General features: G+C 59.8%; 42 protein-coding genes and 14 pseudogenes (2 of these 56 running past the window's edge). 23 read left to right on the top strand and 33 right to left on the bottom strand.

Annotation, left to right across the window (positions count from 1 at the left end):
• Both AC0L3L_RS01640 and AC0L3L_RS01635 read right to left on the bottom strand, forming a co-directional pair.
• On the bottom strand, nt 1-169 hold the 5' end (the start) of the coding sequence (locus tag AC0L3L_RS01640; RefSeq protein WP_473488841.1) for an Hsp70 family protein. 344 nt of this gene lie to the left of the window's left edge; 169 of the gene's 513 nt are visible here — the first part of the coding sequence; the start codon lies at nt 167-169; its stop codon lies beyond the left edge, outside the window.
• Nucleotides 170-178: 9 nt separating this feature from the next.
• Complete coding sequence (locus tag AC0L3L_RS01635) at nt 179-307, bottom strand: hypothetical protein (RefSeq protein ID WP_473636332.1); 129 nt, start codon at nt 305-307, stop codon at nt 179-181.
• Here AC0L3L_RS01635 and AC0L3L_RS01630 point away from each other — a divergent pair.
• The 4 genes and pseudogenes from AC0L3L_RS01630 to AC0L3L_RS01615 form a co-directional block, all read left to right on the top strand.
• Nucleotides 273-479: pseudogene (locus AC0L3L_RS01630) on the top strand (hypothetical protein); the annotation flags it as partial. The gene AC0L3L_RS01635 and the pseudogene AC0L3L_RS01630 sit on opposite strands and share 35 nt — an antisense overlap.
• Nucleotides 480-505: 26 nt before the next feature.
• Nucleotides 506-646: a hypothetical protein gene (locus AC0L3L_RS01625; RefSeq protein WP_473482450.1), complete on the top strand. Its 141-nt coding sequence runs from the start codon at nt 506-508 to the stop codon at nt 644-646.
• A pseudogene (locus AC0L3L_RS01620) lies at nt 588-878 on the top strand (ISNCY family transposase); the annotation flags it as partial. The gene AC0L3L_RS01625 and the pseudogene AC0L3L_RS01620, both read left to right, overlap by 59 nt.
• Nucleotides 879-1,329: 451 nt before the next feature.
• Nucleotides 1,330-1,593: pseudogene (locus tag AC0L3L_RS01615) on the top strand (DUF2958 domain-containing protein); the annotation flags it as partial.
• Here AC0L3L_RS01615 and AC0L3L_RS01610 read toward each other — a convergent pair.
• The 3 genes from AC0L3L_RS01610 to AC0L3L_RS01600 form a co-directional block, all read right to left on the bottom strand.
• A complete protein-coding gene (locus tag AC0L3L_RS01610) occupies nt 1,529-1,933 on the bottom strand; it encodes a type II toxin-antitoxin system VapC family toxin (protein ID WP_473636286.1) in 405 nt (134 codons plus the stop codon). The pseudogene AC0L3L_RS01615 and the gene AC0L3L_RS01610 sit on opposite strands and share 65 nt — an antisense overlap.
• A gap of 13 nt (nt 1,934-1,946) precedes the next feature.
• Nucleotides 1,947-2,165 carry a hypothetical protein gene (locus AC0L3L_RS01605; RefSeq protein WP_473636285.1) on the bottom strand — a complete coding sequence of 73 codons (219 nt, stop codon included), beginning with the start codon at nt 2,163-2,165 and terminating at the stop codon, nt 1,947-1,949.
• A gap of 495 nt (nt 2,166-2,660) precedes the next feature.
• A complete protein-coding gene (locus AC0L3L_RS01600; protein ID WP_473482482.1) occupies nt 2,661-2,876 on the bottom strand; it encodes a hypothetical protein in 216 nt (71 codons plus the stop codon).
• Between the two features lie 47 nt (nt 2,877-2,923).
• Between AC0L3L_RS01600 and AC0L3L_RS01595 the strand changes: the two genes are divergently transcribed.
• Together AC0L3L_RS01595 and AC0L3L_RS01590 are read left to right on the top strand one after the other, a co-directional pair.
• Complete coding sequence (locus AC0L3L_RS01595; protein ID WP_473482454.1) at nt 2,924-3,778, top strand: alpha/beta fold hydrolase; 855 nt, start codon at nt 2,924-2,926, stop codon at nt 3,776-3,778.
• Nucleotides 3,779-4,049: 271 nt separating this feature from the next.
• Nucleotides 4,050-4,382, top strand: a complete 333-nt coding sequence (locus tag AC0L3L_RS01590; protein WP_473636284.1) for an XRE family transcriptional regulator — start codon at nt 4,050-4,052, stop codon at nt 4,380-4,382.
• Nucleotides 4,383-4,591: 209 nt separating this feature from the next.
• Here the strand turns inward: AC0L3L_RS01590 and AC0L3L_RS01585 are convergent, their stop codons facing one another.
• The gene (locus AC0L3L_RS01585) at nt 4,592-5,047 is read right to left on the bottom strand and encodes a hypothetical protein (RefSeq protein ID WP_473629609.1); all 456 of its coding nucleotides are present in this window, start codon (nt 5,045-5,047) and stop codon (nt 4,592-4,594) included.
• On the opposite strand from AC0L3L_RS01585, the pseudogene AC0L3L_RS01580 reads away from it, so the two are divergent.
• Nucleotides 5,046-5,129: pseudogene (locus AC0L3L_RS01580) on the top strand (sarcosine oxidase subunit gamma); the annotation flags it as partial. The gene AC0L3L_RS01585 and the pseudogene AC0L3L_RS01580 overlap by 2 nt on opposite strands.
• Before the next feature lie 30 nt (nt 5,130-5,159).
• Here AC0L3L_RS01580 and AC0L3L_RS01575 read toward each other — a convergent pair.
• Together AC0L3L_RS01575 and AC0L3L_RS01570 are read right to left on the bottom strand one after the other, a co-directional pair.
• Nucleotides 5,160-5,864: a nitroreductase gene (locus tag AC0L3L_RS01575; protein WP_473488846.1), complete on the bottom strand. Its 705-nt coding sequence runs from the start codon at nt 5,862-5,864 to the stop codon at nt 5,160-5,162.
• A gap of 73 nt (nt 5,865-5,937) precedes the next feature.
• Nucleotides 5,938-6,555, bottom strand: coding sequence for a Rossmann-fold NAD(P)-binding domain-containing protein (locus AC0L3L_RS01570; protein WP_473636283.1), 618 nt, complete (start codon nt 6,553-6,555; stop codon nt 5,938-5,940).
• Between the two features lie 436 nt (nt 6,556-6,991).
• Between AC0L3L_RS01570 and AC0L3L_RS01565 the strand changes: the two are divergent.
• A pseudogene (locus AC0L3L_RS01565) lies at nt 6,992-7,503 on the top strand (transposase); the annotation flags it as partial.
• Between the two features lie 76 nt (nt 7,504-7,579).
• Here the strand turns inward: AC0L3L_RS01565 and AC0L3L_RS01560 are convergent.
• A pseudogene (locus AC0L3L_RS01560) lies at nt 7,580-8,002 on the bottom strand (IS6 family transposase); the annotation flags it as partial.
• Nucleotides 8,003-8,084: 82 nt separating this feature from the next.
• A pseudogene (locus AC0L3L_RS01555) lies at nt 8,085-8,711 on the bottom strand (IS6 family transposase).
• Between AC0L3L_RS01555 and AC0L3L_RS01550 the strand changes: the two are divergent.
• Entirely contained in the window at nt 8,694-8,969 is a 276-nt protein-coding gene (locus AC0L3L_RS01550) for an endonuclease (protein ID WP_473488848.1), read from the top strand. The pseudogene AC0L3L_RS01555 and the gene AC0L3L_RS01550 overlap by 18 nt on opposite strands.
• 375 nt (nt 8,970-9,344) lie before the next feature.
• On the opposite strand, the gene AC0L3L_RS01545 is transcribed toward AC0L3L_RS01550, so the two are convergent.
• A complete protein-coding gene (locus AC0L3L_RS01545) occupies nt 9,345-10,256 on the bottom strand; it encodes a DMT family transporter (protein WP_473636282.1) in 912 nt (303 codons plus the stop codon).
• A gap of 1,096 nt (nt 10,257-11,352) precedes the next feature.
• Here AC0L3L_RS01545 and AC0L3L_RS01540 point away from each other — a divergent pair.
• Nucleotides 11,353-11,509 (top strand): annotated as a pseudogene (locus tag AC0L3L_RS01540) (MocR-like pyridoxine biosynthesis transcription factor PdxR); the annotation flags it as partial.
• On the opposite strand, the gene AC0L3L_RS01535 reads toward AC0L3L_RS01540, so the two are convergent.
• Both AC0L3L_RS01535 and AC0L3L_RS01530 read right to left on the bottom strand, forming a co-directional pair.
• Entirely contained in the window at nt 11,459-11,698 is a 240-nt protein-coding gene (locus tag AC0L3L_RS01535; protein ID WP_473636281.1) for an aminotransferase class I/II-fold pyridoxal phosphate-dependent enzyme, read from the bottom strand. The pseudogene AC0L3L_RS01540 and the gene AC0L3L_RS01535 overlap by 51 nt on opposite strands.
• Nucleotides 11,699-11,760: 62 nt before the next feature.
• The gene (locus tag AC0L3L_RS01530; protein WP_473636280.1) at nt 11,761-12,096 is read right to left on the bottom strand and encodes a GntR family transcriptional regulator; all 336 of its coding nucleotides are present in this window, start codon (nt 12,094-12,096) and stop codon (nt 11,761-11,763) included.
• A gap of 214 nt (nt 12,097-12,310) precedes the next feature.
• On the opposite strand from AC0L3L_RS01530, the pseudogene AC0L3L_RS01525 reads away from it, so the two are divergent.
• The 3 genes and pseudogenes from AC0L3L_RS01525 to AC0L3L_RS01515 form a co-directional block, all read left to right on the top strand.
• Nucleotides 12,311-12,989, top strand: a pseudogene (locus AC0L3L_RS01525) (B3/B4 domain-containing protein); the annotation flags it as partial.
• 67 nt (nt 12,990-13,056) lie between these two features.
• A complete protein-coding gene (locus AC0L3L_RS01520; protein ID WP_473628049.1) occupies nt 13,057-13,695 on the top strand; it encodes a LysE family translocator in 639 nt (212 codons plus the stop codon).
• A gap of 14 nt (nt 13,696-13,709) precedes the next feature.
• Nucleotides 13,710-14,638: pseudogene (locus AC0L3L_RS01515) on the top strand (dihydrodipicolinate synthase family protein).
• Nucleotides 14,639-14,651: 13 nt separating this feature from the next.
• Here AC0L3L_RS01515 and AC0L3L_RS01510 read toward each other — a convergent pair.
• Nucleotides 14,652-15,782 carry an IS630 family transposase gene (locus tag AC0L3L_RS01510; RefSeq protein ID WP_473636279.1) on the bottom strand — a complete coding sequence of 377 codons (1,131 nt, stop codon included), beginning with the start codon at nt 15,780-15,782 and terminating at the stop codon, nt 14,652-14,654.
• Nucleotides 15,783-15,820: 38 nt separating this feature from the next.
• On the opposite strand from AC0L3L_RS01510, the gene AC0L3L_RS01505 reads away from it, so the two are divergent.
• The gene (locus AC0L3L_RS01505) at nt 15,821-16,123 is read left to right on the top strand and encodes a LexA family protein (RefSeq protein ID WP_473636278.1); all 303 of its coding nucleotides are present in this window, start codon (nt 15,821-15,823) and stop codon (nt 16,121-16,123) included.
• Between the two features lie 283 nt (nt 16,124-16,406).
• On the opposite strand, the gene AC0L3L_RS01500 is transcribed toward AC0L3L_RS01505, so the two are convergent.
• The 3 genes from AC0L3L_RS01500 to AC0L3L_RS01490 all read right to left on the bottom strand — a co-directional run bounded on the left by AC0L3L_RS01500 (nt 16,407) and on the right by AC0L3L_RS01490 (nt 20,496).
• Entirely contained in the window at nt 16,407-19,100 is a 2,694-nt protein-coding gene (locus AC0L3L_RS01500) for a UvrD-helicase domain-containing protein (RefSeq protein ID WP_473636277.1), read from the bottom strand.
• A 513-nt stretch (nt 19,101-19,613) separates the two neighbouring features.
• Nucleotides 19,614-20,084 (bottom strand): hypothetical protein, encoded by a 471-nt coding sequence (locus AC0L3L_RS01495; RefSeq protein ID WP_473636276.1) that lies wholly within the window; start codon nt 20,082-20,084, stop codon nt 19,614-19,616.
• A gap of 10 nt (nt 20,085-20,094) precedes the next feature.
• The gene (locus AC0L3L_RS01490) at nt 20,095-20,496 is read right to left on the bottom strand and encodes a hypothetical protein (RefSeq protein ID WP_473636275.1); all 402 of its coding nucleotides are present in this window, start codon (nt 20,494-20,496) and stop codon (nt 20,095-20,097) included.
• Between the two features lie 755 nt (nt 20,497-21,251).
• On the opposite strand from AC0L3L_RS01490, the gene zorA reads away from it, so the two are divergent.
• The 4 genes from zorA to AC0L3L_RS01470 are packed head-to-tail and all read left to right on the top strand — an operon-like array spanning nt 21,252 to nt 28,612.
• Entirely contained in the window at nt 21,252-23,393 is a 2,142-nt protein-coding gene (zorA, locus tag AC0L3L_RS01485) for an anti-phage ZorAB system protein ZorA (protein WP_473636274.1), read from the top strand.
• Nucleotides 23,394-23,406: 13 nt separating this feature from the next.
• Nucleotides 23,407-24,273 carry an OmpA/MotB family protein gene (locus AC0L3L_RS01480; protein ID WP_473636273.1) on the top strand — a complete coding sequence of 289 codons (867 nt, stop codon included), beginning with the start codon at nt 23,407-23,409 and terminating at the stop codon, nt 24,271-24,273.
• Entirely contained in the window at nt 24,263-25,681 is a 1,419-nt protein-coding gene (locus tag AC0L3L_RS01475; RefSeq protein WP_473636272.1) for an EH signature domain-containing protein, read from the top strand. The genes AC0L3L_RS01480 and AC0L3L_RS01475 overlap by 11 nt, the downstream gene beginning before the upstream one ends.
• The gene (locus AC0L3L_RS01470) at nt 25,682-28,612 is read left to right on the top strand and encodes a DEAD/DEAH box helicase (RefSeq protein ID WP_473636271.1); all 2,931 of its coding nucleotides are present in this window, start codon (nt 25,682-25,684) and stop codon (nt 28,610-28,612) included.
• Here the strand turns inward: AC0L3L_RS01470 and AC0L3L_RS01465 are convergent.
• The 15 genes and pseudogenes from AC0L3L_RS01465 to AC0L3L_RS01395 form a co-directional block, all read right to left on the bottom strand.
• On the bottom strand, nt 28,609-30,705 hold the full coding sequence (locus tag AC0L3L_RS01465) for a 3'-5' exonuclease (protein ID WP_473636270.1): 2,097 nt from the start codon (nt 30,703-30,705) through the stop codon (nt 28,609-28,611). The genes AC0L3L_RS01470 and AC0L3L_RS01465 overlap by 4 nt on opposite strands.
• A gap of 732 nt (nt 30,706-31,437) precedes the next feature.
• Nucleotides 31,438-34,767 (bottom strand): UvrD-helicase domain-containing protein, encoded by a 3,330-nt coding sequence (locus AC0L3L_RS01460; RefSeq protein WP_473636269.1) that lies wholly within the window; start codon nt 34,765-34,767, stop codon nt 31,438-31,440.
• Entirely contained in the window at nt 34,764-37,421 is a 2,658-nt protein-coding gene (locus AC0L3L_RS01455) for a PD-(D/E)XK nuclease family protein (protein WP_473636268.1), read from the bottom strand. The genes AC0L3L_RS01460 and AC0L3L_RS01455 overlap by 4 nt, the downstream gene beginning before the upstream one ends.
• A gap of 289 nt (nt 37,422-37,710) precedes the next feature.
• Nucleotides 37,711-39,810 carry a GmrSD restriction endonuclease domain-containing protein gene (locus tag AC0L3L_RS01450; protein ID WP_473636267.1) on the bottom strand — a complete coding sequence of 700 codons (2,100 nt, stop codon included), beginning with the start codon at nt 39,808-39,810 and terminating at the stop codon, nt 37,711-37,713.
• A 205-nt stretch (nt 39,811-40,015) separates the two neighbouring features.
• Nucleotides 40,016-41,260, bottom strand: a complete 1,245-nt coding sequence (locus AC0L3L_RS01445) for a restriction endonuclease subunit S (protein ID WP_473636266.1) — start codon at nt 41,258-41,260, stop codon at nt 40,016-40,018.
• On the bottom strand, nt 41,260-42,825 hold the full coding sequence (locus tag AC0L3L_RS01440; RefSeq protein ID WP_473636265.1) for a class I SAM-dependent DNA methyltransferase: 1,566 nt from the start codon (nt 42,823-42,825) through the stop codon (nt 41,260-41,262). The genes AC0L3L_RS01445 and AC0L3L_RS01440 overlap by 1 nt, the downstream gene beginning before the upstream one ends.
• A gap of 17 nt (nt 42,826-42,842) precedes the next feature.
• The gene (gene hsdR, locus AC0L3L_RS01435) at nt 42,843-45,218 is read right to left on the bottom strand and encodes an EcoAI/FtnUII family type I restriction enzme subunit R (RefSeq protein ID WP_473636264.1); all 2,376 of its coding nucleotides are present in this window, start codon (nt 45,216-45,218) and stop codon (nt 42,843-42,845) included.
• 267 nt (nt 45,219-45,485) lie between these two features.
• Nucleotides 45,486-46,223: a hypothetical protein gene (locus AC0L3L_RS01430; protein WP_473636263.1), complete on the bottom strand. Its 738-nt coding sequence runs from the start codon at nt 46,221-46,223 to the stop codon at nt 45,486-45,488.
• A 174-nt stretch (nt 46,224-46,397) separates the two neighbouring features.
• Nucleotides 46,398-48,833, bottom strand: coding sequence for a S8 family peptidase (locus AC0L3L_RS01425; RefSeq protein WP_473636262.1), 2,436 nt, complete (start codon nt 48,831-48,833; stop codon nt 46,398-46,400).
• Entirely contained in the window at nt 48,739-49,500 is a 762-nt protein-coding gene (locus AC0L3L_RS01420) for an AAA family ATPase (RefSeq protein ID WP_473636261.1), read from the bottom strand. The genes AC0L3L_RS01425 and AC0L3L_RS01420 overlap by 95 nt, the downstream gene beginning before the upstream one ends.
• Nucleotides 49,501-50,050: 550 nt before the next feature.
• Nucleotides 50,051-51,172, bottom strand: coding sequence for an RHE_PE00001 family protein (locus tag AC0L3L_RS01415; protein WP_473636260.1), 1,122 nt, complete (start codon nt 51,170-51,172; stop codon nt 50,051-50,053).
• Nucleotides 51,173-51,305: 133 nt separating this feature from the next.
• A pseudogene (locus tag AC0L3L_RS01410) lies at nt 51,306-51,602 on the bottom strand (hypothetical protein); the annotation flags it as partial.
• Nucleotides 51,603-52,101: 499 nt separating this feature from the next.
• Nucleotides 52,102-52,260 (bottom strand): annotated as a pseudogene (locus AC0L3L_RS01405) (efflux RND transporter permease subunit); the annotation flags it as partial.
• A 109-nt stretch (nt 52,261-52,369) separates the two neighbouring features.
• Nucleotides 52,370-52,609 (bottom strand): annotated as a pseudogene (locus AC0L3L_RS01400) (efflux RND transporter periplasmic adaptor subunit); the annotation flags it as partial.
• 122 nt (nt 52,610-52,731) lie between these two features.
• The gene (locus AC0L3L_RS01395) at nt 52,732-53,010 is read right to left on the bottom strand and encodes a hypothetical protein (protein WP_473636259.1); all 279 of its coding nucleotides are present in this window, start codon (nt 53,008-53,010) and stop codon (nt 52,732-52,734) included.
• 892 nt (nt 53,011-53,902) lie between these two features.
• Between AC0L3L_RS01395 and AC0L3L_RS01390 the strand changes: the two genes are divergently transcribed.
• Together AC0L3L_RS01390 and AC0L3L_RS01385 are read left to right on the top strand one after the other, a co-directional pair.
• Nucleotides 53,903-54,433: a class I SAM-dependent methyltransferase gene (locus tag AC0L3L_RS01390; protein WP_133254699.1), complete on the top strand. Its 531-nt coding sequence runs from the start codon at nt 53,903-53,905 to the stop codon at nt 54,431-54,433.
• A 452-nt stretch (nt 54,434-54,885) separates the two neighbouring features.
• Complete coding sequence (locus AC0L3L_RS01385; RefSeq protein ID WP_473636258.1) at nt 54,886-55,704, top strand: hypothetical protein; 819 nt, start codon at nt 54,886-54,888, stop codon at nt 55,702-55,704.
• A 153-nt stretch (nt 55,705-55,857) separates the two neighbouring features.
• Here the strand turns inward: AC0L3L_RS01385 and AC0L3L_RS01380 are convergent, their stop codons facing one another.
• On the bottom strand, nt 55,858-56,001 hold the full coding sequence (locus AC0L3L_RS01380) for a hypothetical protein (protein WP_473636331.1): 144 nt from the start codon (nt 55,999-56,001) through the stop codon (nt 55,858-55,860).
• Here AC0L3L_RS01380 and AC0L3L_RS01375 point away from each other — a divergent pair.
• The 3 genes and pseudogenes from AC0L3L_RS01375 to AC0L3L_RS01365 all read left to right on the top strand — a co-directional run.
• Nucleotides 55,936-56,101 (top strand): annotated as a pseudogene (locus AC0L3L_RS01375) (site-specific integrase); the annotation flags it as partial. The gene AC0L3L_RS01380 and the pseudogene AC0L3L_RS01375 sit on opposite strands and share 66 nt — an antisense overlap.
• 304 nt (nt 56,102-56,405) lie before the next feature.
• Entirely contained in the window at nt 56,406-56,846 is a 441-nt protein-coding gene (locus tag AC0L3L_RS01370) for a hypothetical protein (protein WP_258120509.1), read from the top strand.
• Between the two features lie 732 nt (nt 56,847-57,578).
• Nucleotides 57,579-57,671, top strand: the start of a protein-coding gene (locus AC0L3L_RS01365; protein ID WP_036267505.1) for a hypothetical protein. Its footprint extends 252 nt past the window's final position; only the first 93 of its 345 coding nucleotides appear in the window; its start codon is at nt 57,579-57,581; the stop codon falls past the right edge of the window.

The raw sequence follows: 57,671 nt of genomic DNA, 5'->3' as shown, positions 1-57,671 counted from the left end.
CACACTGGTCATAGGCCTTGCGCCCCACAAAGAGGCCACCGCGCCGGTCGATCGTGATAGCGCTTGGCATGACGTCCATGCCTTCTACGGTCTTGAACAACCGCAGGGTTTCGCCATCGGTGCCGACAATTGCGGAGTTGGATGTGCCGAGATCGATGCCAAGATACATGATGTGCTCCTAAACCTTTTCGGCACGTAGAAAGACGCGGCCGGTCTTGACCGCGGTGGTTCCAACGATAATTGCGGGTTCCAACGTCTGTTCGATCACTGCATCAGCGCGCCGCCACGACTCCTTGATCACAGCCATTGCGATGCTCCGAAGGCTTCATTCGGAGGGACGGCGTGCACCGCCCGAGCGTGTTCCGACCACCCATCTCAGTCCAACCGATCGGAAACTGATCTTTGGGCAGCAGAAGCCTGATCGCCGGCTCTATGAGATCGCCACGCTCGCCGCATTGCGCGAGCGCCTTTGCTCGGCGTCTCGGCCAGGCAAGTCCAGCGGCTAATGAAGACGTTTCAATCTGAAGGCGCGCCGGCTCTTCGCCACAAGGCGCGTGGCCGTCCCTCCAAGAACCGCATTCTTGATGGCCCTGTGCCGCAAGGAGGTCCGCACGCTGACGCAGGCTCTGACGCTGCGTTACGATAAGGTGATGTTCATTCTCCACCCGACCGAATTGGCGAAGAAGCTTGCCTGCAAGAAGGTGGTCGTCTGCGACTATGCTGATGGCCGTCTCGAGATCATGCATGAGGGTGTCGCCCTGCCCTACAGAGCCTTCGATGAGCTGCGCTCGGTTCACCGTTCGGCGATCGTCGAGAACAAGCGGCTGGACGCCGCCCTGGAGATGGTTGCCGAGATGCAGGTCGGCCGCGAGTCGCGCGCTCTCGTTGTGGCCGTCCCCACCGCCATGCGACATTCTACTTTGCTGGCGCCGCGACATTCGAACTTTGGTTGCAACATCGCGCACAAAGCATGACATCGCCAGATGCCGGGCCGGTCCGAATTCGTTACGTTGAGGTAAGCACCACGCCGCCAACCGGACGATTGCGAGCGGGCTAGCGATGGAGGCGCGGTGGCCAGCTCTCGATCAGGCTGGTCGCGGCCTTGGTTGCCCATCTCAATGACATCGGATCGTACTTCCCCCTGTCGCGCGCGAAATACGCCCCTCCCGTCATCGAGACGAAACGAGATCCTCTTTCACCTTCCTGCAGAAATGACGCCCGCCTGGAGCGCCATCACCAAGCGAATTGCGTTGCCCGCGAGGTCGAACAGCCCGAGCTTGATCACGAGCTCGTCGTGAAGCTTCTCCTGCCAACCGGCGCGCGACTTGGCTCTTGACCGAGTTCGACCGCGAACCCGGAGTCGCCGTCGGTGTTTGCGACCTTGGCATGGGATGGCCGGAGCTCGGCTATGTAGCCCGGTCGGACCTCGACAGCTTGCCCGGGCCGTTCGGCAGGCCATGTCCTCGCTTACCTGCTCGGCAACGAGCCCCGGTCAATTCCGGCAGTTCAGTCAACTTTTCGACGACGCTCAGTCATCGGATCCTTTCGGCAAGGTTGCCACGTCTGTTCGACCTAAAAGCTGGTGCAGGGTGAGCAGCGGCGAGCGCATCGCCTTGGCATAGGCGTAGTGGAAGCGACCGAAATTGCTGAGGCGCCGCTTTCCTATGCCGTGCTGTTCGGCGACGGCGACCGCGTAGGACAGGACGCGTCGGGGCGAACCGGGCTCGCGGAGCCGAATCTTTCGTGCTTCGAGCCATTCGACGACAACCGCCTCAGCCGCTTTGTAGGCGCAATTCAACTGATCCGGCCGTGAAAGGACGATGATGGCTTCCCAGGGAGCAAGTGTCGATGTGAGCGGCGATGCCGCATCGAGCAGCGCCGCTTCATAGGCGTCGGCCGTGTCCTCCCCGCCATTATCGAGACGATCGCACATGCATCGACGAACATTATTCGTCACCACCTGTGAGGTCATGGTCGAGCTCGTGATAGGCCTGCGGTGGAACCGGCTTTCGACCTGGCTGAAAAGACAGGCCGTGCTTAGCCAGAATCTTTTGCGCTGGCTTGTTCGTGCCGTTAGGTTCGCGGCTACGCAGCGCGGCCACCATGTTGGCGCGATGGACGATACGATCCCGTTCCTGCCGCGCCAGCCCTTCCGCGATCAACATTGGCGGCGAAACCCCTGAGCCACGCGACCCAAGCCCGGTATCGCGCAACGAACGGCTTCGGGAAGACGGGCAGAGGCTGCGTGCCGCACGCGCCCTCATGGTCTTGGCGCTTCGCGACCGCGCGGGCGGGCCACGCTGTTCTGGCGCCGCGAGGCGCGTGATGCGTGTCCACAACCTGACAGCGGCACACAAAATGCCAGGTTCAAAACAAACATTGGCGAAATGTCAGGTTCTTACAACCCGCCATCTGGGCACTGTGGAGGTTTTTCAAAGCATATCCATGCGCTTACTGCGCGCTGAGCGCGCTGGCACGGGCTTTGCACATAGAAGTGCGACACTGAATCAGGGTGACTGCACGCGGACCGGCAAGACGAGCATGATCTCTTCCGTTGAACCCGTGTGCCCGTCTTTGAGAGGACGGACTGAAACAGCACCTTCTAACGGATTTGCTGCAGGCCCTGGCGAGCTACAAGGGGTCCAGCCCAGCCTCGCCCGTCATTCGAAAACACGTGCCCGACCAAGGAGAAGACGGATCGACACCTTCCTGGCGCGGCCGAGCATGTTGATGCCGACATTCTCGAGCTTGATGCCGAGGTCTTGGGAGATCACCTGGCCGCCGGTCACGATGCCGGCGGGCCGACGTGCGTTGTCCCACCGGGTGATGCGGGCAAGGGCGAGACGGAAAAATGGGCTCGACTTCCCGGTTGTCAACCTTTCCTTTTTCCCTCGTTCTCAGAAGTAATCTTGAGGAGTAAACGATGCTCAGTGGAATGGCCGACCGTGGCGACGCTCAGATATATTATGAAGTTCGTGGAAGCGGTCCACATCTTCTGCTGATTTCGGGCGCCGGCGGTGACGCCGGGTATTTCTCAGGTCTGGCTGAGGATCTTGCCAGCGCCTTCACAGTCATAAATTACGACAGGCGGGGCAACTCACGCAGTACGGGCCGCTCTGAGACGCCGATCACGGTCGCGCAGCAGTCGGATGATGCGCGCGCGCTGATCGACCAGCTTGCCGGCGGCAAGGCCCTGGTTTTTGGAAACAGCGCCGGAGCGATCGTCGCGCTTGATATTGCAGCCCGTCACCCCGATGTCCTGCGCGGCGTGATCGCGCATGAGCCGCCCGTCACCGGGATGCTCGCTGACGGGGACCCGTTGCGGGGTTTTTTCGACCGCATCGGCGCGCGCTACCGTGAAGCGGGCGCTCAAGCTACTGTCTTCGAGTTCCTCCAGGCCGTCCGGGGCGAGGGCAGCGAAAGCACATATATCTGGCCGGAAGATCTCCAGGCGAGGTTCCTTGGGAATGCCGACCACCTGTTTGGGAATGAATGGGCGGCTTGGGGACGCTTTGTTCCCGACGAGGCAGCACTGCGCAGCGCCAAATTCCCTATAATTCTCGGCGCGGGTTCAGCTGACCGCGGGCTGTTCTATGCCCGGCCATCCGTCGAAATTGCGCGGCGGATTGGCGTTCCCTGGGTTGAGTTTCCAGGCATCCACCTCGAATTCATGCCTCGTCCCGCTCTTTTTGGCGCGGCAGTCCGTGTGCTGGCATGCCTGATGCACACTGCGGCGGACGCCCTCCCCGAGGCGTGGAATACCGAAGCTGGGGGATGAACGCGCAGCGATCCCCCCACTCGTGATTGACACGATTGTTTCGGGAAGCGATGGGCAGCTTCAAAATGTCCCGTCGACGCGCACCAGAGCTGCCATGCCACTAGGATAAGCATCATGGTTCTATGAGGAACGAAGGGCTGGTTTTCCGCTTTGTCAGCCAAAACCGGACTGACAGCACACGTCCCAAAGACTGCAGATGCGAACATTCTGCTTCTTCGGCTTTTACCGGTTGCATGGAAGGTCGAGCGAGTGCCATTGTACACATCGTATTGTGTGCTATGACACATCAAACAGTGTGCTGAGACGAAGCGGTGCGGTGCCTTACGCTGACTTCCTTGCCGAACTTGAGCGCGCCGGCCTCAGTGTGCGCACCTTTGCCGAGTTGATTGGTATGAACCCCAATTCGATCACGAACTATGCAAAACGGAGAGCCCTGCCGCAGCACATCGCCCTTGTTGCCGTGCTCGTCGCGGAAATGGCCGCTAGCGGGGTCGACTATCGCACCGCGATTGCCAAGGTTGCGCCGACGAAGAAGCCGCGCGGCGCTACTCGTCGCGGCCGTTTCGGCGGCGATCGCCAGGCAAGTCTGGATTTACGTTCGTGAGCGCACCACTGGCAAACGGCCATAACCATGACTGACTGGCTGGCCCGGCTCGAGCCCTTCGGCGCCGACCGCAGGCGCTGCACTCGCTCGATGCCGACGGGCCTGAGCTTCTGCCCTATGCCACGCTGACCAGCGCACGACGTGACAGGAATTCGATCCTGGGTGTCGTCGGCGCCGTCTATGAATGGCAGGATGCACCGCTCGTCTTCCTAGTCGACGCTGATCAGATCGACGGCAACGAAAAAATCCACCAACTGCGACGCTTGCTGGCAATGCGAGGCGACGCGCCATATCTCGGCATCGTCGCTTCCGGTCGGCTCGACGTCTACGCCATCGCGCTCGATCGCAAAACGCCTGCCCAAGCGCGTATCGCTATCGACGAGTCGACCGAAACGGTCAAGGATTTGTTCCCGCATCTGGCCAATCGCCGACCCCGGGCCGCGCGAGTCGATCATGAGCTTTGAGAAGTCTCCGTTTTGCCATCGCCCGCTCCCCATGCCCAATCTGCCGGGAGCGTTGTTGAGTCGGACGGGCGAAGAAACCAAAACTGGTGCCTGACGGTGCCAATCCACAGAGATCGGAGCCCCCGTATCCAAAATCCGATGCAGTTCATGTTCTGTTCGATCTAAGCGTACGATTTCGCACTGCTCTTGTTCTGACCCCATTTATGTGTTCCGCTCGTTTGCGCGGTCGTTCTGGAAGGCGCTCTGTCACGCCAGCGAAGAAGTCGGCTACGAAGTGCAGTAGACCGAGGCGGCCGGTCGTCACCTCACTTCCTCACTTGGCGAATGTCACCCACTCTTCCAGCGGCGCGCGATCGGTGCGGAACTCGTTTTCCGGCTTGGACGTATCCTCGTAACCGAGCGCCATGCCGCAGACGACGATCTCCTCGTCGGGAATGTTGAGCACTGACCTGATTTGCCGGTGATAAGGCGCGAACGCCGCCTGCGGACAGGTGTGCAGGCCCATGCCCCGCGCCGCCACCATGATGTTCTGCAGGAACATGCCGTAGTCGATCCACGAGCCCTTGTTGAGCCGCCGGTCGACGGTGAAAATCATGCCGACCGGAGCGTCGAAGAAGACGAAGTTGCGGTCGTGCTGCGCGCGCATCCTATCCACCTCACGCCGGCCGATGCCGAGCGCACTGTAGAGTCCGAAGCCGTTGGCCCGCCGCCGGCTGAGATACGGTTCGAAGAACTGGTCGGGATAGTAGCGATACTCGTCCCACTCGGCCTTTTCGGCGCGGACGCCGGAGTTGAGGATGGCGTCGGTGATCTGCTGCTTGACCTCGCCCTTGGTGACGTAGACTCGCCAGGGCTGCATGTTGGTGCCCGAAGGTGCACGCGCGGCAACAGAGAGAATGGCGCGGATCGTCTCGTCATCGACCATGTCGGGCAGGAAGGCCCGCACCGAACGGCGCGACGTGATCGCCTCGTCGACGATCGCCGCATCATCTGTAACTGTAGTCCTGTTTTCCAGCATGGGCCGTCCTTAGCGTATGACCCCGGAAACCGGAAATCGGTTTCCGGAAAGCATCATGCGCAGTCTAGAAATGCTAGAGCGTCCTTTGCGCGTCCAATTGGACGCGCGGCGCTCTAGCGTGGGTCTCAACCGGACGCCCCTCAACTCGCCGTTCGTAGCCACGGCCGCGCATAGCGAAGAAATCCCCGAGAATGGTCCAGTCAGGTTCAGGCGCCACCGTGTTCATGCGGACGCCCCGCCGCATGTATAGGTCGAAGCTCGCACTGGCCGACCAAACAATCAGCGCCTGGAAATACTGGTAGCAGGTTTCCTGTGGCACTGGATGGGCGGCGAGCCAAGTGAGTCCATCCGCAAAGCTCTGAGTGTCGGCGAGCTCCTTATGCAGATCAACGCGCTTGGGCCATTCGGTGTCCGAGAGGGAGGCGAAATTCACGATCGAAGCGCCCTTGGACATACGGCAAAGAAGTTCATATGAGAGATGGCGTGTCCCGAGATAATTCACGCGTGCAACAATATCGCGGTCCAGTATGCGGGGGACGCCGGCGGCATTCACAAGACCGTCGATGCGTTCCGGGAATTTGGTAAGCGCTGCATCAATCTCTTCGGGCGCACTCTGGTCGATCTGAATGAAGCCGTCCAGCGTGACAGTGGGATCACCTCGAGCGAGCCGATGACGCGCGCGCCTTCGCACCGGGCAAGACGGGCGACTTCGCTGCCGACTCCGGAGGAGACACCGGTTATGACGATGATTTTACCTGTAAGTTTCAACGGCTTCTCCAATTTAATGGCTGAGGGACGGCACTCTCGTGCAGACGACCTTCCAAACGAGTTGGCCTGATGAGGCGCGCGGCGTCCTTGACCGGAGCCGCCGCCGCTCAATTGAACTTCTCAATGACCGCCAGAGACCGCGCCCGCGCGTGCCGTTGCCCGACTTAAGCGTTGGTCCCACCTCGCGATCGAAAGATCGATGCGCCGTTAGGCGCTGTCCTTATGCAGCATCGGGCAAGATTGATAAAATCGATTGTTTGTATGAATCTTATCGGCGCTGTGGATACAGGACGCCGCTCTGATTTGGTCCTTTGAGGCTGCCGCTGAGCCCTTCGGCGCCGTTGCCGACGTACGGATTTGCCCGCATCGGCTTCTTCAAGCCGGCGCATGTGAAGTGACTTCTGGCGTTTGCCGTTCGCGCGCTGATCATCGCCCGCAAGAAGCTGGTCGGGCAAGGCGTCATGCAAACCAGATCCGCGGTGTTGTCGTGGGTGTTTCAGTCCCGCTTAATCAAACAGGAGCTGCAGGCCGGCGAGGGAATAGCCGGGCTATCCGCCGCCGTGCAGAGCCTCATTGCAGCGCGTGCCGCGATGCACTCGGCCGTCGGCAATCGATGGCAACATCAAGAACGTCGCGAAACGTTCCACGGCATGCCGCCGGCTAATGATAGTCCCAGGCGTCGACAACCTGACCGCGCTCGCGTTCTCCGCGGTGGTGGACGCTTTAGGCGCTCCCGCGATCTGGGCGCCTATCTTGGCCTGGTGCCACGCCGCTTCCAGTCGGGCGAGGTCGACTACATGACAGAATGTCGAAATGCAGCGCCGGCGGGTGCGTAACCCTGCTCTATGCGGCGGGCGATGTCATGCTGACATGCTTATCGAGACGCATTGAAGCGGTGATGTCACGTTGTCTGCATATAAACGCGTTGAGACCTGCGGCCGCTGATGTCAGCTGACCACGGTCACGGCTTTCCATTCCGCCATGGCCTGCAGCCGGTCAACATGTGTGGCGAGAGCGGAGCGTTTTGAGTAGGGCGGGACGAAGAGATTGCGCAGAGCCGAGAAGATCGAAACGAAGCGTTGCAGTGCTCCTGGTGATCGGAAGCCTTGCGTGGTCCGCTCCCGTTTTCGCAGCGGCACATGTGCATTCTCCGCCCGGTTGTTCAATCCCTTGTGCGACCGGTGCTCGACGTGCGGCATCACCTGTCGCCTGGCTGCTCCATAGGAGCGCAGCTTATCGGTGATCATGCGCTTCAGCGCGATGCCTTGCTTCTTCAACAGCCGTGTCAGCAAGCGCTTGGCCGCCTTGGTATTACGGCGGTTCTGGACGATCTCGTCGAGCACATAGCCGTCCTGGTCGATGGCCTGCCACGACCTGTTCATGCCATCGGGTCTATGCGGTTCTGTCGCAAATCGTGCTTTTGGTCACAACGGGACGCTTTCGCGCCGATGATCATGCTGCAAGGATTTCGAACCGCTCGGCGATCGAGGGACGTGGATTATGGCGAACCTCGCCTGCCGTTACGCATCATGTGAACCATCTCGATGCCGGAAAGGACGGCATCGGCACTCGCCATCGACTTGAAGCCGAGCATCGACCGATTGCGGCGCTTGGTGCGCCGATGGTCCTGCTCGATCCGATTGTTGAGGTACTTGCTCTTGCGGATGCGGATCGGCTTCAGCGCTGGTCGCGATCGATTCCGCAGACGGTGTTCGGCGTCGCAGGAAATGATCGCCTCATGATTGGTCGGGCTGCCGTCGATGACGATGCGATCCGGTCTGCCGTGGCGCTCCAGGGCCTTCCGGAAGAAGCGCTTGGCTGCCGGCAGGTCGCGGTGTTCGCTGAAGAAGAACTCGACCGTGTCGCCGACGCCGTCGGTGACGGCGCGCTTGCGCCGTTGAAGCGCTCCAGAAGCTGGGGCGAGAAGTGGACGACCCAGCGGTGCACAATCGAATGGTCGACGTTCAGGCCGCGTTCGGCCATCATCTCCTCCAGATCGCGCAGGCTGAGATTGTAGGCCAGATACCAGCGCACGCACAGCAAGATCACTGATCGGTCGAAATGACGGCCTTTGAACATAGCAAGCGAGCTCCCCGAAAAAGAGAGGCCTTCGTGCCAGATATGGGTTGCCATTCCGTTTGCGACAGAACCATCTGCCGGCTATGCGGCAGGCGCTATGCCGGACAGCGGCTGAAAACGCTTTTGGCCTGGCATGAACAATATGCCCCCGACGAGTGGGAAAAACATCGCAATGCGGCGATCTACGTTCTTCCAGGTAATCGCAATCCCCTGATCGATTTCCCCGAATGGGCCCCGCGCCTGCAGCTTGAAGGCTGACGAGATCGGTCGTGTCGGGAGGCACGCGCCTGGGCAGTGGCTGGGACAAGGCGCCTCGACCTGGCGCGGTTGGCCTCCATCGGCATTACGTTGATCGGGACCGCGATGCTTAAGATATCCAAGTGATCGCTGTTCCGAGTTCGATCGAGCCGGCATGAGGGACGAAAGCTCGCTCTTGACGCCTTGCTGCGTTGCGTTGGTCAGCAGGAGCGGCATGTCCGCTCTCCATCACCCCCCGCGGACATCGCCGAGAGCATACCTAGAGAGAATCAGAGGGCTATGCGGTAGCCCTCTTCCACGATCTCTTCGCCGGCCAGGTGGCGTCGCGCATTTCGCAAGTCGCCTCCGCCGTGCACCAGCAGATCGTCGTCGCCTTTACGGCGTACCATATTTCCTGTTGCAGTTTACAGGTTCGCTCGTCCAGCTTGCCACGCTTTCCTGGCCGCTTGCGCTTCCTGTCCTTGTGTGGATCGCGGCGAACATCGCCATTGCGGTTATGGCGGTTCGAGCCTGGCGCTCCTTAAGGAAGAAGACACCAAACAGCACAGCGAACACCATGCTTGATTCCCGGACTGCGGATACCAAAGCCAAAGGCGCTTGTCTCATTGCCCAAGTGACAATCCAATATGCCAACAGAGAAATCATGCCCCCGAGCACTCCGACCTTCCAGCATTTCTGCAGCGAGACCCTAACCTGCCCCCTTCGCAGATACAATGCCAGCAAGGTTATCGGAATACCGTTGAAGAGGTGAGACCAGAAAGTGTAGCTTTCTGCGCTTTCGGCAACACGGGCGCCTAAACCATCTACGACCGTATATCCGGCGATAAATACGCCCGTGCCCACCGCATACAGCATTGCTTTTGGTTCCCGGAAGCCTCCCGCGCCACGCGTCAGGGTTAGGCTCATGATACCCAGAGCGATAACAACAACCGAAAAGCCAGCCTGCATGGTCAGTGTTTCACCCACGATCGCGACGGAGATGAACGCTACGACCAGCGGTGAGCAACCCCGCGAAATGGGGTAAACGTGGCTCAGATCTCCATAACGATATGCATTGATCAGAAACACGCAGTAGGCAGTATTAAGCACACATGAAGCCCAAATATATGGCCAGCTTTCTGGCGTCGGGAACGCCACAAATGGGACAACCACCATACCGACGGCAACCTGGCTCATCATCATGACTGCTATCATGACGAGCCTGTCGGCATTCACCTTGACCAAGGCGTTCCATGCCGCATGCAAAACAGCCGCGCCAAACACCATCGCAAACACTCCCGTCGTCATATCAAACTCCGTGTTTGGTAGTGTCCACCCTGGTGTCCATCTCGGCTCGTCTCGGTTTTAGCAACTAACTCCTGCGACGTAGCGGGTTGTAGGAGGTTTGCGACAAAGCCTTATTCGACCTGGATTGCCGGCCATGACGACGCGGATCGCCACTGCAACGTCGGCGATCAGGGCGGCAACGCCGGCGGTCTCCGTTTTGGTCGGCCATCGAGCATGGACGACAAGTCCGCCGACGACGCCAAAGGCAGAGGCTTTCGAGCAGATTTCTCGACATGCTGCAAGGACGGCAATGGTCGAACGTTGCCGTTTAGGCCGAGAGGCGGTCGCGCATCGTGGTTGATCCGAAAACCGCTCTACCGGAAAACGTTTTCTCTCCAGGTCACAGAAACAGCGAATGCCTGGGTACCTCTTGCAATGAAAACTATGTGGTGATCGATAACTTCCCGTTGTCGCCCCCGGGCCCGCTTGGGGGGGCCGCTTCGCCGACGAAGCCGAGGTATGCGCGATGTAATTTTTCCACTCCTTTGGCGAGATGATCGACAGACATGGATGCATAGCCAAAGATATATCCGGCTCGTTCATCGGTCGGGGATGAGAACAGGCGTGTGACGGGATAGATTCCGATGTCGTGGTTTCGAGCGGATCTGCGAAACGCGCCTCTTGCCTGGCGCAAATCGTGTTGACCACACGACGACGTCGGAGCAAACATCGTTGCAGTACCCTGTGGCGCTGATGGCATAGACACCACGAAGCTTCCTGAGACTGGCGATATTGCGGTGGCGTACTTGACTCCGAGCCACCAGTTTCCTCTGGGAGGAGTTTTACCTGCTGCGCGTCGCCAAGCCTTGATGGAGTGGTCCGCGTCGGCCATATGCTTATGTCATCGAGGACCTTCATCGACTGCAAGCGGATCGCCGATCGGCACACGTCCACGTTCGAGCAAGAGGCTCTCGCGGCGTGAAGTCCCGCAGTCGTGCCGACGATCTCGATATCGTCCGCAATTGCGCGGATCATTGACGCCAGAAATACGGCGCGTCTTTCTGCGTTAAGTCTCCGCATCCTGCGGACATGCCGCTCGTAAGCACCAGTCTCGATCAGCGATTACGACAGCGAATATCGGTACGACGTTGACCCCATTTCCGCCTCTCTATCTCTCTGGGCAAGGCCGCGTCATCTATGTCGGAACGGTCTCAAAGATCCTGTCACCAACGCTCAGGCTCGGATACATCATACTTCCGCATCCACTTGTCGAGGCCGGCGAGCATGACGTTCTTGGCCATTTCATAGCACGGGTCTTCGACCACGACCCGGTCACCGGGGTTGACAAGGACCCGAGCACAGAGGTCCAGTGCCTGCTGCGATCCGTTCACAACGATGATCTGGCCGAGATCGCAGCTGATGCCCCTTGACCGCCAGACGTAGCCCTGCAATGCCTCCCGCAAGGATCGGCTTCCTGCTGGGTCATCGTATCCCAATCTGTCGCGATGCCTGAGAAAGGCGGTGTTCAGCGCCAGGGGGCCTTTGGAAAGTCTCCTGCTGCAACATCCCCGTAGCGGAAATCGAACTTGAGCGGCGGCCTGCCTGCGGTGCTGTTCGACGGCAGAGTCATCGCACGAGTTGCATAGGCTGAAAGCTGGCGAGCGGGCATCGCCGAACAGTCGGGCGGAGCGACCGGGCTCAGCCGCCCTGCTGAAGCAACCCACGCTTTCCGTCCCTGCTGTACCCGCACATAACCCTCCGAAATGAGTTGGTCGAATGCGGCGGTAACCGTCGTCCTCGAAACACCCAGTTCTTCCGCAAGCGAGCGACTTGAAGGTAGAGCGTCACTGACACCGTACACTCCGGCCTGGATCTGCTTGAGCAGGGATTGATAAATTCGACGCGTCGCTCCTGTCCTGCGAGAACCCTCCTTATACTGGACCAGTGAAAATCTCCAAAAGTGGCAGTTTAATTTGGGCCAGTGAACTGCAATATTGGTCTGCAGTCAAGGACGCGATCGTCACTGGTCGCGCCGCTCATGGATTGCTTGCACTTGAATTGATGGAGTTGCCTGGATGTTTGAGGATCCCATCATCGATGGTCGAATTCAGAATATTGCATCGGGATTTAGAGCCGTGAGCGTCTACGTCGATGCGACTTCAGCTGGAGAAGGACATTTCGATCCTCGATTGCTTGCTGAAGCCTGCGATTGCGTGTTGGCGGGTGGCCCGGCTTGGGCAGAAGCTCATCTGGCGAGTTGGTCCGACGCCTACGTCCTCTTTGGCGCGAAGCCTAGCCGCACGCCGTGCTCAGCCCAGGCCCTCAGAAAGCGGGTTCTGAAAGACGGCACCCTTGCGACGATCAACCCAGTCGTCGATCTCTACAACGCCGTCAGCCTGAAATACGCAATCCCGGTGGGCGGAGAACCACGACGCCTATGTCGGGAGACCCTTCCTGACGATCGCGGACGGGAGTGAGACGTTCGACACTCTGATGAACGGGGAGGCAGTCGACGATCCTCCCCTATTGGGAGAGGTCATCTGGCGCGACGACATTGGCGTCACTTGCAGACGCTGGAACTGGCGACAAGGAACTCGAACCCGCCTTGAGGCCGCAACAGGCCGGATGTGGTTCATATTGGAGGCGTTGGAAACCATGCCCGACAAAGCGCTGGCGGAGGCGACAGATGCCCTAGCCGAAGGGCTGAACGCGTTGATGCCGGGCTGCAGGATCGTCAGCCAAGCTATCGCCATCACCAAATGGCGTTTCCGGTCGAGCGGTCGCATTATTGATTTGAATGAGAATCTCAAGGGCTCAGAGAATGAATGTCGATCTCCATCAGTTGCTCATTGTCTTTGCTGCATATGTCATTGCCGCGGGAAGCCCCGGCCCCAGCAACATGCGCATCATGGGCGTGGCGATGGCTCGCGGCAGAGGTGCTGCGCTCATGCTCGCCTCGGGCGTCGTCAGCGGCTCGATCTTCTGGGGTCTGATGGCCTCGACCGGCATCTCCGCCCTGTTGGCCAGGTACGCACAGGCACTGCTCGTTCTGCAGATTTTCGGGGGCCTCTACCTGCTATTCCTCGCCTTCAGGGCGGGACGGTCGGCGCTTACGTCGAACGAGAAGCTGGCGGCGCGCGCGTCGGCCGACGAAGTCGCTCTTTCACGGGGTGAGCTCTATAGAAGGGGCCTCTTGATGCATTTGACGAACCCAAAATCCGTGCTGGCATGGATCGCGCTCGTCACGCTGGGCATCGGCCCGAATTCGTCGTGGCAGAGGATCGCAGCGATATTGGGTGGCTGTGCCGTCCTAAGTGTCATGATCTTCTGCGGCTACGCCATTGTCTTCTCCACACCGCCGATGGTGGCTCTGTATCGCCGCTGTCGCCGCTGGATCGAAAGTCTGCTGGCGATGTTCTTCGCGTTCGCCGGGCTGCGCATGCTGCTTTCCCGTATGTAGTTTCGAAAGGATAGATGATGACTATGTTTCGTGGCCTGTCGGCGTTCCCCCTCACGCCAACCGATGCGGAAGGGCATGTCGACACCGAGGCACTGGCTCGTTTTCTCGAGCGCATTCACCACGCGGGAGCAGATTCCATCGGGCTGCTCGGAAGCACGGGCGGCTATGCTTACCTCACGAGGGAGCGAAGGAAGCGTGCCGTCCAGGCTGCCGTGGAATGCATCGGCGGCAAAACGCCTCTTGTCGTGGGTGTGGGTGCATTGCGTACCGACGAAGCTCAGGCTCTGGCGCGCGATGCCAATCCGCTGGCGCTGACGGCCTGCTCCTGGCACCGATGTCCTACGTTCCCCTGAACGAGGACGAAGTCTTCCAGCACTTCGTCGCCGTGGCCGAGGCGGGGGAACTGCCTTTGTGCATATACAGCAATCCAAGCGCCACGCGCTTCACATTAAGCGACGCATCGATCGCCCGGCTGTCAGCGGTGTCCAACATCGTCGCCGTGAAAATGCCTCTGGCGGCGAATAACGATTACGCGGGGGAACTGGCACGCTTGCGGCCGATGACGCCTGACACTTTCACAATCGGATACAGCGGCGATTGGGGCGCGGCCGATGCCCTGCTTGCCGGATGTGACACCTGGTACAGCGTTGCGGCAGGTCTGCTGGCGGTTCCGGCGCTTGCGCTGACGCGTGCAGCGCAGTCCGGCGACGCTGTGGAGGTCGCTCGGTTGAACCACGCTTTCGAGCCGCTCTGGACCTTGTTCAAACGCTACGGCAGCTTTCGCGTCATGTTCGTCATCGCCGACCTCCTCGGTCTGGCGCACGTCCAGCCACCGCGCCCTGTTTTGCCGCTGCCGGAGGACGCTGGAGATGAGATTAGGCAGGCATTGGAGAAGCTCGAGGTCGCAGAGCACAGGGCATGCCCAGTGCAACTGCTAGACTAAGACTAGTACCTTTTCACAGTGGTTCTGACTCTTTGACCACTTCCGGATAGGCCCGACCCATTTTGGCTCGGGCCTTGTCGGTTGTGAACATCCAATCGATACGAGCTCCGGCAGCGTTTCGCTGGTGCTCCCATGCGGCGATCTCGCTGGTGAGACGCTCGGCATTGTCGATACGTCGATCCAGGCACTGGCCGTTGAGGACGCCGATCTCGATCTCGACCATGTTGAGCCAACTGGCGTGCTTGGGCGTGTAGTGGAATTCCAGACGGCGCAGGATGCGGCGGGCTTCGGCCGGCGGGAAGGCTTCGTAGAGGGCGCCCGCCGTGTGGGTCGACAAATTGTCCTGCACGACGCGAATGCAGCTTGCCTCGGAATAATGGACATCGACGAGGTCGCGCATGCAGTGGGCATAATCTCGTGCGGTGCGCCGCGCGGTGACCTTGACCCTTCGCCAAGGCCGGTTCACGTCAAGAAAGACGAACAGATTGACGGTGCCGTTGCGGTGGTACTCATAGTCGTAGCGCTCCAACTGGCCGGGCTCGGCGGGGATGGGCTGACGAACCTCGCCGATGAGCTGCACCGGGGTCTCGTCGAAGCAGACTACCGGGCGCTTTGGATCGGGCGCTTCGGCATAGAGATCGAGCACGTCTTCCATGCGTGCCACATACTCGCCGTTGATCTGGGGAATGCACCACATGTCCCTGCGCCACGGCTTGAGGTGGTTCTCGGCCAGCCGGCGGCGCACCGTCTCGTGCGACAGACTATCGTGATCGGTCAGCTTGACCATGGCGTCGGCAAGCAGTTCCAGCGTCCAGCGGCGTCGGCCCGCAGGCGGGTTCGCGCACGCCGTCGCCACCAGCAAGGCTTCCTCCTTGCCGGTCAGCTTGCGCTCGGCCCCCGGACGCGGCAGTTCGCTCATTGCGTATTCCAGATTGCCCTCCACAAAACGGCGCTTGGTGCGATAGACGGTCGAGCCGCCCACCGCCGCCACCCGGGCAATCTCCTCGTCGCTGCTTCCGGCATCCGCGGCAAGCAGGATTTGGGCTCGCTTGAGCTTACGGGCAGCATGCCTGCCTCCCTTCAGCATGGTGTTCAACTCGTCGCGTTCGGCTTGGCTCAGTTCCACTCGATAACGTATGTTCATTGCGGCCTCCTCGTCGGAGGCACCGGACGAATCCAAAGATGAGTCAAAAATCAGACACTGCACAGCGGCCCGCCGACAAGGGCTTCACCGAAAAGCAGGGTCAGTACCTGGCCTTCATCTACACCTATTCGCACATGTTTCGGTGCTCGCCCGCCGAAGCCGACATCCAACGCCATTTCCAGGTCAGTCCGCCGTCGGTCCATCAGATGATCGTCACCCTCGAACGCAACGGCCTCATTCGCCGTCAACCCCGCGTTCCAAGAAGCATCGAGATCCTTGTTCCTCCGCACCGCCTGCCCATTCTCAAATGGCTGGAAATCACCCAGTCAACATCACTGTGAAAAGGTACTAGGCAGCCGGCGCGCGGGCATTCCGCGCGCAGTTCGAGATGGAAGTTTGGGCGGCGCAGAATTGGATCGCTGCTCAACACGGCCTTTTAACGGTTAGGCGATGAACAGGCGCAATCTGGTTCCACACTGCATCTTATGCCATTTTGACCCTTAGGTTGATTGGCGATCCTGCCCCAGGTCCACCCCGGTTCCCGCGCGGCAACGCCCCGAAGCCACAGCTACCGTCGGGGCGGCCGTCTCAACTTCAGGCGCGCCTTCGCAAGCGCGCAGATGGCTACGCCGGACCCCCTTCGCTGTGCTTGCAATCGGGGAACTGATTGCATCCGCAGAACACCGTTCCGTTCCTGTTGCGCTTCTCGACCATCTCGCCCACCAGGCACACAGGGCATTGACGCAAGGCAGCGCCTTCGATCGTCTCGAAGCGCACTTCATCCCCGGCGATCTCGCAAAGTTCCCGGATATAGCGGGATGGCTGACGGCAGTTGGTGAATAGGTACACGCCTCGGCTGGCGCGCGTTAGCGCGACGTAGAACAGGCGTCGTTCTTCAGCATAGGCGAAGGTTTCAGGGCGGGGAATTACCAGGTTGAGCAGCTCGTCGTCCTCGATGCGGCTCGGCACGCCATAATCGCCTTCACTCACATCAAGCAGAACCGTGTAGTCCGCCTCCAGCCCTTTGGCCCGGTGAAAGGATAAACCCGAAACCTCGATATTGGCGAAGGAGGGCGGGATCCCGCCGAACGGGTCCAGCAGATTGTACCGCCATAGAACTAGGACCTTGAGTTTGGCACCCGGTTTGTCGCGCCACTGCGCGGCGATGCCCCCCAGAGCTATGTCGAGCCGTTTGAGCAGACGATGACAAGCCTGGGCGAAGTTGGGCCCGCCGCGCTCGTCATCAATGGGAATAACCCGGATCGACCGCGGAACGGCGGGCCGTGTCGAGCGGACCGATTTCGTGATCTGTTCGGGATTGCGCTGGACAAATATCGCGGCCGTCTCGGCGATGAGCTGATTGCAGCGGTAAGTCTGTTCCAGGCGTCCCTGCCAGCTTACCCCGAAATTGGCCTCGAACTGCGTGAAGATCGTGATGTCCGATCCGGCAAAGCGATAGATCGACTGCCAGTCGTCTCCGACCGCGAACATCTTGCTGAACGCCCTCTGCTGCCCGAGCGCTTTGATGAGATTGGCGCGCGGCTCGGAGATGTCCTGAAACTCGTCGACAAGGATTAGGGAATAGGGACTCTGATACCGACCGGTCTCGACCAGCCGGACCGCGTCGGCAATCATCGAATCGAAGTCGATCTGCCTGGTCTCTTCCAGTCTTTGCGAATAGCCCTGCGTGATCATCCACACGACGCGTGCATAGAGCTTCGCGCGCTCCTTGTCGTGTAGGGTCCCGGCACGCTCGAGCAGCATGTCGAGCGTCAGATCGCTGGCGCGAATATGCTTGATGCAGGTGGATATGAGCTTGTGATAGTGCTTGATCACTACAGGCTCGACCGCCTTCGTGATCTCGGCATAGCTCTTGCGCTGGAAGTGAACCGCGCGCCGCGCCAATTCCGCCTCGAGTGTGCTGAGCAGCGTCTCGCTACTCGCCTGCGCCGAAGTGGTCTCGAAAAAATCGATCTCCTTCCGTCGATAGGCCTGCCGTTTGCTCTCAGCGTGCTGAATATAATCCGCAAAGGGGGAGGTTCCGTCGGCGTTGAGCGCGAAATGCTCATGCACCGTGTCGGTCTGCGGGTAATAAAAATCGGGATGCAGATGGCGGACCGTTCCGTCATCGTCCTCGACCGCGATCTGCCGCTCATATTCGAACTCGACGGAATGCAGCCACAGCCAGTTAACGATCTTCTGCTCCTGCAGGGACTTGACGATGTCGCCGGCAAGAGAACCGATCGAGGCCCCGCCCTTCTTGAGGCGATTCGAGACATAGCGACGGTAGTCAGTATCATTGTCGAAAACCTCGGCCGGGATGTCCGCCTTGGCATGCACCACGAGCAGGTCGCTCCACAATCGAGCGAATTGCGGATCGATCTCTACGAGGCTGCGAATGATTTCTTCGATTACCCTACCTTCACCAGCGGGATGATCAACCCAGTTGGCCAGCTGGGGCGGGCGTCCCTCGACCTCCTCGATGATGCCGCGTCCAAGCGCATGAAACGTCATGACGCGGCATTCCAGCGCGCTTTCCTCGACCTCAAGCTGTCGTGCGATCCTAGTCCTGAGTTCATCCGCCGCACTCTTGTTGAAGGCCACAAGTAGGATCTCGTCGGGCCGGTAGAGCTGCTTTTCCAGGACATAGGCAACCTTGCCGACCATGGTTGCGGATTTGCCGGACCCGGCGGAGGCGACGAGCAGATTGTTGTCCTCCAAGCGGATACAGGCCTCGCGTTGTTGATCGGAAAGCGAGCGCCCGTCGAGATCGTCGAAAAACGGCCGGAATTTGAGCAGCTCCGAGCTGACGAACGCTTCATTGTAGGCGTGGCGAACGCCCGGGTCCGTCAGCATGGCGAATGAAGCAGGGAGGGACGCCTTCAGTCCGGCCGGCATCAACTGTGGATCGAGAAGCGGGTGAGAAAGGGCGGTGGCAGCGCTGCCGGGCACGCTGGCGATCGCCCGGCCGAGATCGGCCTGAGCGAGATATTGTTTATTGCCATCGGTGATCGCCCGAAGCCTGGCGTCGACTTCGAGCAAACGACCCGTCTCGGTACCGATGAGTTCGAAGAGGTAATGATTGATGAATGCACAAAGGTCTGAGGCTAAATTCCCGGCCGATACACCTGTCAGCCCCGCCAAGCTATCCGTTCTGCCGCGTGCGCGGATCTCGACGGTATGCCACAGCAGCGCCTGGCTGGTCGAAATCGACACGATATCGAGGCAGTTGAGCTCGGCATCGCCACCCTGGCTCAGCCGAATGCGACCGGGCAGCCTGGGGTCCAGGGTCAGCTTCCATTTCCCGGAAGGAAACAATCGTGCAAGGAAACTCGGGCTATGTGTACGCGTCCGGCCAGAAAACAATTTGCTCAATGCCACATTCGATATGTCCAGAAAATCAGCGGTCTCAAGGGCGAATTATCATCAATTGATTGAGATGCTCCAAATCCTCGCGGGCAGCCGTAGCGAAACGGACAGGCTGCCGCCGCAGCAGCTTTACTCAGCGTCCGCTATGTGACCGGCAGCGTGTGCTGCAGGGCGGGATGGGCAAATCGGCCCGGCGAATATCTGTACCGCGGCTCCGGGGCCGATACCGGAATGGCAGCTTCGGCACTCGCTTCTTCAATAGCCGACATCAGACTGAGATGCGGAGGCTTCTGGGAGCGCTACTCTTAGAAATCGGGCGTCTCAATCTCACCGAGTCTAGGACCAGCAGGACGACGGAGCCGAGCACGGCCGCTATCAGTGTCGCCTTCTCAGCCGCTCGGCGCCATGTCCTTCACCATCGGCGTGGACCCACCTTAGCCGACGGCGAATGGCTTCGGCCTGTCACCGGGACGCGGCAATACCGACCGAATTCAGACGCCGAGCGGCGGCGTCCAAGACATGCTCTTCGAAACGATCTTGGTGCCTAAGGGCAACGGCTTCGAATGTCAGATGCGACAAATGACGATCGATGAGCATGTGAAAGCCCTCGGATGGCTTGTCGGCCAGGATCAAATCCCGGACGGTTTCCTGCTCACCGACGCGCGCGATCTTCGGTCTCGTTCGCCCAAGGCGCGTGGTCTTTCCGCGCTCCTCCGTTAACGTCCCTTCTAGCGCGTGGATGCTGCGCCAGACATCATGCTCGAACGTCCCGGGTTCTTCGCACGGGAGGATCTCGTAAAGTCGCAGCGTTGCGGCATGAGCGATCTCCCCCTCGCCCTGCTTGCGTGCGTTCCGGATCAGGGTGCGCAGCTTTTCGGGCTCGGTGCAGGTCTCAATCATCTTCAGGGCACGAACTTTAGCGTTCTCGGTCATTGTTCGTTCCTCAACCGACGGGAAGCGACTGAATGAACTTCCCAAGTCGTTCTGCCTCGCGTTCGGTGAGGTCCACCGGGAGGCTAACGACAATCTGTAGGTCAGCCCGGAGATAAAACGGATGATCGAGCATATCGGCCGTGCCGGCCTCCTGGCCGGGGGCCGCCTCATCAGCTTCTCCCTCTTCAAGCCGTGCGATCGCCCTCGCGACACGCTCTACGTGCTGGGTTCCGACGTTCGCATTCTTCAGCATCAGATTATACAGAAACGTTCCGCTGAAGCCGAGTTTAGCTCCTAGAGAAGCGTAGGATATGCCAGTGCGCTCCTTGATATGAACCAACCGCTGCACGGTCTCAGCGGTCAGGGGCCCGTTAGGGCTCTGCTGATACGGGCCGGGATCGAAAACGGTCATCTCACCATCTCCTTCTCAAGTGATGATGAGATAATAGTGCTAGCGCCACATTTGTCAACTATTATAATTTTTGCTTCTTTATCCTACTCTTCGCCTTCACGGTCATGTTGGCTTCCGCCGCCTGGAACGGTGTAGGGTTTCGGACACGGCCGCGTCCCCAAGCGAAGGGGCAGGAGCAGTCCATTGCAGGATCGGGCCCTTCAAGGATCGCTGAGCGCAGTGGCGTTAGTGCGCCGCTTCCGCCAGCTGTCGGCAATACTGTGTGAGCCGACGCGTATCCAAGTTGGTCACGCCGAGCAGAAGCCCCTGCCACGGGGGTGATCGGACGCACCATTGAGAGAGGGGCGACGGAGCCAAGCCGAACGAGCGGGCGCGGCGGGCGATCTCCACGTCCGACAGAGAGGCGGTTATCGAGACAATGACGGCCAACCCAGCAGTGGCTTCGACTTTCAGGGCCCTTCTGTTAGCTCATGCTCGCGGCGAAGTCCTTTTCATTTGCGGCGCAGGGATTTCGAGACCCGTGGGACTTCCTGATTTTTGAACTCGTACTCGACGTATACGCGCGTCTGGACACTGGCGATCATGCCGCCTTGGCCGGTTTGCCCGCTGGCGTGTGTAACGATAGCACCCCTCGGAATCATGTATATGGTCCCACAACCGGCCGCTCCAGGTGTCGACATTAAGTTCGTCCCTGCGATTGCGTTAGACTAATACATCTGTAACTATTGGGCTGCGGCTTGGGGGTGTTGCAGTTCGTGTACAAGATCTTTTGGTCATCTGCGTTTCGCTTCGCAGCCTTCTGGGCTATCGCGATTGGGGTTATCTATGTCGCCTCGTTGTGGCTGCCTTGGTTCGACCTGACACTGATCTCCACAGCATTTGAAGGCATTGCAAAGGGCATCGCGGCCGGCAATGACGAGATGGCTATTGCGACTGCGCGGGATCACGACTTCATCTATTCGCTCGCATTGCTCATTTTCTTTACTGGAGCGGGCCTGCTTGTCGCATTCTTCGTCATGCACACCCTCACGGTCACCGTCTCACTTTTGCGAGTGCGGCGGCTGCTGAGCAGCCGTGACAGCGCCGTTCGTTTTGCGCGTGACTATGAGGTCGAGATTCTACCTCGGTTGCTTCGCCATCGTTTGATCGGCGCCGCGTGGAAGGAGTTCGACGAAACGCTTCTGAAAGGCAAAGTTGAAGCTGGCGGTCCTATTCAAAATACGATCCGGCCACAAAGTTTCATCAACTACGGATTGGTCCGTGAAAAACTGCCCGGCTTGAAAGTGATCGGCAGCGTCTCCGGCTATTTCGTCGGCGTTGGCCTGTTGCTTACATTCATCGGGATCGTGTTGGCCCTCCACGAGGCCGCGAAAGGGGCGAGCAGCAACGATATCAACGTGATGAAGACTGCGATGTTCAATCTTCTGAGCGTTGCCTCATTCAAGTTCGCGACATCGATCGCGGGACTTTTTACGTCGATCGTGTTTGCGCTCGGTTCAAGATTTCTGATCATCGGCATAGAGGGGGCGCTGGCCAAATTCTGCGAGGTCGTCGAGCATCAGCTACAATACACGGCTCCACAGTCGATCACCGCCGAAATGAACGAGGTCGGCAAGGAGCAACGAGATCAGTTGAAGGAGATCAACAGCGACCGCTACTTCAGCAAGCTCGCTGACGCCGTGGGTCCGCTGTTAGAAGACGCGATGTCGCGAGCGATGACGCCGGTGAGCGCCAATATCGCCTCCGCGGTGGAGCAGCTGAAGTCGACCAGCCAAACCGGGCTCGCCGACATGACAAAAGACTTTGCGGCTGCGCTGCACGGCAATGCAGGTGCAGAGATGAAGGGATTGCAGGAGGCGCTTCGCGAAATCCAGGTCTCGCTCGTCGAGACGCACAAGGGGTTGCGGGGCGGCGGCGAGGACTTTTCACGTCGACTTTCGGAGGCAGCCGAGAACCTAAATCGCCTTGTTGGAGAGGCCGGCACCCGATTGGAAGGGAGCGCGGAACAAAGCCGGGCAGGCTTGGCCGATGTGGTCGCTGCATTCAAGCAAACGATGGACGCCGCCAACGCGCGTGTCGAGGTTGAACTCGGCAATGCGGCTGCCGGTGCTTCCGGCAAGGTGGAGGAGGCTATGGGCCGAGTGCTTGAGCGTCTGGAAAGCCAGGTCGGGTCGCTCATGAAGGGGCTGGGTGATTTCCAGGCCAGCACCGCTGACGGGGTCGAGCAAACGCGGGCAAAATTCCGCGAGACCCAGGACGGCATCGTCACTTCGATGGCATCCGCTTCGTCGGAAGCGGCTGAGGCTCTCAAGGCCGGCATCGCTGATGCGTTCGGCCGTATTGCTTCGGAAATCGATCGCTTCCAGGCCGCAATGGGTCGAGGCGAGATTGCGCTGTCCAATCAGGCGAGCGCAATTGGTGATGCGACAAGTCAGACGCGAGCGGTTGCGGATGCGTTTGCCGAAACGGCGCAACAGGTCCGCATAGCGGCGTCACCACTGGTTCAGTCGGCCGACCGCATCGCACAAGCAACGAGCGAGATGAATGCGGCCGTGACGCGCACGGTGTCCAGCATGGAAGCCGCGAATTCAGCGTCCGATGTACTCTCGCGAACGCTCGCCGGCCAGATCGAAGGGTTGACCGCCCTCTGGCAGGGATATCGCGCGCAGTTCGACAAGGTCGACCAGGATCTGGCCAAGGCGATTGCTGCGCTTTCCGACGCCACAACCGCGCAATCAGAGCGGTTAGCAGGGTTTACGCGCGAGACCGACAAAAACCTTGGCGATGCGGTTTCGCGATTGGGGAAATTCGTATCCGACATCAGCGAGAGCACGACCGACCTAAGCGACAGTGTCGAAAAGCTTGTTGCCAATGTACGCCCCATGGCCGCCGAGTGACAGGTGAGCCCCAATGAGTGACTTGAGTTTTCATCAGGCGGAAGTCCACGCCGAAGAGGACGAGAACTATTTCATCTCGATGACCGACATGATGGTTGGCATCCTCTTTATCTTCATAATCCTGCTGATGGTGTTTGCACTCAATTTCAGGCAGCAGACTGAAACATCGGAGGATCATATCAGGAAGTTGGAGGCCGCCGCCGCCGCTGCTGCGTCGGTGACTGCAAAGCTCGAAGAAATCCAGAAGGACGTGCGCTCTGAGATCGATTCGATCAGTGCTGCTGACCGTGTGCGGGCCGCTTTGTTGGAAGAAATTCAGAGTAAGCTGAAGGATCAAGGGCTGATCGTCACCATTGATCCGGTAAGCGGCGTCGTCAGGCTGGGTGATAACGCGATTAACTTTCCGGTCGACAGCGCCGAACTGGATGCCACAGCATCCGCAAAAGTGGCAATCCTAGCGAAGGTCCTTGCCGATGTCCTTCCAAAATATACCAAGACTGGCGCCGGCCTGCCGGCGCATGTGGAAACGGTGTTCGTTGAGGGGCATACCGATCGAACCGGGGTTGACGTGACCAACTGGCAACTGTCGACGGCTAGGGCCGTAAACACGTTTCGAGGAATTACTGATGCTGAGCCAATGCTCAGGACACTATCGAACCTTGCCGGGACCGAAGTGCTGTCGGTGGCCGGCTATTCGTCGACCCGCCCCATCCCTGACGTCAGCGTCGATGATTTCCAAAGGCAGCGCAGAATCGACTTGCGCTTCGTCATGGACGCCAACAATCTTGACCGGCTACGTGACGTGCTTGAACTGACCGACACCATGCAGGACCAGCTTCAGTTCCTGCAAAAGTCCCTGGACGACGTCGGTGTCCACTAACTTTAAGCTCGCATGCCTGGCGGCAGAGGCGGTTGGGAATCTGCCGCTTGCCCGGCTGCCTGAAGTCCCAACGACAGCCAAAGTATTTCAATCGCTCCAGGCATTGCCGGAGACCATACGCACACCAAGCGCCGTTGACCTGAACGTCATGGCGCGAGAAATCGCTGTTCGGCTCGCGTCCGGTGGGCAACTGTCGCGAAAACAGCTGCGAGAGGCGCCTTGGTGCCTGTGGAAAACGCGGCCGGCGCTGGCCGAGGATGCTGGACTTCTGGAGCGGCTGCTTCGCATCATCTCTGATGCCACGAGTGCGCGGCCATTCCGGACATTGGCCACCGCCTTCATGTCCGCCTACGGCGAGCAGCAGGCTGGGCGTGGTGCGGTAGCCGCTGTGCTCTCCAGCCTGGCGCGGAAGTGGAATGGGGTTTGGGGATTTCTCCACAACGCCTATTCCATTTTCGATCTCGCCGATGGCCCACGACGGCTGGCGCTGGAGGTGCATGCCAGCAATCGCTCTCCGGCCGAAATCTTGAGCGACGCTGGCCTTGGCGCAATGAACGCGGAAGGCGATTTCACAAAGGCTGTGGTTAATGCCCTCCTGATCGAGCTGGCCGAAGGCGCCGAACGAAACCACGTGGCCAGGCTCGAGAAAGTCAAGCGATTCGCGCTTAAGGCCGATGGGCTTTCGCTATTCGAGAGTCAGAGATACGAGATCGTCGATGCCCTGCTGCGACCATTCGCGAACCGGTCTCCAGATGAACCGACACAGGACGAATATCTTCGCGTGATCGTAAAGGCCTTCGGTGATCCTCGACTCCGTCAGGGCAACTGGGTCGGACTACCGCATAAGGAAATTGTAACAGGCTGGCTGACCCGGCAGTCGCTGCGGCAATTCTTGGATGTGGTCGATGACACCACAATCGATCGGGATGCCAAGCGAATGTGGAAGTATCGCAGAGCTTTCTGGGAAGGCGTGTACGAATTTTATTGTCGCAACGGGTTCTCAGTTGAGGCTTGGGTGGCATTTGGGCCGAACGGCAAACGAGTGGCACGCAATGCCTTCAAGAATGCAGAGTTCGCTACGCTTCATACGGCTGGAAAGAACGTCCATAGCGATCATGCCGTTCTCCTCTTTCGCGTGGGTGATTGCCTCGTCGCGGACTGGAACCATAACGGCAAATGCCACGTATGGACGTCGGCGGGGCAACGCGGCGCACCTAAGCTTTATGAACGCCAGTACGGTTCAAACGAAGTTCAGATTTTCACCGGTCAGGGCCACCATGAGACTGCGAAGGAACTTAGTTGGGGGCATGGGGGCTCCGAGAACCACTCCTGGCAGCAAAAGATAGCTGGAAGGTTAGGTTCGATCACTGGAATGCGCATTCCCGAATCCGTTTACAGGCTACGATAGATGTCCTTCGCATTCGTTTGCGAGTCCGGCCCTGCTGAAAGCACGATAACGCTCGCAGAGACACGCCTCTTGGGTAAACGACTCGTCCCGCTCGATCATTGGGGCGAAGCACCACAGGAGCTGCAAGCCACGGTCCGGCAACTGACTGCTCTGATCGATACAGAGTTGGCGACGGATGGAATCACCCTAACGATACCCAACGAAGGTTTGCTGGCATTGCCGGGCGCTGTGCTGATGCGCGCGGGACTACCCGAAGTCGCCGGCGTTGTGATCCGCCTCGAATTGTCTGGCAGAGTGGAGTCGCCCGACGGTCATATTAGGATCCTCTGGGAGGATCCTCTATCCCGGCGGCTCAACCCGAGGATTAAGGGCGTTATAATAGAGACTGCCAACGGCCGAGGGCGTCTGACTGGGTCAAGCTATAATCTCCTAAGAGCGGTCGAGGCCTACAACAAGACCAATGGGGAGATCGACCGCATTCCGCATTGGCGCCCCGTGCAGGAACTGCTGGGAAACTTGACAGATGGTAGGGTGCAGTCCGACCGGCTGCTAACGAGCCTGCGCATTCATCAGGCGGGCGCGTTCGGCCTCGATGTACGCGAGGCTGTCGGGGGCCCGACCTTCGACCCAATCCTGATGGGCGTGAGCAAGCGTCGAAGCCTGCTGGACGACACTCCTGAGTCGGAGGAGATTGACGCGGACCTGCGCGATAGTGAGAAAGATGCACTCCTCAAGCAGCAGGACCATCTGGCGTTCGCAAAGGCGTTTCGCGCCGACAACCTGCCGACCAGGCCGGCTTATCCTCTTGGTCGCAACACATATCTCGTCTTGGAGCCAGACCTTCGGGGAGCACTTGACGTCGTTAAACACATGAGGACCGCCCACGAGGCGGAGCGCCGTGATTTTCTGAAGAACCCACGGACCTACCTCTGCAGTGCACTCCAAGAACTTGGGGAGATGGCCGGCACTATTTTTGTCGAAACCCATCAGTATTCGGAGCGGGTCCGAGGCTTGGGGCTGTGGGAGAAGCCCAAGCTGACGTGGCTGGCGCGAAAAAGCAGCGGATGGCTGCCGGAGGGATTCGTGATCCGCATTGGCCAGGCGTCTGTGGAGGTGGACGAGCAGGGAATTGACGACCTTGCGCTCGCCGCCGAACGAGCTTCGGAAGGCGACGCTTCGATGGTGTCTTTTCGCGGCGTGGACTATCCCAGGCCCGATGTGGAAGCGGCGCTCGACAGCCTGCGCGGGCAATTCGGTGAAGATAGCGCGCTATACGAAGCCGAGTCGGCCGATCGTCCTCGGGAAAGGCCCGAAGACGACCATCAGGTACTGCTAATTGACGATCACATCGAAGAAGCGAAGGACGCCCTTACTCAGCAGCGCCGGATGGAATTGCCGCTGGTTTTTCCGTCCGATGTGGTTTCCACTCAGCCGAAGGAGCATCAACAGCGTGGCTTCCAATGGCTCGTCAAGGCGTGGGCTGAAGGTTTTCCCGGAGTCTTGCTAGCCGACGATATGGGCCTCGGAAAAACGCTGCAGGCGCTTGCATTCCTGACCTGGTTCAGGGCAAACCGCGCGGCAATCGCGGGATCGACGCGGGACATCGCCGGCCCGATCCTGATCGTCGCTCCAACCGCCCTTCTTCGGAACTGGAGGAAGGAGGCCGACACGCACCTGATCGGCGACGCTCTTGGCGACTGCCTTGAGGCATTTGGTTCACGTCTGAAATCGCTGAAGATACTAGTGGAGCGAGATTGGACGCCTGAGGATGCACTCGATGTCCACGCTTTGCGATCAGCAGATTGGATACTCACAACCTACGAGACCCTCGCGACGTACCATCGGGCGTTCGCACGCATTTCCTATTCAATCGTCATCTTCGACGAGATGCAGAAGATCAAGGCGCCCGATACGATCAACACCCATTCCGCCAAAACGCTGAACGCCAACTTCGTTATCGGGCTCACTGGTACGCCGATTGAGAACCGTATCGAAGATCTCTGGTGTATCATGGATCGTGTGTCGCCTGGCTACCTAGGTGGCCTGAAGGCTTTCTCGAAGACATATGGTGGCGAAGATACCGACGCTCTCAAAGACCTAAAGCAGAGGCTGGACCAATGGGTGGGAAAGCGACCTCCAGTAATGCTTCGGCGAATGAAGGTCGACCATCTGCCGGGCCTTCCCGATAGGGCCTTCGATCATCAGCCTTCCGAAATGCCCCGTCGGCAAGCCGAGGCATATGAAGCGGTCGTCCGTGCGGCGCAACAACAACGCAGCAGTAAGAACGACATGTTGAAGACCATCCACGATCTGCGGGGCATATCGCTGCATCCGAACGGCGGCGGCGACATTGATGTCACGGACCCTGCCGCCCGAAGGGAATGGATCGATGCATCGGCGCGGGTGACAATGACAATGGAGATCCTGCGGCGAATTCAAGCGAACAATGAGAAGGCGCTGGTCTTCATCGAAGATCGTGCCGTGCAGGCGACGTTTGCGGCCGTCGTGGCCGAAGAATTCAACATGCCGTCAATACCTCCGATCATCAATGGAAGCCTCGACGGCGACAAGCGTCAGGCCGTTGTGGACCGGTTCCAAGCTTCAAAGCCAGGCTTCGGCCTGCTCATTTTGTCACCCAAGGCCGCCGGAATCGGGTTGACGATAACCGCGGCCAATCATGTCATCCATCTAAGCAGGTGGTGGAATCCAGCGGTGGAAGACCAGTGCAACGATCGGGCCTTCCGCATTGGCCAAGAGAAAGCCGTGACTGTACACCTGCCGATTGCACGACATCCCGTGTTCGGTGACAGCTCCTTCGATGTTAAACTCAACGCATTACTGGAGCGGAAGCGCGCTCTGTCGCGGGACATGCTGGTACCGCCGGTATGGGACGCCGATATCGACGACCTGTTCTCGGCCACTGTCGGCTAACTGTCCCGTCCTGCGAAATCCTCGATAAACTCGGACCCGGGTGCGATCGCTGAAATGACCAGTCGATCTCGTGCTCGGGTCGCAGCCACGTAGAACAACTGCCGTTCCGTGGCGATGACCTCGTCTAGCTCGAAATCGTCAGCCACGTCCGCCACCCGCTCTTCGAGAGGAAGAACGTTCTCGTCGCATGCCATCAACACCACGAGACGAAACTCCAGTCCCTTTGCCAGGTGCATTATTCCGACCAATGCGCTTGCGTCATCTTCATTGCGTTGATCAATGAAGGTCCGCATAGGAAGCCCCGCAACGCGCGCGGCCGACCGGGCTCGATCAAGCTGTTCTTCCGAGCGAACGAACAGACCGATTTCACTTGGCCTGAACCCGTCTGCCAGCGCCGATTTCAAGAATTTTCCGATAGCCGCGATCTCCGTGGCTTCGTCTTTTTCGATCGAGACGATCGGTTCAGGTCCTTCGAAAACCGAGATCGTGCCGGCCGGTATGTCTTCGTTTCCGTCGACGTCGCGGACCTTGCCCGGCAGCAGGCGATCCGCAGCGCGGCGGATCTGATGCGAGGTGCGGTAGTTTACCTTCAGTGTCGCGGAGCGTCCGCGCACGTCGACACCGAGCCCTTTCCAGGAGAAGGGCTGCTGAAAAATGCGCTGGCCCAGATCACCGGCAAAGAAAAGTGCATCCGGCTTGTCCGGTGCAATGACTGCAAGGAAACGAAGCTCGGCAACACCGAGGTCCTGCGCCTCATCCACGACGATGTGGCTGAAAGGCTTGTTCTGTTGCGCGCCGAAATGCTCCGTCGTCGCCGCGAACACTCCGGCCTTCGTCATCAGCCCGCTGGCCGCAAGCCGCTGCCGCATCGGGCCGAACACGGTCCAGAGACGTTCGCGCTGCTTTGGGCCAAGCCTGTTCTTGCGGCCCATCCGGGGCACGGAGGCATATGCTTCCGCATCGGAGATCTGCCAGGCATCGATGACGTGTGTCCACTCCGAATTGAGAAACTGCGGAGTGACCTCATGGACGCTGGCTTCGTCGGCCGCTTTCGCCAGCATGGACCGGACCACCTCCGCGTTTGCCAGGCGAGGCTCCCTTCCGGTCGCCTGCGCCAGCAACTCCCTCGCGATTTCGTCGAACGAGGCGATCGTGACCCGTTGCGGCAATGTCGAGCCTTCGCCGCAGAGCAGCCGCAGCTTGGCCGAAAGGTTGCGCGCCAGCGGATCGGAAAAAGTAGTGAGCAGAACCTTGGCCTCAGGGTTCTCGCGCAGAATGCGGACAACCCGGTGCAGCGCGACCACGGTCTTGCCGGTGCCGGCGGAACCCGCGACCCGCGCCGGCCCGGAATAGTTGCGCCCGACGACACCACGCTGGCTCGGGTGGAGAAAAACGGCCCAACGTTCGAAAGGTGCATCCAGCGCCGCCTTGAGCTCCTCCAGACCGTCGAGCACACGGAAGCGGCGCAGCGTGTCGGGATGCGCAAGCGGATCGGCGACCGGCTCTGCGGCCGGAGTAAGCACGCCGGTCGCGGCGTAGTTCAGCAGGCCTTCCGCCGCCTCCTGCGGAAGGTAGGATGCGAGCGCGTAGAAACGATCCTCGTCCGCGGCGCGCACGTCGGCCAGCCAATCGGGGGGTACGCCAATCGAAAGCAGCTCATCGTCGCTCAAACGATTGAACAACAACGGCGGCGGTGCCTTGTCAGGTACCTCCAGCGGCAGCACCGCATGAGCTGCCGGGCGTGGCACGATGATCTCGGTGACGAGCTCGCGCACCTCGCGGATCTGGATCGCGCCCGTTGTCGGATGCGCGTCGATCACCTTTCGCTCCGCCCATTTGTAGGCGGCGTCGTGGTGGGCAACATGCATGAGCATCAGGCTGCCGCCTGTCTTATGGACGATGATCCGCACGTCGCGATTGACACGCACTGACCAGAAATTGGGATCGCGCGACTTGTCGATACGATGCATCTGCAGGCTAGGCCGATCCGGCTCGGTCAACAGCTCGTAGGCCGTCAGGCGTGCTTGCTTCTGCTCCTCGTTGGTAAGGCGAGCGAGCGCGGATTGGAATTCGGCGGAGAGAATGGTGGTCATGGTTGCCTTTGCGAAGGAGCGGCGATCTCACACTGATATCGCTCACGAGGCAAGCCGGCGGGCACCTTCGCCCTCGCCGAAAATACACTACTGGCCCAGTCCGCTATCTCCGCAACGTCTCACGTGATCTGGAGACTCCCTGCACTGAACGCGTCAAATCATCACCCGGCGGCGGAAACGCGAAAACGGGAACCGCGATTAAGGCGCCGCTGCCCCCAGATATAAGCACGACACGACGTAGGATTGGTATCCGCAACTGATCGCCCCCGGCCCATGGCGGGAGTTGCCTCGGACAAGTGAGCATCTTTGCAGAGTTTGATTTCACGTCGTTCAAATTGGTTCCACTGCCATTGAACATGAAGCCGCCGCCCGGATTGTGCTGGCCAGTCATCACTCTATGATTCTTTATGGTCAATCCGCCAATTCCGGAGATTTCCACAAGGACGAAGTATTGTCGGCCTCTGGATTCTGGCAATACGGAGGGGTGGAATTTGCCAAGGCGTTGGTGACAATCAGAACATACTTGATCAAAGACGATGGTGGTCCCGGGAACCATTGCTCGGCTTCGGGAGAGGTTCGGTTTGTCATTTATCTTCGACCAGCGGAATAGGTTCAACTGCGGCCACGAACACCCTGGACAACGACAGAGCTGGTTGGCCGGGAATGTCGGCCTAGAGAAGGCAATTGAGCCGGGAAGTCTGCCATTGCGTAAAATGCGTGAATTTGATGACGTCATGCGTTCCAATCGGCGCGGCCACCACGCTCCACCCACCGCACCGTGCCAGGGGTCATATAGACCAACGCGCCGCGGCTCGCGCCGGTTGTTCTCAAGTAGTCCTCGAGTTGCCCCGCGTGAATTCGCATGTCCTCCTCCGACGGCGCGATGTCGCTTTTCCAATCGAGAACAACCACGGCGCGACCGTTGTCTAATGCGACAACATCAATTCGTCCGGCAAGCGCTGTGGGTTCGCTTGCATCGGCGAGCAGGGCGTAGATCGGCCATTCTGGAACGAGACGCGGTCGCAGGGCAGCGATCTCCGGAAGATGCAGAGTTCGCCAGGCGGTCGAGGCGATTTCCTCGGCTTCGGGAAGACCGGCCTCGCCTGCGCGATCGACCACCAACTCTGCGATAAGCTCCTGGGCGCGATTGGCGAACCCGACGAGGTCTTCATCAAGTTCGCCGGTCAGGACCTCTTCCATGAGCTTGTGCAGGATAAGGCCCCGGACTCGTCCTGCGCCGATCGGCAGTTCCGTCTCCGGAGCGTCGCCGGAGTCGATCGCGATCGCCTCGATAATAGGAACGCGTTCGGGATCCTGGTTGCTCGGCTGAAGCCACGTGAGCGGGACGGCGGCAGCGGCGATGGCGGCGCGCTCTGTCTCGAAGATGTCCCGCGTCTGTCCGTTTGGCAGATCGGCCGCGGCAGGGCGCGGTGCCCGATCGAAACGCGATAGGTCTAGCAGCGGCAGGTCCTGGTGCGCCAAGTCGACGATCCGCGCCCAGGACCTTTGCTCCGCCTGCGGCAGCTCCGGGACGACGAGGAGCTCGCGAGCGCGAGTACATGCAACATACCAAAGGCGCTCGCGTTCACGGGTAAGGCTCTCATCATCGGACGCGAGCGCCAGCAAAAGATCGGGCGGGACGACGTCGCCGATGACCCAGTGCAGCGTGTTATCGGACGCGCGATGTACGAACGGCTCGCGCGAGCGGAGCAAGGTGGCTGTGTTGACCGGAATCACCACCGGCCATTCCAGCCCCTTCGCGCTGTGGATGGTGATGATCTCGATGGCGTCGCCTTCGGCATCAACCCGGCCCTCGTTGGACGGAACCCCCTGATTCCAATCCCTGGTGATGTCACGGACGAACCGCTTGAGACCGGTGACGCCGTAAGGCCGCGCCCGTTCGAGAAAGGTTTCTACGTTCGCAGCCGCGCGGGCGCTGCGATCACCTTCGCGCGCGGCAAGAATCGGTCGAACAGCCAGCCGCTCGGCTGCTTCGGCGAGCAGCAGCGCTGGTGTCGTCATTCTCGATTTCCATCTCAGGTCTTGCAGGATCGAAAGTGCCCGACGCGCAATCGGATGCGTGAGGTCACTCAGCTCGGTCAACAGCGAGAATCGCGGGATCGCGTGCGGACGATCGGGATTTTGGGACAAAGCCGCGGTGATATCGAGAAGCTCTTCCTCGGTCAGCCCGACAAGCGGGCCTCGCATCAGCGCGCCAAAGGCTAGGGTGTCGCCATCGTCGGCGAGCACGCGAGCCAGGGCGAGCATATCCTGCACCTCCTGACGTCGGAACAGGCCCTTGCCGGCTTGGGACGCGATCGGCAGGCCTCGTTGTTCCAGCGCGCGTTCATAGCGCCAGAGTTCGGTGCCTGTCGGTGCAAGCAGGGCTATTCCGCCGGCGGTGAGCGGAACCATCACGCCGTCGTCGTCGCGAACGTGCAGATTGCCGATGAGGCGCATGCAGAGTTCAGCGACGGCTTCTGCCTCGGCATCACGGATGTGCTCTGATCGCGAATTGGGCGGCACGTCGACGGTGATCCTGGCCGCACACGGAAGATCGTGGGTGGGGGGCTCGATGGTCGCCGTGAGCGCCACATAGCCAGGTTGCCCGACACCAGAAAGTGGCGTGTCGAAACAGCGGTTGACATGGGTAAGGATGTCCGGCCGGGAGCGGAAATTTGCGGTGATCTGGATGATGTTGTCCGGCCACCGCCGTTCGATTGCGGCACGCGCCTGCGCATAAGATCCGACATCGGCGCCGCGGAACCGGTAAATGGCCTGTTTCGGGTCGCCGACCATGAAGAGCGCCCCAGGCCTCAAGACGCTGTCCTGCCATTGCGGAGTGCGGTGCTCTGCAGCGATCAGAAACAGGATTTCGGACTGGATGGGATCGGTGTCCTGGAACTCGTCCACGAAGATATGCCGGTAGCGGGTCCCGAGAGCGCGGCGCACGGGCTCGTGGTCGCGGACAAGGGCCCGCGCCCGCTCCAGAAGATCGTCGAAATCAAGGACGGCCGCGGCGCGTTTGAAGTCAGCGTATTCGTTAAGCACCTCGTCGAGTTCATCGGATAGCCCTGCCACAAGTGCCGTGGCAATGCGGCCGAGCACCACCCGGTAGCAGTGGTCGACTTGGTCGAAGTATTGGCCCGCCTCCTCACTGAGCTGGCTACCCAGATCCTTGCCGGCGACCTTTTCCCAGGCCGATTTCCGTCTTGGCCTGATTAGATCGAATGTGTTCTTCCGCATGCAGGAAAGTCGTATCGGATGGGCGAGCGCCCAGAGCCGGGGAAAATCGGGCGGCGTCTCAAAGCTGCCGGCGTAAAAGTTTGCCAGCGTCTCTAGCTCACCCAGCAGCTCGAGCGTTTTGGGCTCAACGGGTTGAGCGGCTATCCAGCGCCGGAAATCCGCGACCGCCTCGACCAGGTCTATGTCCGGACGGCCGGTAAGGTCGGCGGGCAGCGCCCTCGCATCACGATGCTTGAGACGAAAGCGCGCCAGTTCCTGAAGGGTGGAGACAACGCGGCGGGGATCTTGGCGCGACAAGACTGCGATCGGATCGCTTGGCCGCTCCGGACTGTTGAGCCGCCGTTTGAGCCATTGCTCGAATATGGAGTCAAACGCAGCGGCGGCCTGGACTGCATCGAGCATCTGCGCGCCTGGATCAATATCAGCCTCGACCGCGTAGTTTGAGATGATGGTCTGGCAGAAGGCGTGAATCGTTGCGGTCGTAAGTTCGTCAAGTTTGGCAGCGGCGGCGGACATTGCATGCCGCTGAGGTGCGTCGAGGCCTTTGGGCAGGGCTTCCCGCAATGGGACCGGCACGCGTTTGGCCAACAGTTCGTTGACGTAGCGATGGACGCGCACCGACAGCTCGCTGGCCGCCAACTCAGTAAAAGTGATGGCCGCGATCTCACCGGGTTGAGCGCCGCGTGCAAGCAGCATCGTCACGCGCCCCGCCATCAGGGCGGTCTTGCCGGTGCCAGCCGCCGCTTCGACGAGCAAAGTCGAGTCAAGATCGGTCAGAGCCCGCCGGCGCGCGGACCTGTCTGCCAGTTGGATCATCGGCAACTCCAGACGCGCGCAAAATCGTCGAAGGCGCGGCTCAGCGCCGCCTGTTTGATCTGAAAGTACGCTGTCGGCGATGCCGGAAGCGCCAGCCGGAAGTCGTTCCAGTTCTCGCGCGCGTCCGGTCCGGGCAAAGCCCTGCCCTGCCGCAAAAGGACGCTGGCCGCCGTCACATGGTCTGCGATTTCCGCGATGGCCTGATCGACGTCGGGCAGCTTATAGACCCGCGGCTCGCCGCCGCCGAGATAGATGAGACGGGCGACGACGCGCGGGTTGTCCGGCACGAGTTGGCGCACCGCCAGCGCATAGATGACGCGCTGGAGCTCGGCGCCGCCCCCGAGCACGATCTGATCGGCCTTCTTTGGCTCTGCACCCGTCTTGTAATCCGAGACGCGAACGGCGTTTCCTGTGGCGGTAATATCGAGCCGGTCGATGCTGCCTTTGACCCGAACAGTGGTTCCGGTGATTTCAACCGGCGCGGTCGGATCCCAGGGAAGATAGCCCGTCGTTGCAACTGCTTCGTCGGGACGGCCGAACGCCAGCTCAGTCCAGCTGCGGGTGCCCGGTTGGAACGTCTCGTCGAGCGTCAAGGCTTTGATCGCAAGTTGGGCAGCAGCGTCCAGGGTGTGCCGCCACAGCAGCAACGGCGGCACGGATCGCTTTAGCGGCCACTCCGCACTGACCGTCGTCGCCGCCTCTGCCAAGGCGGTCTCGATCTCGTGCCGCGCTGCGCGGGAATAGCCTGGACTGGGCTCAAGCGTATCGACGGTCCGCTTGAGGAGCTCATGCACGAGATCGCCATAGGCACGCGCATCGAGTGTCAGCGGCTGATCGTCTTCGAGGACCGACCGCCAGCCCAATGCATAGCGCCACAGGAATGCGAGCGGGTCGCGGAGCATCAGCCGCAGCGACGTCGCGGACTGAACCGCATCGATGGCGCGTGCGATGACTGGATGATCGGCCCTCGTCCGACCATCATGCGCGGTGATCGCGGGACTTCGCCAGTCGCGCCAGCACGCATTAGCCGCCGCCAGCGCCGGCGAGCCCACGGCCTCGTCCGGCCGGGCGAGCAGACGATCGGCCTCGCTGAACGCGTGCGTCGGGATTCGCGCCCGCTTGAGCCCTTGAACATCGGCCCCTTGCGGTGCGAGCGGACTGGCCGCGAGGAGGCCGCCTTGGGCATTCCGGCGGCTTCTCGATAGGATGCAGCCACCAGACGCCTGGGCAGTGATTACCTGGAACGCACGTCGGTCCTGCGCGGTGACAGGATCGGGATCAAGTATACCATGGGACAAAACATGGCTTGGGATCAGCGGATCTTCCGCAGCGCGGCGCGGCCATGAGCGTGTGGTCATGCCGAGCAGCCGTACCCACCGGCGAGGTGCCGCGGCGAGATGACTCGCCGGACACCACACGGCACAGGCGCCCGGGTCGCGGCCGTCGGGCAAGCGAAGCTCCTGCAGCGAGAACTCCAGCGCCTTGGCAGGCGCGCGCCGCAGTGCTTCGCTCCAGAGCGCACGAGCGGAGGTTTCCAGCAGCATCAAGCCAGCCTGATCCGCCGCGGCCGGGCCGTTGGCCAGCATTTCGAGGACGGGCGTCAGGATCGGCCTGGGATCGATGCCGTCGGTTCGAAGCCGGCGCGCTTCGTCTAGCGCGCGAAGCCATTGATCGAGTTCAAAGAGAGCGGCACCAGGTTGCAATCCAAGCGCCCAGTTAAGCGGCAAGTTTTGCAAGGCGCGGCTCCGGCCTGCGGCGTGACTAAAGAGCCGGCGCAGGCGATCTTGGCTGAGGCCATTCAGCAGAACGTCGGCAAGTGCTCCGCAAGCCTGGCCTTCGCGCGACGCGAGGCCCGGCACACCGTGCGAGAAATGCAGCGGCAGGTCGGCGTCCGCTGCCAGGACGAGAAAGTGCGCGTCCCATTCCCCCGTCGAGGTGGCGCAGATCGCAATTTCTTCAGGTCTCGCCCGTCCGGATGCGATGAGTTCGCGCATCCAGCGTAGCGCTTCCACAACTTCAGCAGCAGGATTGGCGCAGGATACCATCTCGATGGCGGCGGCTGTTGGGGGCTGGTCAGTAGTGATCTCGCCCGGGAACCAGCTGACGTCCGTGGTGCCGGGACTGTGCCAGGAGAGGGGCACCATCTCATTGAGGGCCTCAAGCAGAGGGTGCCAGACCGGGGCGACGCTGACGACGCGGTCAAGCTCCACCGACCCTAGCGCGGCCGCCGCATGGACGAGGCGCTTCAGCGCAGCGTCGCGAAGGTCGCGCGGCGTCAGCACGCCTCTGGGCAGGTTTGCGCGGACGCGCTGCTCGATCTCGGCAATATCCGCCAGTCGGGCGCTGCGATCATCGCTTATCGGCAGCGAAAGGTCGGCCTGCCAGATTTTGGAGAGCGTCCGTGCGACGGCGCGGATCATACCTGGAAGCTGCCGGATACTTTCTAGCTCGGCAAACCCTCCAGCTTCGAGTGCAGCCCGGATGGCTGGATCGAGATCCTCGGATCGGGCAGGTTGCGTAAAGCCGCCTGCCAAGCGGGCGGCAAGCTGCGGCATAGTGAGAATTTGCACGCCGGTTTCGCCGCGGCGCGCGGCAGCGATTCTACGCATTCGAAAAGCGAGAGGGCCTTCGACGACGATGGTCCGGCGTTTCATTGGCCGTCCCGAAGATGCAACGCCAAAGCCATTGCTGAGCATATGATTTGATCCATGGAAGGGCGACCGGCATTTTGCGGCGAACTCGAACTCGAAAGCTCGCTATGATGCCTAACCAAGCTAGGGCCCGTATTTCTCTCGGCGCAGATTGACGGCTGCTTAACCTCCCTTCATGTCTGCCTTATTGCTTCGATGTCTATCGCTCCTTCGCCGGCGATTTTGCCGCCCGACTGGTCTCTCGATCGCGCGCGTTCAATTCAGCGAGTTCCGATTGGTAATAGCAACTGACTCATACGTCGCCTCCATTTCCTAGCTGCCGCTCAAGGGATTGCCGAACCAGACCGACGATGTAAGGTAATTCTTCGATCCTGTTGAACCTGACCTCGACATCACCATTTCCCCAACGGCCGAGCCCTGAAACATCCTTGCAAATACCGCGCGGATCGGCGATGTCCGAGAAGCTCATATTGAGGGACAATCGAAGCTGTTTTGCTTGTGGAACGACATCAACAAAGTTCGTCTCCGCCTTGTACGCCACGTAAAGCTTCAGGAATTCCTCCGTCACGCATGGATCAAGCGTCAGAATCTCTTTCCGAAATGCCTCGAAGAGTTCCCGCGTTGAGGAGCTCAAAAGGTACGGATGGTCCTCGATCGAGTACCCTGCAGTTCTAGGCTCCTGCGGCTGATAGGCCTCCAGGACGTCAGCTGGCAGTGCAGGCGCCCGCCAGACATCCGTTGCTTGCGCCGCAAGCTTCGCAGCGCGAGACTTGATCGCATTCTCGTTCCACGACTGCTGCTCTGCGAGCCCTGCGTTGACCTTGAGCGGGCTGTGCTTGAATCCCCCGTCCATATCTCGTTTCTCATCGAATGAGCGGTCGCTGTATTCCGAGTTGTAGCCAGTGAGCGTCAGGTTGCCGAGCGTGTGCAGATACGTTTGTTGGATACGCGCCCACTCGTCACCAAGAGCGCTTTTCCATGCATCCGACATTGTTTCGTTCTGAGGCATTATGTGTTCGATCGTGTATTCATCGACCGGTACACGTTCTTTTCGTCCATGGTTTTCGAAGCGGCGAAGCCAATAGCTCCGGCTTCGGAAGTTATACAAATCCCGGGTCTGCATATCGCGCTTGAACTCGTCTTCATTCGGGAATCGGCGATACGACGGCATCAGCAGGAAGTGCGCCTTGATGCTTTCGAGGTACCTGTCTTTTTTCAGAGCCTTGGTAAACGTGGCAAAGGTCTTGTTGAGCGAGTTGGTGGGAATTGCGCAGATGGCGTGACGGAAGACGTAAGCCTCTATTAATCTTACAGCCTCCAGGAATTCCTCCCTCGCCAACAGCCCGCCGACATAGTCTTGGTACAATTCGAGCAGGAATGGATAGGCGACATCGACCTTTAACTCCCGAAGGTCATGGAATGCGACTTTAAGGGCAAGATCGTTTTCCGCGCCGAGCGCCATGGCACAATAGAACTTGGCAATGTCTCGAATATCCTTGACCAATGCCTCAACACCTGCCTCCGAAATTTTCGGCGAACGGGCGTGCCCCTTAAACGCTTCGTAAACGTCGTCGAGGCGCGGAATTTCTCCCGTCTTTGCCGTTAAATAATGCCGCATGAAACTGTCAAAGTGCGTGTTGTATGCCTCCTGCCCGAACGATATTTCCATCGGGCGCCAGAACTGCTCATAGAGACTTGTTTGAAGATCGGGCTTGAGCCCCATGAGGATGAAGTTTCTGATTAGATCAGCCTGGCTTAGCTCTCGGCCTGTGGAGTTCATGCTTTCAAATATGAGCTGCGGGTTGTCCTGATCGCGGCTAAGGGCAATGTCGACAACAACGAGTTTAGCCAGCCCGTTGCAGATCGCCGCCAAATGGCTCTGCCGGCCAGCAATCAGGTCTTTGAACAGCGCGCGGTTCTGTACAATACGAAGTGAACGCTCCGCGGGAAGCTCTTGCTGACCGACGATCGAAGTGAGCGTCGCCTTGTCGGTCTGGGAAAGGAGAAGCTTATAATGGCGATCGCCGGATTCCTCAGGATTCAGAAGATAATAGTTGCGCAGTTTGCGAGCAGAGAAACCATCGATCGGTTCATCGTCGCCAAGCGCTTCAGCTAGCGCAGCAAGTAGAATTGTGACGGTGGTCAGGCGCTGCTGGCCGTCGATGACAAGTAGTGGTGCCTGATGGGAAACCTGTGACAAACCTGCTTCGATATAGACAATGGACCCGATGAAGTGCACGGATATGGCGTCATCGCTACCAGCGCGGACAATATCATCCCACAGTTGACGGCACTCTCTTTCTGTCCAGGAGTAGGTCCTCTGATAGATGGGGATGACAAACTGCGGCGATTTCTTGAGAAACGCGAGGAGCTTTGCTTCCGTGGCTTTCATCCTTGGTCCCGATCTTCCTTTTTGCCCCGCTGCGATGTTCGAAAACTGACCTGATCGGTCGAATACGGTGTGAACCCTCCCCGCAAGCTGCTGACCGGGACACGTCGCGCGTTTTGATCAGCCGAGCCAGGGACCCTTGGCCAGGCGGTCCGAGTTCCGCGCCGAGTTCGGCCAGGAGAGGAAGCGGCGAACCTTCCCAATCAGGTCATCGTGCAAGTCGGCGAGCAGGAACCTGACTACCGTGACGTCCGAAATTCCCGAGAATCAGTCGCTCTGTATTTTGTCCCGAATTCCGTCCTTCATTCCTTACTGTCCTGGCGTTGAAAAGTTGGTGCAGCAGGGCTGGCACAAGAGCATCGACGCTCTCTAGGAATTTTGCCTTAGAGTCTGGAATAAGACGAAGCCTCTCGATGGCCTCCAATGCTTTTTGCTGCTTCTCAAGCGACGGCATGCGGATACCCATGCCCAACAGCATCTCCGGGCGCAATCGTTCACGACGCGCGCCTTGCCCGCGGGTGAGCTTGCTCAACTCGTACAGAAACCATGGTGTGGGCAGTAGCGCTGACAGATAAGGCGGGGCCAGCTTGCCTGGCTTGCAGCGAAAAGTGCGGTATTCTGGTGATGCGAACCAGCCATCGTGAGTCCCGTCACAAACTGCAACCGCACCTTCCCAGCCCTTCGGCTGACTTGCAACGAAAAGCCCAGAGGCCAATCGATTGAAAGCCTTGTAGCTTGTTTCAGAACCCAGCACGGCTTCCTTGAAGAACAGGCCGCCGGCGAACCCCCGTATTCCAACTTGCGGATAGGCGACGCAAGGTTCAACCGTGGTGCGCTCTTCCGCCAGCTCGATAAAATCGCCGAGAACGGTGTCACCGGGTTGCGCGTAAGATTCATGCGCGCTCGACGTGAAGGCATTCACATCGGCGTTGATGTCTTCACGGAGTCGGCGCGCATCCTCCGCAAGCGCCGCGACCCTGTCCAATATTTTCACGATCCGCTGCTGCTCGCTTGCGTGCGGGAGGGGAATGTTCATTTGGAGAAATTTCGGTTCTTTCAATCTTACGCGATTTGTCGATCCCTCGCTGGAGCGCCGGCAGAGATCGATGAAGCCTTCAGTCTTGGAAAACCATTCGAGATAACGCGGCTTGATGACGTTATGGTCGAGGTCGAAACAGGGGAAATCACCACTGACTAAAGCCCCATCCAGCTCGGGAGGCACGAGGCCAAATGCGCCGTGTCGCGCATCAATACGGGAGATTAGGAACTGACCGGTCTTTGCCCTGATCTGCCGAGCCGCCGCGATCTCCGCTCCGGCAACTTCAGCCCGAAGGATCAGACCCTTTCCCCATAGGCGAGCAGTAATTTGTTTATAGCGCTCATCGGGATTCGGCTGAATCCACTCCTCGGATTTTCGCAGAAAGGTTCCAAGGCAGACTTCACGGAATGCCATCACGCCGCCTCAGCGAGCATTGCCCTGATCTCATCCATAATGGTGAGGATACGACTTTCCTTCTCGATAATGCCGTCGACTATCTCCGCAGGCGCGCGGTGATCGATGGCATCGGGTGAATGCGGGTTCTTCAGGTCGAGATTGCACGCGATGACACGGCCGTGCTCGTCCCGTTGGATCAGGTCCTTAACGCCGACTTGCCAAGCATGCTCGTTCTCTTCCCGATTCTCCCACCATTCGAGGCAGCCGCCGAACTCCTCAAACACCATCGGAGCTGTCTTCGAGTATTTCTTCCGTCCCTTGGGTCGAGGCTGCTCGTAGTACCAGATCGACTGCGTAGGGCCGGTGGTATCGAAAAAAATCAAGTTGGTGGGAATATCGGTGTAGGGCGCGAACACTCCCTCAGGTAGCCGGACCACGGTGTGCAGATTGAGCTGCGTCAGAAGATCGGCCTTGATCCGCGCGGACATGCCGTCGCCGAACAAAGTGCCGTTCGGCACGACGACAGCGGCCCGGCCTCGCCCTCCGCGCTTCAGCCTACGCATGATGAGTTGCAGGAAAAGAAGCGCCGTTTCGGCCGTGCGGCGATCTTCCGGGAAGTTGTTAAGGATGCCGGTTTCCTCCTCACCGCCAAAGGGTGGATTTGTGAGGATTACCTCGACACGCTGCTCTTCGCCGATCTCGGCAAGTCGGAAGCGCAGCGCGTTGCCGGGATCAATCTGCGGCGCCTCCAGCCCATGCAGGAGCAGATTCATTTGCGCCAGTAGGAAGGGCAGCGACTTGGCCTCCCCGCCGAAGATGCTCTTGCTCTGAAGGATTTCCCGCTTCTCGACGGTGTTGGCCTGCTTTTCGAGGTGCTGAAAAGCCTCGGAAAGAAACCCGCCGGTACCGCATGCCGGGTCAAGGACGATTTCACCGAGCCGTGGATCCGTCACCTCGACCATGAAGCGCACCACGGAGCGAGGCGTGTAAAACTCACCGGAATCGCCGGCAGCGTCGCGCATCTCCCGCACCAACGTCTCATAGAGGCGCCCGAGGGTGTGGATTTCGTCCGATGAGTCAAAATGGATGCCATCAACCAAGTTGATCACGTCGCGCAGGAGATAGCCGCTTTCCATGCGATTCGTGAGACCCTGGAAAACGGTGGCCACTACGTCGCGACGCTCGCGCCGGCCGTTTTCGCCCCGCAAGCTTTTCAGATAAGCAAACAGGCCCGGACCCCTCGATCCGTCCGGTAATTCTGTCGTCTCACCAGTAAGAAACGATAGGAGGTCGGGTCCGGTAATTCCGTCGTCCTGGGCAGCCCAGTCCCTCCAACGGTAGGGTGCCTCAATTGCTCCTTTGAAATCACGCTCAGCAATTTCGGCGCGCTCCTCCTCGAGGCGCTCCATATCGTCTAGGAACTTCAGGAACATGATCCAAGTGAGCATGGGCAGACGATCGAGATCACCGTTTAGCCCTTTGTCCTTGCGCATCATCTTCCGCGCAGACTTCACGATGCTGTCCAACCGTTGGGCTGTCGTCTGTGGCTCGGGCTTCGCTCGCGTGCGGGTGGTTTTCGCCACTTTTCGTTCTCCCTGAGTCACGCGGAATAGAGCAGGCGTTGCAATTCGCTAACCGCCCCTCGCAACTGTTTACCACCACCGAAGCGGGAGGCGATCTCAATTACGTTTCCCCAGTCATTGAAAGGTGGCACTTCCAGAATGTCTGGCACCTTGAACTGGGCTGCGCCGAATTCGGCGTACTTTTCAACAAGCGCGTCCAGCACTTGCTGCGCCTCGGGAGCGAAGCGGTCGAAGAAGTCCTTCTCCTCGCGCTTCAGCCGATCTGCGCGCTCGCGCCGGGTGCGAAGTGGTCCGTTATAGGCAAGGTGGCAAAGAAGATCAAAAGGGTCGGCCTCAGGCTTTCCAACCGCCTCGGCAAGGGAATCGATATCGATACCCTTTTCTTCCAGTCTCTCGACGATTTCCGCCCGCCGCTTGGAATCGAGCCAGTCATGTCGGAGTTCCGATGCGTTCGGGTATAATGTCCGAACCTTGTCACCGGTGTAGTCAGTCAACTGCCGAACACCGAGTTGCTTACCGTCGGCATCGAGTTCATAGACCATGTGCCGTATGATCTCGACCGCGCCGCCATCCACATAGAACTTGCGTGGGGGGCCGTCAGATTCGTCGTCCAACTGGCCCGCTTCGACACCTTCCCCTGGCAATTCCTCCGGATCGGCCGTCGGCCCGAAGGTTTCGGATTCCTCGATAACCTCGCCCCCCTCGTCGATTATCTCCTCCTGCTCGCGAACCGGATAGCCGTCGAAGTCTCGATCGGCAAATTTCTCTGTCGCCGTACCCGTGTAATCGATGATGTTGAACGCGAGCTTGCCGTAGTCAGGACGCAAACGGGTTCCTCGTCCGATGATCTGCTTGAACTCAGGCATCGAGCCGACCACCCGAGCGAGCACCACGTTCTTACAGGTAGGTGCATCCACGCCCGTCGTCAGCATGTGCGAAGAGGTGAGGATAACCGGAGTTCGAGTTTCCACATCCTGGAACTTGGCGCGATGTGCGCTACCGATATCACCCTCGTCGGCCGTCACGCGGCAGACGTAGTCCGGATACTCCTTGATCAGGTCGGCGTTGAGCTCCGCCAGCGCATGGCGCATTTCGAGCGCGTGCTCCTGATCGACGCAAAACACAATAGTCTTGGCGAAGCGATCGGTCTCTTTGAGGAAATTTGAGAGGTGGCGGGCAAAGGCCTGGGTCCGCGCTCGAATCGCGATGATCCGTTCAAAATCCTTGGTATTGTACTCGGCATCGGGAATTTCCCGTCCAAAGCGATCCAACTCCCCTTTTGTCGGACGCCAGCCGGCGGCGTCGTAGTCGGTGATGATGCGATGCACACGGTAAGGCGCGAGGAATCCGTCCGCGATCCCTTGCGCTAGGCTATATTCGTAGATCGAATTGCCGAAGTAGTTGTAAGTGTCGACGTTGTCCTCTCTTCGGGGCGTCGCGGTCATTCCAATCTGATACGCCGGCGCGAACCATTCGAGGATCTCCCGCCAATTGCTGTCATCTCGCGCGCTGCCGCGATGGCACTCGTCGACGATGATCAGGTCGAAAAAGTCTCTTGGATACTCGCGATAGAGACCCGGACGGTTTTCGTCTTGGGCGATGGCTTGATAGATGGCGAAATAGATGTCGCGGCTTTTGATGGCAAGTCCGCCGGCGATCTTCTCGCGCGCATCGCCGAACGGGCTGAAATCCTTCGCCATCGGATCGTCGACGAGAACGTTGCGATCGGCAAGGAAAAGGATCTTCGGGCTCCGACTAGTGCCTTTGTTGTTCCACCTCGCTGACCAGAGCTTCCACGATATCTGAAAGGCAACCGCCGTTTTCCCCGCTCCAGTGCAGAGGGTGAGCAAGGTTCGCTTGCGTCCTTGCAAGACGGCCTGCACCGAACGGTTGACCGCGATCTCCTGATAGTACCGGAGCGGCTTGGCCTTGTCGGGATAGGTGGGACTCAACAGCTTATCGGCTGTATCATCATCTCTGATGCCCTCGGCTGAGCGAAGACGCTGCCAAAGATCATCCGGCGATGGGTATTCAGTAATGATGCGTTCGACGCCTGTCGTGTAGTCAAATTCGACAATCTCACCGCCGTTTGTCGAGTAAGCGAATCTCAAGCCGAGTATCTCGGCGTAGTTCTTGGCCTGCTGGAGGCCCTCTCCCGCATGCCTGTACGAGGATTTAGCCTCGACAACTGCTATTGGAAAATCTGACCGATATCGCAGCAGATAGTCAGCTCGCTTCTGCTTTCCTCGCCGGGCCTTTCCAGCTATGAAAACGATGCGCCCGTCGGTGAACGTCCGCTGCTCGTTTATTGCGTGCGGGCGCGAATCCCATCCGGCAGCCTGCAGCTTGGGCACCACGAATTTCCGGCAGGTATCCGCTTCGGTTAGCCCCACTTAACCCCCACCCGCCTGCATTTCACCGCTGGCTTCCGTCGTAGCACTTGAGGAAGCAGTATCACAAACAGTTTCCCCGGTTCCTTACTTTGGAACAGCCGAGAGTGCCGCGGTTCGCACAAAGCTGCCGCATTCTTGCATTTGGCGCCACGTGACGCCTCTTCACCAAGTATCTTGAATCATCCGACTCACAGAGACCGCTGTGGGGGACCAACCATTCTTGATAACCGGCAGCCTTGGCGTCCGGTGCAGTGCCAGCCGCTGTGATCACTCGGCAACGCCCAATAGCTCGCGCTCGCGTTTTCGAATCGCCCTCACCGTGCTCTGGTGTTTCCTTGAGATGCTGTTGTTGTAGATCCACTCGGCTTCGGTCCAGAACGACACAATGGCCTCGGAAAATCGTTGGAGGTCTTTGACCTTCACAAGAATGTCGAGCCGGGCGGGAGATCCGACCGAGCCCTCAAATGGCATCGGCGGTGACGCCGTGATTTTCGTGCAGAAGTCCTGAAATTCGGCTCGAATGGTCGCCGACGCGCGGCCTTCGCCGTGACGACAGAAATTGCCGAGCAGCTGCAGAAGGTCAAGATCGCGATGTGCCTTGAAATACGAGAATGGTACCTTCCGCAGCTCAAGGAACTGTAGCTTCAAGTATTCCCAATCTTTGCTTTGGATCTTGCTGACCAGCTTCCCTGGGGGCTCCTTTGCGAGTTCGTTGGCGCATGCACTAAGATATTCGCGGAGTTGCTGTTCCCACATGGACTGAAGAGACAGGCAAAGCGCGCTCAGCGTAACCGCACGCAGATTTTCCATATCCGAGAGTTCGAACTTCGCAACCACCTCGTCCGAGGCACGCAATTGATCCATTCGATCGTCGATCGCCCGGACGGAAGGGATTGCGACACTCTCCAGAAACATCTCAATCGTGCGAACGTGTGCGTAGGTACCGATATCGGCTCGGCAGTTGGTCCAGGTAGGGATCATGGGACTGATGTAATCTTCCGGCATCGGCTCACTCGGCTTGGTAGTGTGCTAGAGACTCTTGCGGGTAACCGGCCATCTCCGATCCGTGCCGAGGAGCTTGTGCCCTCAAACTTCCGGAAAGCGGCCAAGTCCCGACACATAGGGATCGGCAAGCGCTTGCGCCCCGGGTCGTTGGCCAACTATCTATGGCAGAATTGCTCATATCAGCACCTGCGCCAGGTTGAGCGCCTCGATCGCCGTCACGACCTCCGCATACAGATCCGCTTCAGTTTCGCTCGCATCAATTTCGAGGACCAATGCGAAGCGAACGGACCGCTGTTCCGGATCGGTGACGGCTTTGGTTTTCCACCATCCGGCGACTGGATGCACGGCAAGTATGTTGCGGCGAGCGAGATCCGAGGCCGGGCAGGTCAGCTGATCGATCTGGAGTGAGCCGACATCGCGTCGATTGCGACCGAACATCCAGCCATCGTTTTCCTCGACGACAGGTTCCTCAGCCTGTTCAGCCACCTTGCTGATCCGCGCGATGAACGCCGCGCGGCTTTCGTTTGGTCGGTTTAGCTTGAAGCGAAGATTGTGGGAGGCATAACGGAACTTTGAGCCACGCGCAGGCTCCGAGGGGTTGGGCGCGATGAACGTGCTGAGCGCCACCCGCAGGGTGACCGGACTGTTCACCAGCGCACGAAGCTCTTCAACAGGCCAGGGCAATTCGAACAGCTTCATTTCGTTGTGGACGTGATCCGCGCCTGTGGTGTCACTCTTGCGATAAGGCGTGATTGTGTCCTGCACAATCAGCGCCAGCGCATTGGAAGCGCTTCGTCGGGCCCGCTCCATGTCCGGGACACCATAGCCATAGCGACGGAAAAGCGTGCCATATTGTGCCTTTCCCGGATTCGCGGGGAGGTGGCTCAGCATCCGCGGCGTCCATCGCGCGGAAGAAACAAAGACAGCCCGAATTGTTTCCGGCCATAGCGCCGGGTAGTCGGCCCACAGTGTAGTGATTGTCTGAGCAGCCAGCGCCGTGGCCGCGCTCGTCTCGCCCACCGTCGTGAAGGCCCGTGCGGGGTAAGTATGGTCGGTCGTCAGCAAGGACAGCGCAGCATGCTTCATGGGCGGGGGCGGACCGTTCACGACCCAGTTGCCGCCTTCCAGCACCACATCCGGTTTGAGCGGCCAATAGGACGACCAACTCGCCGTGCGTGACGACGGAGCGAGATCTCCCAGCGATGCGAGAGGCGTGCCAGGTTCACCCACCGGGAGGACGTTCTTGTCTGTGCAGGCACCGACACAGATGGCGTTCCAGGCCTGCGCCGGCGATTCGACCTCGTTGTCCGGATCATCGCAGACAGGGAGGTAGTCGCCGTTTCCGAATTTATTCTGATCGCTGTTTCCAGCCGAGACGAGCAGCAGCCGCGGCGATTTTTCGACGCCGGACACGCCAGCCGTCAGTTGGTCGAGTTCGCTTGACCACCAGGTTGGCGCGCCGTCGTGCGGCGTATCGTCTTCCGTGGTGCTGGCCAGCACGAAAGTGCGCCGGCGCGCGCCAGTCGCTTCCGACGCGTTGATCCCTGCGCGCGTTACGACGCCGAGAAGGTGATGCGGGTTTTGACCGGCATCCGGAATGATTTTCGCGGACTCGAGCCGGTGGCGGATGTGAATGGGCTGCATCGCCTGCAACGCCGTGGTCAGATCGCCGTAGAGCGAGAGCCCGGCCAGTTGGGTCCCATGCCCGACCAGGTCCTCGACACCCCATGCCGGATCTGCCGCATGACGATCGTCGGCGTTCAAGGCCGGCGCGATGAGCGGATGAGCACGGCTCACGCCGCGGTCGAGAAGGGTAACGTAGTTCGGATCCTCGATCGCCTCGAAGGTCGTCCATCCCTGTAAACTTTCGACCCAGTCGTCCTGCTCTTCGGGATTCATGGCATCGAAATACTCCGCCGTGACACTCGGGGCGGCGAGCGCCCTCACCCCGGCGAGGCGGCGGATCGCCAGAGCCAACGCGTCTCGATTAGCGATGGCGATGACGACCATGTCTTCAGGGAAGTCAAGCCGTTCGCTGCCGACCGCTACATTCAGCGCGGGTGCGGCGGCCATAAAGGCCTCCGCCTGCGCCTTGTCGAGCCAGATCTCCCAGGGGACAGCGCCGTCGCCCTGCGGAAACCGTGCGGCAGGACTACGCCAGAGAGCGCGCAGGCCGGCCTCGACGATCGCCCCGATACTTTGCACCAGATCGGCATTGTAGGGGCGACCACTCTTTCGGTCTTTCTGCGCGAAGTCATCGACTTTCCGTCGCAGCTTGGCGAGGCCATCGTCGGTCGCGAAGACGGTAGCCCGTTGCGGCTGGTTGGCGGCCGGGCGGGCGGGCTCGACGCGCAGCAGAGTCAGATCGCTGGCATTCAGGCCGGACGTAATCATCGGCTCGCCGGCACGCCCCTCAACTTCGAGATAGACACCAGGAAGTTCCTGCGCCTTTACATCGGGAAGATGGTCGAGCGCTTGCAACAGCGCCTGAGCGTGACCCGCACGATCAGCGACATCACTTGGATGATTTGCTGACCCGCCGCCCTTTGGCTTGAACTCGTGACGCACCGCGACGTTGTTGAGAATGAAGTGCTGACGATCCCTCGGCATTTGCTCCCGCCCCTTTGCTGTGTAGCGAGCGGCGACGCGCAAGCGAGGTAATCAGGGCGGCGGTCTCGATCACTCCCGAGTTTCCCAACACTGCCCTTCGCGCCGCATCTTCGCCGGCCGCAACGACATCCGCGGTCGACAGGCCTTCGGCCTGACGCACAACATCACCCCAATCCACCCCAACGGTTTGGAAGCCGCGAAGGCGCCGGTGCATTGCCTTTTCGATCGCCTGTGCGTCCGGCAATTCATAGGGCAAGACGAGGTCGAAACGCCTTAGCACCGCGCGGTCAAGGATTTCGGGCAGGTTTGTGGTAGCGACGACGATCGACGGGCCGGTGTTCTCATCGAGAAACTGCAAAAAGGAGTTGAGAATCCGTCGTGCCTCGCCGATGTCGTTGTCGGCGCCACGCGTGGCAGCCAGCGCATCGATTTCATCGAAGAGATAAATGCCGCGCGTCGTGCGAACTGCGTCGAAGATCAGACGCAGCTTCTGCGCCGTCTCGCCCATAAATTTTGTGATCAGTCCGTGCAGCAGCACCGTGAACAGCGGAAATTTCAGTTCGCCAGCGAGCGCTTCAGCGGTCAGGGTCTTGCCGGTGCCAGGTGGCCCGGCCAGCAGCAGCCGGCGGCGCGGCCGCAATCCTTTTTCTTCCAGGCGCTCGGTCATGCGCGTTTCGATGACTATATGCGCCAACTCGTCTTCAAGATGAGGAGGAAGGATCAGATCGCCGAGCCGCGTGGAAGGATAGCTGGCGCTGAGGAAACCGGCCAGATCGCCGCGCGGCGCGGCGAGCGGCGTTGGCTTGACCTTGACCGCCTTCAGCGGTTGCTGGCTAGCTTCGGCCCATTGCCGTAACTGCTCCGCCAGACGGGCATGGCCCTTCTGCGCCTCGGTTGCAGCGAGCTGCATAGCGAGATCGAAGAAGCGCGCCTCGTCGCCTTCCGCGTGGCTCTTCACAAGCCCAATTAGCTGCTGTGCCGATGCCATCGAAAAACCTTCCCAAGTCCCCCCGGGCGTGATCATGGCAAATCATCGCCCGCAGCAGTTTATAGTGACAAATCCTTAACAGACCAGAGCGGCGGGGCAGCTGGCGCGGAAGTCCACGCCTAAATCTGGCGCACTCCTGCCAAATCCGCTCAAGATACTCGGTTGACTACGGTTGCAGGACAAACTTGTTCCCATTGAGTCGGTTGAGTCAGTTCTATCGGATCTGCAGCTAGACCACTCCCCAAGCCTGGAAACGCTTTCGCCCCGTCATCTCGCGCAAGCCGAGATCGGCGACGAGGTTGAGCGCGCCCTGCTTCGTCAGCTTGAGCTCGGCCTGGATCATCGCCGTCGACACCAGCGGCCGCGCCAACACCAGCTCGACCAGTTTTGGCAATTTCGAGCTCGCCCGCCGCGAGCGCAAACGCCGCTCAAGCTGGCCGCGTGCCAGCACCAGCCGGTCATGTTCCTTCAGCCCCGCTGACGCTGCCTCGGTGATGGTCTCGAGCACGGCGAGCAGCCGCACTATTCTGTCGCGGGTGCGCCGTCGCTCCCTCGCGACTTTTTGTGCGCCGGCATGGAGCCCGGTCAGATGGTTGGCGGTCGTGCCGGTCTGCCGTAACAACGCCGCGGCGAGCAACGGCCCTAGCCAAGGCGCGTGCTGCAACACCTCGATTTCGGTCCAGGCGTCGATGAGCAACGCGACGCGCAGCACGGCGGGCAGGTGTTTTGTTGTCTGCAGCACGGCCTGCCATTTGGCCAGCCTTGCGTCCTCGTCCCAGTCGAGGTCATAGACCAGGGCCGGCCGGTGGTCCGCGATCGGCCTTTTTGGACCGGCATCGATACCTGCGAGCACGTTTGTCGATCGGGCGAGCAAGGCATCGATTTCGGCGAATTCGTTCGCCAAAGGGTCCTGCTCGACCGACGACCCGCCCACATCGACGCCCTCCTCAGAAAACGGGGCCCTTTCGCCGTCCCGGGCTTTTTTCGCCGGCTCCGCCGCCGCGCCGCCGCGGCCAGTCAACGCCAAAAGCCCGTCGCGGCCGAGCGCCCAGTCCGGCTTGTTCGCAAAAATGCGGCGGCGGGCGCGCAGCACCGCATGCGCGCGGGTGAGCTCGTGGCTCGGGGTGCGGATGTCCATATGGGCGTCGTGCAGGACGAGATCCTCAAGGTGCACGAGCTCGCCCTCGAGCCACAGGGCGGCGGCCGCGTCAGCGAAGTGTTGGCGCTGGATAAAACCGTCGCGAACGGACGAGCGGGCCAGCCGCTCGTCGAGGCGGGTCAGTGCCGCGGTCGCCTGCGTCACCGGGCCAAACAGCCTGTCCAAGGGTAGAGTCTCGATCGCGTAAGCCATTGAAAACATGTTAGCTGATTTGCGTTGGTCAAGCTACCGAGGACATCTCTGGACTTACATCGGGCTTTTTCAAGGAGAAGAGTAACTATCGATAATGACCTCTTATCGATATTGATCTAATAGTTCGCTGATTTTAACTCTTAACCGATAATATCAAGCGATTACTTCCATGTATCTGCTGCGCTATCCCAGTCCTGACGTTGGAGTGTCGCTCCTCACCTCCTCCACCACTCACCAGCCCGACGGGAATATCGCCCGCCAGCAGCTTCTCCTTGCTGAGCAGCGCGGCAACCTCAAGCGCCTCGAAATCGGGCAAGTCCCACAGTGTGTCGAGGCCGAAGTGCAACAGGAAGGTCTTGGTCGTGACGTAGGTGTAAGGCGTGCCAAATTGCGGGCTGCGCGGCCCGGAGTCGATAAGATCCTGCGACCGAGCGCCCTGATCGGGTCGCGGCTGAACGCCTTCAGGGTCTCCCTACGGTCCTTGGAGTTTGGCCTGATCTCTGATGTTGAAATGATTGATGAGGACTGTGGTGCCCGGGTAAATATAGGCGTCACTCATCAAGCGGCACGGGCACGCCTTGCTTCGACATAGGCATCGCCCAGCTGATCGCAGTCCGCTCGCTCAACGGCCCGGCCTCTTCGCACAGGACGAGTAACTGTTCGAACAGGTTCGGCTTGTCTCGCAAACGGCCATTGCCGAAAGCGCAGCCTTGTGACCATCCGCCAGCATCGCTGCGACGATCGGCTCAAGCGGTTTCTGGTCGAGGGCTCTGATGACCTGTTTGGCAAGCCGCAACGCATGCGCTCGATCCCCCGTAGAGCTCGCCGTTTGCCCTTTCGAAGATGCGCACGTAGCGCGGCCGCTTGCCGCGACCGGTCCAGCGCTCGCAAGAACCCAGCACCAACAGGCTTTGCGTCCGATCACCCTAACCCTTGATGGAGTATGCGAACTCCATTGTCGGTGGCGCGATTTCGGGATATTGCGCGACCGGAAGCTGCGTGTAGGCGATGCCGCCGACGAGCACGAGCACGATCGACAGCACCACCGCGAAGATCGGGCGGTTGACGAAGAAATGGGCGAAGTTCATTGCGTCTGCCCTTCGGCTTCAACCTTGGGCGGCAATTGGTCATCTCGGACTTGACGGTGACGCCCGGCCGCACTCGCACCAGCCCGTTGATTACCACGGTCTCTTCGCCGGTGAGGCCCTCGCGGATAACGCGATAGCCGTCGATGCGCGGGCCGGTGCGGACCGGCTTGGCCGAGATCAGGCCTGCCTGGTCGACAACGAAGACGAGGCGGCGGTTCTGGTCGGCGCCGATCGCCTCGTCAGGCAAAAGCACGCCCGGATGCGGCAGCGAGCCGGGCACGTTGATGCGGCCGAACGTGCCCGGCTGCAGCACGCCGTCCTTGTTGTCGAAGCGCGCCCTGGCCCGCATCGTGCCGGTAGCTTCGTCCAGACGATACTGCGAATCATCGATGAGCGTTTTCAGTTTGCTGCGGGCTGGTCTGGCTAACCTTCAAATTGGCCAGCGCGTAGTCCGCTAGGCTGGGATCGTCGTCACGGTTTCTGTGATAGCTCAGTTCCTGCCCGTCTGATGCGCGACAGATTTTCGATGCAACGCTCAAGCGCGGCGATCGTCTTGGAAAGCGCCTCGTCGCCAATCGCGGTGGCGTGAAGGCGTTCCCAGTGGGCCTTGATGTTGTGATCGCGCTTCCTGTCACCGCGGACAATTTGCGCGGCGACCAGCCGATCGGTCGCGCATTTCAGCGCCAGCTCGATGGCATGGCGCGCGTTGTAAAGGATGGGCAGGACAAGCGTGTCGCGTTTGTCAAACATTTGCTTCTCGATGCCGCGTCAGCAAGCTCCATCGCTGCCTCGATTATAGCCCTCGACATAGTTTGCCTCCTCGCCCTGCCTGCCAATGCAGGCATTCCATTCAGAATCGTCCACCATCTTGAAGAAAAGGTCGTGTGCATAGGGTCCGGTTCAACCATCGCTCACTAAACTCAAACGCGAGTATGTCCGATACGGTATCAGAAGTGATTGTGGCCATGGCTCAATCAGGCGCATTGCTGCTGCGTGCCGTTGCGCAACCATCATGTCCTATGCGGGCGATGATAGGGGCAATCTGCACAATCTGACGATGCTCTTCACGCCCGCACCGTCACACCCCCAACCTCGCTTTCACCTCAGATGAGGCTTCCGACCAGGACAAAAGGGGACTTTTCCGCCGTACCGTTCCGGATCTGTGTGATATAAACATCAAAGTTATGGACGAGGCGTATCCTGAACTGCCTCTTTGCTCCGCCATCTTCAATTGGTGGAGCGATGAGAGGTCGGGAAATCGGAGGCAGCGGACCTGCGATTTGCTCACGCACCATGCAATGCGATCGACAGGACTTATCTGGACCAAACTCGAGTAACGATAGCAATGGGCTTTTGAGATAAGGTCGGGACGCGATGGCATTGAGCGGATAGAGCGATATCCGGGAACCGAACCAATCCACAGAAATATTTCGTTGGTATTTTTGTTGGCTAGCCCTGATATAGCGTGAGTCCTAACCGTTTGAAAACAGAGAGAGTTTTCCATCGTTTGGATTCCGCCTCTGGGCACCATTTTCCATGGCAATTGCTTAACCGTCCGACAGACGTTTCGTTGGACTTTGCCGGAAAATGCTAACGGGCGCAGATAAAATTCGACTTTGGTCCAGGACACGGAAGGATAGTCGTGCCTTTTTGGAAATCGCACAAGAAATATAGCGCAGGAACGTGGGACGATCGGCTCGATGGATTATTTTCATGCGGGGTAAACTACTCCGGTAAGACGATCCTTGATGTTGGCTGCAATATGGGCATCGTCGCTTATGAAATCGCCAAACGCAGACCGGCCTACATCCACGGCATTGACATTCTGAAGCCACACACCCGCGTGGCGCGTTCCATCTTTCTAGGATCGAACGTAGAAAGTCGATTTGACGCCATGAACCTAGGCAGCCGAAAGCTTCAATCTGTTCTAAATGACAGTTACGATATCGTGCTTCTTCTCGCTGTGTACCAGCATGTCCGCAGGGGGTTGGGTCAGGAGGAGGCCGATCGCATCTTCACCGACATCATCAACCGCGCACAGACGATTGTGGCCCGAGTCCCCGACGAAGACGACATCCGGCTTCAGTCTTTGATCGAGGGTGCTGGGTTCACCTTATCTGATCGCCACAAATCGCCACGCGGCAGTACAGTTCTGGCGTATCATCGCCACTAGGCCGGGCCGATGGCGATTGCCTGCGCGACCTACGGACCAGACGTTGTGAGAGGACGGTCGCCGCTCGATAGTCAGGGCGGTGGAAGAGCTGAGGGTGCTGACCGGTGGATTTTGTGTCGCCGGATGATGCGATGGCGAACGCCCTTTCAGCGGTGGCACTCAAGCGCGGCTGCGCGGTTCTGTTCGACGAACAGGCGGGCGCCGATATCCTGCATCCGCTCTAGCGCAATTCCAAGAACGGTCTTCCGTCCGGAATTTAGCAGAAACGAACGGTTAGAGTCTTTTTGGCTTTGATTGAGACAGTTCTGCCCGGGGGAATTTCGAGGGCCTCGGTGCAGGTCGGCGTCGCAACCCGCCGGACTTTCGCATTTGCATAAAGTTTCTCAGATATAAATTAGCTCTTCGTTATATTTGGCAGTTATATGCGGAGGTGCGATTCAAAAGGAGGAATTATGACATCCCGAAAGACTCTTTTCGCCGCGTTTGCCGTGTTCGCGCTTCTGGCATCTCCGGCGCTGGCCGGTGCAGGCGGTAACGGCCATGGTGGCGGCAACGGCCATGGTGGCGGTAACGGCCATGGTGGCGGCAACGGTAACGGCGGCGGCAACGGCAATGCTGGCGGCAATTCCGGCAATAGCGGGTCGCACGGCAAGTCGGCGTCAGCCAAGGGGCAGGTGGCCAAGGCCGAAACGGAGACTGTTGCAAGCGTTGACGACACTGAGCAGACCGCCCCTGTGTCCAAGGAAAAGAATATCCGTGCCAAGCTCGGCCGGTTGAACTCGCTGCAGCGCAACGTCAACGCCTACATGAACTCCAAGAGCAAGAAGTTTGCTGCCGTACAGGCCTTTGCGGTGGCGTCCGCGAACGCCCAGAACGCACAGGCCGCGGTTGACAAGGCGGCCGCGGCGGCGGTCGACGCTCAGGCCCAACTGGATGCCCTGAACGCGCAGCTCGACACGTTGAACGGGCTTACGCCTGACCAGATTGCAGCCATGACGCCCGAGGACCAGGCGGCCCTGCCGGGACAGATCGCGGATCTGGAAGCGCAGGTCGCGGCCCAGGAAACCACGGTCTCGGATGCCGAAGCAGCGGCTGCCGCAGCCCAGACGGCTGCCGACCAGACCGCTGTCGGCACCGACGATGCATCGCTCGACGCGGCACTGGCCGACATGGCCAACAAGCCCGTCGACGCCGAGGTCACGGACTGGGCCAAGGGTGTGCTTGCCGACAAGATCGACCAGGCGGCCGCCAAGCTGGCTCCGGCGCCGTAAAGCCGATCGCGCCTGAAACGACCCAGTCGAACGATCAAGCCGCCGGGTTTCGCCCGGCGGCTTGTTTTGACGGCACGACGGAAGAGGGGCGCGCTGTCCCGCCAGCGCCAAAAGGTTCCTGTCGGCGTCACCACGCACTGAGGGCTATTGACGTCATCGGCCGACGTGCTGCAGTCCGGCGGCGTTGCCAGTAGCGAAATAGGCGTCGCCCGGATCGGACAACGGCGCCGCATCAATCGCGTTGCCGATGGTGGCCTGGGCCTGCCACCCAAGGTGGTTCAGGAACGGCTCGGCCATTCCTCTATCATGATGACAATGGACGTCTACGGGCAACTTGTTCCCGCGCGGCGATGATGCCGAGGAACTGGCTGCGGCCGAACGGGCACTTTTGGCCTGACGCGACATGAACGCGACATGGAGCTAAAAAGCTCAACGATTTCAACCATCGACAGCAGACTGAAAATCCGCATGTCGGTGGCTCGAATCCACTTCAAGGGCACCTGGCAATTTCAGCAGCTTATGCCATGGTCGCCGACTTTGCTAATCAGTTGGCAGGGTCAGCCCGTCGGTGTCACGGCATGCCGCGCAGCGTTCTCCCCCGGCGAAACATCTTTGCTCGCATTGGGCGGATGCCGGATTTGATTTGCTTGGTGATCCCCTATCCTTAGGGCAAACTGCCTGCCGGGGCTCTAGGAGGCGAAATGAGAGCACGCGCAGCAACGGTTGGAGATCTGGAAAATGTTTTCAGTGATCTGTCCAAGCGGATATCGGACGAGTATGTCGCGGCCGGCAAGGACAGCAAGATCGCCTACGACAATCTGATGATGAACTTGAAAGAAGGCCGTGCTCATGCGCTCGTGCAGGGCGAAAAAACCGTAGCGCTCATCGCGTGGCACGAGAATAGCGACGCTGCTGATACGCTGTTCGCGGCGCAGGAGGATTTCTTCAGCGCCGCGACCGTTCGCTTCTGCAAGCGGCACATTCGCCATATCCAGGCGCTCGCCGGCAACCTCCCCATTCACTCGCGCAGCTGGCTCCACAGACCGGACGTCGCAAAATGGTTCCGGATAATCGGCTATGTCGAGCGGGGCCAGGAGAATGGCGCCAACCTGTTCGAACTGCCGCCGGCTCCCGCCGCATAAGAAATCTCGGCATGCTGCGAAACGCTGCCATCGAGTTCGGGTGGCGCCGCGCTTATATCGGCGTGCCGATGGGTGAATCCAATCGTGCCGCCGCTCCGATGCGCCAGCCAAAAAGGCCCGCCGCTCCATTTGCGAAGCGGCGAGGCCCCATATTTGGGGACAATTTCCGGGATGTTGCCCGGCATTGCTTGCCGTGCAATTCAGGTGCCAGACGACTGGCCCATAATGGGTCACCGCACCGGGAAGCGCGAACCATCTTCCGCGATCACATCACTGCCATACCGCGCAATTCCTGTTGTGTTTCCTTGCGGCGGACCTGATTTCCGCCTGGCCGGCGCCCATCAGGCAACCTACCCCAACGCCCCCCCAAAGTGGCGCCGGCCATCCTTCCCCGCCGACTCAATCTTCGCCACCGACCAATCTTCGCCACCGATATCGTCAGGCACGCCGTTCGAGGGCGAAGCTTGCGCGTGATCGTCGTCAGGCCCGACAGTCAGGGGCAGCGGTTCGAATCCGGCTGCAGAGCGGCGGACGTTCAACTCGAAACGCCCGGCTGGCGATTCCAATCCGACAGATCGCCTGGAACGGCAGGACGATCCGACATAAATCCAAGAAACCGCTAGCAAGCCGCGGCCAGAAAGTGTTGAAGACCGTGCCGATCGCATTGAACGCGTCGCGATCCGGTTGCACTCGGCAAGGCTTAATGATTTGTTGCCGCTTCAAGGAGAATGAATGATGCGCGAGCCTGTCGGTCAAGACGAATATGGGTCGGCCAACCCCTTCGACCCGGACGACCTGACGACGTTGAACGTGATGGGGCCGGGT

This window comes from Mesorhizobium sp. WSM4849 (assembly GCF_055811385.1).
This window is presented reverse-complemented; position numbering and strand designations above follow the sequence as displayed.

Excerpts from the sequence above, each read along its gene's own strand:
- AC0L3L_RS01635 (WP_473636332.1), bottom strand. The coding sequence starts at position 307 with ATGGCTGTGATCAAGGAGTCGTGGCGGCGCGCTGATGCAGTGATCGAA.
- AC0L3L_RS01625 (WP_473482450.1), top strand. The coding sequence starts at position 506 with ATGAAGACGTTTCAATCTGAAGGCGCGCCGGCTCTTCGCCACAAGGCG.
- AC0L3L_RS01610 (WP_473636286.1), bottom strand. The coding sequence starts at position 1,933 with ATGTGCGATCGTCTCGATAATGGCGGGGAGGACACGGCCGACGCCTAT.
- AC0L3L_RS01605 (WP_473636285.1), bottom strand. The coding sequence starts at position 2,165 with ATGTTGATCGCGGAAGGGCTGGCGCGGCAGGAACGGGATCGTATCGTC.
- AC0L3L_RS01595 (WP_473482454.1), top strand. The coding sequence starts at position 2,924 with ATGCTCAGTGGAATGGCCGACCGTGGCGACGCTCAGATATATTATGAA.
- AC0L3L_RS01585 (WP_473629609.1), bottom strand. The coding sequence starts at position 5,047 with ATGGGGTCAGAACAAGAGCAGTGCGAAATCGTACGCTTAGATCGAACA.
- AC0L3L_RS01575 (WP_473488846.1), bottom strand. The coding sequence starts at position 5,864 with ATGCTGGAAAACAGGACTACAGTTACAGATGATGCGGCGATCGTCGAC.
- AC0L3L_RS01550 (WP_473488848.1), top strand. The coding sequence starts at position 8,694 with ATGACGGCCTTTGAACATAGCAAGCGAGCTCCCCGAAAAAGAGAGGCC.
- AC0L3L_RS01545 (WP_473636282.1), bottom strand. The coding sequence starts at position 10,256 with ATGACGACGGGAGTGTTTGCGATGGTGTTTGGCGCGGCTGTTTTGCAT.
- AC0L3L_RS01520 (WP_473628049.1), top strand. The coding sequence starts at position 13,057 with ATGAATGTCGATCTCCATCAGTTGCTCATTGTCTTTGCTGCATATGTC.
- AC0L3L_RS01510 (WP_473636279.1), bottom strand. The coding sequence starts at position 15,782 with ATGAACATACGTTATCGAGTGGAACTGAGCCAAGCCGAACGCGACGAG.
- AC0L3L_RS01505 (WP_473636278.1), top strand. The coding sequence starts at position 15,821 with ATGAGTCAAAAATCAGACACTGCACAGCGGCCCGCCGACAAGGGCTTC.
- AC0L3L_RS01495 (WP_473636276.1), bottom strand. The coding sequence starts at position 20,084 with ATGACCGAGAACGCTAAAGTTCGTGCCCTGAAGATGATTGAGACCTGC.
- AC0L3L_RS01490 (WP_473636275.1), bottom strand. The coding sequence starts at position 20,496 with ATGACCGTTTTCGATCCCGGCCCGTATCAGCAGAGCCCTAACGGGCCC.
- AC0L3L_RS01480 (WP_473636273.1), top strand. The coding sequence starts at position 23,407 with ATGAGTGACTTGAGTTTTCATCAGGCGGAAGTCCACGCCGAAGAGGAC.
- AC0L3L_RS01470 (WP_473636271.1), top strand. The coding sequence starts at position 25,682 with ATGTCCTTCGCATTCGTTTGCGAGTCCGGCCCTGCTGAAAGCACGATA.
- AC0L3L_RS01465 (WP_473636270.1), bottom strand. The coding sequence starts at position 30,705 with ATGACCACCATTCTCTCCGCCGAATTCCAATCCGCGCTCGCTCGCCTT.
- AC0L3L_RS01460 (WP_473636269.1), bottom strand. The coding sequence starts at position 34,767 with ATGATCCAACTGGCAGACAGGTCCGCGCGCCGGCGGGCTCTGACCGAT.
- AC0L3L_RS01455 (WP_473636268.1), bottom strand. The coding sequence starts at position 37,421 with ATGAAACGCCGGACCATCGTCGTCGAAGGCCCTCTCGCTTTTCGAATG.
- AC0L3L_RS01450 (WP_473636267.1), bottom strand. The coding sequence starts at position 39,810 with ATGAAAGCCACGGAAGCAAAGCTCCTCGCGTTTCTCAAGAAATCGCCG.
- AC0L3L_RS01445 (WP_473636266.1), bottom strand. The coding sequence starts at position 41,260 with ATGGCATTCCGTGAAGTCTGCCTTGGAACCTTTCTGCGAAAATCCGAG.
- AC0L3L_RS01430 (WP_473636263.1), bottom strand. The coding sequence starts at position 46,223 with ATGCCGGAAGATTACATCAGTCCCATGATCCCTACCTGGACCAACTGC.
- AC0L3L_RS01425 (WP_473636262.1), bottom strand. The coding sequence starts at position 48,833 with ATGCCGAGGGATCGTCAGCACTTCATTCTCAACAACGTCGCGGTGCGT.
- AC0L3L_RS01420 (WP_473636261.1), bottom strand. The coding sequence starts at position 49,500 with ATGACCGAGCGCCTGGAAGAAAAAGGATTGCGGCCGCGCCGCCGGCTG.
- AC0L3L_RS01415 (WP_473636260.1), bottom strand. The coding sequence starts at position 51,172 with ATGGCTTACGCGATCGAGACTCTACCCTTGGACAGGCTGTTTGGCCCG.
- AC0L3L_RS01395 (WP_473636259.1), bottom strand. The coding sequence starts at position 53,010 with ATGTTTGACAAACGCGACACGCTTGTCCTGCCCATCCTTTACAACGCG.
- AC0L3L_RS01385 (WP_473636258.1), top strand. The coding sequence starts at position 54,886 with ATGACATCCCGAAAGACTCTTTTCGCCGCGTTTGCCGTGTTCGCGCTT.
- AC0L3L_RS01380 (WP_473636331.1), bottom strand. The coding sequence starts at position 56,001 with ATGGCCGAGCCGTTCCTGAACCACCTTGGGTGGCAGGCCCAGGCCACC.
- AC0L3L_RS01370 (WP_258120509.1), top strand. The coding sequence starts at position 56,406 with ATGAGAGCACGCGCAGCAACGGTTGGAGATCTGGAAAATGTTTTCAGT.